The organism is Levilactobacillus andaensis (assembly GCF_016861695.1).
Classification (GTDB): domain Bacteria; phylum Bacillota; class Bacilli; order Lactobacillales; family Lactobacillaceae; genus Levilactobacillus; species Levilactobacillus andaensis.
On sequence record NZ_BOLP01000003.1, the window covers coordinates 57,672 to 115,342 of the forward strand.

Annotated in this window: 47 protein-coding genes (2 of these 47 cut by a window edge); 12 read left to right on the forward strand and 35 right to left on the reverse strand. The window is 50.9% G+C overall.

Annotation, left to right across the window (positions count from 1 at the left end; genetic code table 11):
• A protein-coding gene (locus JUF10_RS01085; protein ID WP_203640406.1) for a hypothetical protein crosses the window boundary here: on the forward strand, positions 1–314 show its end. 355 nt of this gene lie to the left of the window's left edge; only the last 314 of its 669 coding nucleotides appear in the window; its start codon lies beyond the left edge, outside the window; its stop codon occupies positions 312–314.
• 188 nt (positions 315–502) lie between these two features.
• Here the strand turns inward: JUF10_RS01085 and JUF10_RS01090 are convergent, their stop codons facing one another.
• The 3 genes from JUF10_RS01090 to JUF10_RS01100 form a co-directional block, all read right to left on the reverse strand.
• Positions 503–1,810 (reverse strand): hypothetical protein, encoded by a 1,308-nt coding sequence (locus JUF10_RS01090; protein WP_203640407.1) that lies wholly within the window; start codon positions 1,808–1,810, stop codon positions 503–505.
• A 389-nt stretch (positions 1,811–2,199) separates the two neighbouring features.
• Positions 2,200–3,519 carry an S-layer protein gene (locus JUF10_RS01095; RefSeq protein WP_203640408.1) on the reverse strand — a complete coding sequence of 440 codons (1,320 nt, stop codon included), beginning with the start codon at positions 3,517–3,519 and terminating at the stop codon, positions 2,200–2,202.
• A 517-nt stretch (positions 3,520–4,036) separates the two neighbouring features.
• Positions 4,037–5,248, reverse strand: a complete 1,212-nt coding sequence (locus JUF10_RS01100) for an aminotransferase-like domain-containing protein (protein ID WP_203640409.1) — start codon at positions 5,246–5,248, stop codon at positions 4,037–4,039.
• Positions 5,249–5,476: 228 nt separating this feature from the next.
• Here JUF10_RS01100 and JUF10_RS01105 point away from each other — a divergent pair, with 228 nt between their 5' ends.
• Positions 5,477–6,385, forward strand: a complete 909-nt coding sequence (locus tag JUF10_RS01105; protein WP_203640410.1) for a LysR family transcriptional regulator — start codon at positions 5,477–5,479, stop codon at positions 6,383–6,385.
• A 255-nt stretch (positions 6,386–6,640) separates the two neighbouring features.
• Here JUF10_RS01105 and JUF10_RS01110 read toward each other — a convergent pair whose 3' ends face one another.
• Positions 6,641–7,153 (reverse strand): hypothetical protein, encoded by a 513-nt coding sequence (locus tag JUF10_RS01110; RefSeq protein WP_203640411.1) that lies wholly within the window; start codon positions 7,151–7,153, stop codon positions 6,641–6,643.
• A 206-nt stretch (positions 7,154–7,359) separates the two neighbouring features.
• Here JUF10_RS01110 and JUF10_RS01115 point away from each other — a divergent pair, with 206 nt between their 5' ends.
• The 3 genes from JUF10_RS01115 (at position 7,360) to JUF10_RS01125 (ending at position 9,941) form a co-directional block, all read left to right on the forward strand.
• On the forward strand, positions 7,360–7,947 hold the full coding sequence (locus tag JUF10_RS01115) for an SdpI family protein (protein WP_203640412.1): 588 nt from the start codon (positions 7,360–7,362) through the stop codon (positions 7,945–7,947).
• Positions 7,948–8,256: 309 nt separating this feature from the next.
• Positions 8,257–9,105, forward strand: a complete 849-nt coding sequence (locus tag JUF10_RS01120) for a hypothetical protein (RefSeq protein ID WP_203640413.1) — start codon at positions 8,257–8,259, stop codon at positions 9,103–9,105.
• Entirely contained in the window at positions 9,102–9,941 is an 840-nt protein-coding gene (locus JUF10_RS01125) for a DUF3307 domain-containing protein (RefSeq protein ID WP_203640414.1), read from the forward strand. The genes JUF10_RS01120 and JUF10_RS01125 overlap by 4 nt, the downstream gene beginning before the upstream one ends.
• A gap of 92 nt (positions 9,942–10,033) precedes the next feature.
• Here JUF10_RS01125 and JUF10_RS01130 read toward each other — a convergent pair whose 3' ends face one another.
• The 5 genes from JUF10_RS01130 to JUF10_RS01150 all read right to left on the reverse strand — a co-directional run bounded on the left by JUF10_RS01130 (position 10,034) and on the right by JUF10_RS01150 (position 13,718).
• Complete coding sequence (locus JUF10_RS01130) at positions 10,034–10,273, reverse strand: DUF2922 domain-containing protein (RefSeq protein ID WP_203640415.1); 240 nt, start codon at positions 10,271–10,273, stop codon at positions 10,034–10,036.
• A 31-nt stretch (positions 10,274–10,304) separates the two neighbouring features.
• Complete coding sequence (locus tag JUF10_RS01135) at positions 10,305–10,502, reverse strand: hypothetical protein (RefSeq protein ID WP_203640416.1); 198 nt, start codon at positions 10,500–10,502, stop codon at positions 10,305–10,307.
• A 104-nt stretch (positions 10,503–10,606) separates the two neighbouring features.
• The gene (locus tag JUF10_RS01140; protein WP_203640417.1) at positions 10,607–11,164 is read right to left on the reverse strand and encodes a helix-turn-helix domain-containing protein; all 558 of its coding nucleotides are present in this window, start codon (positions 11,162–11,164) and stop codon (positions 10,607–10,609) included.
• A gap of 619 nt (positions 11,165–11,783) precedes the next feature.
• Entirely contained in the window at positions 11,784–11,990 is a 207-nt protein-coding gene (locus JUF10_RS01145) for a type II toxin-antitoxin system RelB/DinJ family antitoxin (RefSeq protein WP_203640418.1), read from the reverse strand.
• Between the two features lie 468 nt (positions 11,991–12,458).
• The gene (locus JUF10_RS01150) at positions 12,459–13,718 is read right to left on the reverse strand and encodes a D-alanyl-D-alanine carboxypeptidase family protein (protein WP_203640419.1); all 1,260 of its coding nucleotides are present in this window, start codon (positions 13,716–13,718) and stop codon (positions 12,459–12,461) included.
• A gap of 803 nt (positions 13,719–14,521) precedes the next feature.
• Here JUF10_RS01150 and JUF10_RS01155 point away from each other — a divergent pair.
• Both JUF10_RS01155 and JUF10_RS01160 read left to right on the forward strand, forming a co-directional pair.
• Positions 14,522–14,968 carry a CopY/TcrY family copper transport repressor gene (locus JUF10_RS01155; RefSeq protein ID WP_203640420.1) on the forward strand — a complete coding sequence of 149 codons (447 nt, stop codon included), beginning with the start codon at positions 14,522–14,524 and terminating at the stop codon, positions 14,966–14,968.
• Complete coding sequence (locus tag JUF10_RS01160) at positions 14,965–17,139, forward strand: heavy metal translocating P-type ATPase (protein ID WP_373301257.1); 2,175 nt, start codon at positions 14,965–14,967, stop codon at positions 17,137–17,139. The genes JUF10_RS01155 and JUF10_RS01160 overlap by 4 nt, the downstream gene beginning before the upstream one ends.
• A gap of 100 nt (positions 17,140–17,239) precedes the next feature.
• On the opposite strand, the gene JUF10_RS01165 is transcribed toward JUF10_RS01160, so the two are convergent.
• From JUF10_RS01165 to JUF10_RS01180, 4 genes are all read right to left on the reverse strand, one after another.
• Entirely contained in the window at positions 17,240–17,581 is a 342-nt protein-coding gene (locus JUF10_RS01165) for an MmcQ/YjbR family DNA-binding protein (RefSeq protein ID WP_236008135.1), read from the reverse strand.
• 76 nt (positions 17,582–17,657) lie between these two features.
• Positions 17,658–18,119: a hypothetical protein gene (locus JUF10_RS01170; protein WP_203640422.1), complete on the reverse strand. Its 462-nt coding sequence runs from the start codon at positions 18,117–18,119 to the stop codon at positions 17,658–17,660.
• 89 nt (positions 18,120–18,208) lie between these two features.
• Complete coding sequence (locus JUF10_RS01175) at positions 18,209–19,138, reverse strand: DMT family transporter (RefSeq protein WP_203640643.1); 930 nt, start codon at positions 19,136–19,138, stop codon at positions 18,209–18,211.
• Positions 19,139–19,649: 511 nt separating this feature from the next.
• A complete protein-coding gene (locus JUF10_RS01180) occupies positions 19,650–20,297 on the reverse strand; it encodes a FusB/FusC family EF-G-binding protein (RefSeq protein ID WP_203640423.1) in 648 nt (215 codons plus the stop codon).
• An 871-nt stretch (positions 20,298–21,168) separates the two neighbouring features.
• Between JUF10_RS01180 and JUF10_RS01185 the strand changes: the two genes are divergently transcribed.
• Complete coding sequence (locus tag JUF10_RS01185) at positions 21,169–21,738, forward strand: sugar O-acetyltransferase (protein WP_203640424.1); 570 nt, start codon at positions 21,169–21,171, stop codon at positions 21,736–21,738.
• 165 nt (positions 21,739–21,903) lie between these two features.
• On the opposite strand, the gene JUF10_RS01190 is transcribed toward JUF10_RS01185, so the two are convergent.
• From JUF10_RS01190 to JUF10_RS01235, 10 genes are all read right to left on the reverse strand, one after another.
• Positions 21,904–22,905, reverse strand: a complete 1,002-nt coding sequence (locus JUF10_RS01190; RefSeq protein ID WP_203640425.1) for a GW dipeptide domain-containing protein — start codon at positions 22,903–22,905, stop codon at positions 21,904–21,906.
• A 271-nt stretch (positions 22,906–23,176) separates the two neighbouring features.
• Positions 23,177–24,595 carry a C69 family dipeptidase gene (locus tag JUF10_RS01195; protein WP_203640644.1) on the reverse strand — a complete coding sequence of 473 codons (1,419 nt, stop codon included), beginning with the start codon at positions 24,593–24,595 and terminating at the stop codon, positions 23,177–23,179.
• A gap of 725 nt (positions 24,596–25,320) precedes the next feature.
• Positions 25,321–28,071 (reverse strand): HAD-IC family P-type ATPase, encoded by a 2,751-nt coding sequence (locus JUF10_RS01200; protein WP_203640426.1) that lies wholly within the window; start codon positions 28,069–28,071, stop codon positions 25,321–25,323.
• 316 nt (positions 28,072–28,387) lie between these two features.
• A complete protein-coding gene (locus JUF10_RS01205; RefSeq protein ID WP_203640427.1) occupies positions 28,388–29,944 on the reverse strand; it encodes a bifunctional metallophosphatase/5'-nucleotidase in 1,557 nt (518 codons plus the stop codon).
• A gap of 2 nt (positions 29,945–29,946) precedes the next feature.
• Complete coding sequence (gene phnE / locus JUF10_RS01210) at positions 29,947–30,759, reverse strand: phosphonate ABC transporter, permease protein PhnE (protein WP_373301258.1); 813 nt, start codon at positions 30,757–30,759, stop codon at positions 29,947–29,949.
• Between the two features lies 1 nt (position 30,760).
• On the reverse strand, positions 30,761–31,555 hold the full coding sequence (gene phnE / locus JUF10_RS01215; RefSeq protein ID WP_203640428.1) for a phosphonate ABC transporter, permease protein PhnE: 795 nt from the start codon (positions 31,553–31,555) through the stop codon (positions 30,761–30,763).
• The gene (gene phnC, locus JUF10_RS01220) at positions 31,552–32,322 is read right to left on the reverse strand and encodes a phosphonate ABC transporter ATP-binding protein (protein WP_203640429.1); all 771 of its coding nucleotides are present in this window, start codon (positions 32,320–32,322) and stop codon (positions 31,552–31,554) included. Before phnC ends, phnE (JUF10_RS01215) begins: the two co-directional genes overlap by 4 nt.
• 188 nt (positions 32,323–32,510) lie before the next feature.
• Entirely contained in the window at positions 32,511–33,464 is a 954-nt protein-coding gene (locus JUF10_RS01225) for a phosphate/phosphite/phosphonate ABC transporter substrate-binding protein (RefSeq protein WP_203640430.1), read from the reverse strand.
• Positions 33,465–33,802: 338 nt separating this feature from the next.
• Positions 33,803–34,651 carry an aldo/keto reductase gene (locus JUF10_RS01230; RefSeq protein ID WP_203640431.1) on the reverse strand — a complete coding sequence of 283 codons (849 nt, stop codon included), beginning with the start codon at positions 34,649–34,651 and terminating at the stop codon, positions 33,803–33,805.
• Between the two features lie 864 nt (positions 34,652–35,515).
• Positions 35,516–35,959, reverse strand: a complete 444-nt coding sequence (locus JUF10_RS01235; RefSeq protein WP_203640432.1) for a MarR family winged helix-turn-helix transcriptional regulator — start codon at positions 35,957–35,959, stop codon at positions 35,516–35,518.
• 79 nt (positions 35,960–36,038) lie between these two features.
• Between JUF10_RS01235 and JUF10_RS01240 the strand changes: the two genes are divergently transcribed.
• Positions 36,039–36,590 (forward strand): NADPH-dependent FMN reductase, encoded by a 552-nt coding sequence (locus tag JUF10_RS01240; RefSeq protein WP_203640433.1) that lies wholly within the window; start codon positions 36,039–36,041, stop codon positions 36,588–36,590.
• Between the two features lie 682 nt (positions 36,591–37,272).
• Here JUF10_RS01240 and JUF10_RS01245 read toward each other — a convergent pair.
• The 9 genes from JUF10_RS01245 to JUF10_RS01285 all read right to left on the reverse strand — a co-directional run bounded on the left by JUF10_RS01245 (position 37,273) and on the right by JUF10_RS01285 (position 48,534).
• On the reverse strand, positions 37,273–37,968 hold the full coding sequence (locus JUF10_RS01245; protein WP_203640434.1) for a glycerophosphodiester phosphodiesterase family protein: 696 nt from the start codon (positions 37,966–37,968) through the stop codon (positions 37,273–37,275).
• 15 nt (positions 37,969–37,983) lie between these two features.
• Positions 37,984–39,348, reverse strand: a complete 1,365-nt coding sequence (locus JUF10_RS01250; protein ID WP_203640435.1) for an ABC transporter substrate-binding protein — start codon at positions 39,346–39,348, stop codon at positions 37,984–37,986.
• Positions 39,345–40,160, reverse strand: coding sequence for a carbohydrate ABC transporter permease (locus JUF10_RS01255; protein ID WP_373301262.1), 816 nt, complete (start codon positions 40,158–40,160; stop codon positions 39,345–39,347). Before JUF10_RS01255 ends, JUF10_RS01250 begins: the two co-directional genes overlap by 4 nt.
• A gap of 2 nt (positions 40,161–40,162) precedes the next feature.
• Positions 40,163–41,116, reverse strand: coding sequence for a carbohydrate ABC transporter permease (locus JUF10_RS01260; RefSeq protein WP_203640437.1), 954 nt, complete (start codon positions 41,114–41,116; stop codon positions 40,163–40,165).
• The gene (locus tag JUF10_RS01265; protein ID WP_203640438.1) at positions 41,082–42,191 is read right to left on the reverse strand and encodes an ABC transporter ATP-binding protein; all 1,110 of its coding nucleotides are present in this window, start codon (positions 42,189–42,191) and stop codon (positions 41,082–41,084) included. The genes JUF10_RS01260 and JUF10_RS01265 overlap by 35 nt, the downstream gene beginning before the upstream one ends.
• Positions 42,192–43,108: 917 nt before the next feature.
• Entirely contained in the window at positions 43,109–44,233 is a 1,125-nt protein-coding gene (locus JUF10_RS01270; RefSeq protein WP_203640439.1) for a vitamin B12 independent methionine synthase, read from the reverse strand.
• 878 nt (positions 44,234–45,111) lie between these two features.
• Positions 45,112–46,065: a zinc-binding dehydrogenase gene (locus tag JUF10_RS01275; protein WP_203640646.1), complete on the reverse strand. Its 954-nt coding sequence runs from the start codon at positions 46,063–46,065 to the stop codon at positions 45,112–45,114.
• A gap of 15 nt (positions 46,066–46,080) precedes the next feature.
• On the reverse strand, positions 46,081–47,601 hold the full coding sequence (locus tag JUF10_RS01280) for an ABC transporter permease/substrate-binding protein (RefSeq protein WP_203640440.1): 1,521 nt from the start codon (positions 47,599–47,601) through the stop codon (positions 46,081–46,083).
• Entirely contained in the window at positions 47,602–48,534 is a 933-nt protein-coding gene (locus JUF10_RS01285) for an ABC transporter ATP-binding protein (RefSeq protein WP_203640441.1), read from the reverse strand. It abuts the gene before it with no gap.
• A 259-nt stretch (positions 48,535–48,793) separates the two neighbouring features.
• Here JUF10_RS01285 and JUF10_RS01290 point away from each other — a divergent pair, with 259 nt between their 5' ends.
• Complete coding sequence (locus JUF10_RS01290; RefSeq protein WP_203640442.1) at positions 48,794–49,207, forward strand: Lrp/AsnC family transcriptional regulator; 414 nt, start codon at positions 48,794–48,796, stop codon at positions 49,205–49,207.
• Between the two features lie 480 nt (positions 49,208–49,687).
• Here the strand turns inward: JUF10_RS01290 and JUF10_RS01295 are convergent, their stop codons facing one another.
• Entirely contained in the window at positions 49,688–50,632 is a 945-nt protein-coding gene (locus JUF10_RS01295; protein WP_203640443.1) for a zinc-binding dehydrogenase, read from the reverse strand.
• A 93-nt stretch (positions 50,633–50,725) separates the two neighbouring features.
• Between JUF10_RS01295 and JUF10_RS01300 the strand changes: the two genes are divergently transcribed.
• The gene (locus JUF10_RS01300; protein WP_203640444.1) at positions 50,726–51,544 is read left to right on the forward strand and encodes a MerR family transcriptional regulator; all 819 of its coding nucleotides are present in this window, start codon (positions 50,726–50,728) and stop codon (positions 51,542–51,544) included.
• Between the two features lie 123 nt (positions 51,545–51,667).
• Positions 51,668–52,903, forward strand: coding sequence for an ArgE/DapE family deacylase (locus tag JUF10_RS01305; protein WP_203640445.1), 1,236 nt, complete (start codon positions 51,668–51,670; stop codon positions 52,901–52,903).
• 752 nt (positions 52,904–53,655) lie between these two features.
• Here JUF10_RS01305 and JUF10_RS01310 read toward each other — a convergent pair.
• Positions 53,656–55,830: a WxL domain-containing protein gene (locus JUF10_RS01310; RefSeq protein WP_203640446.1), complete on the reverse strand. Its 2,175-nt coding sequence runs from the start codon at positions 55,828–55,830 to the stop codon at positions 53,656–53,658.
• A 180-nt stretch (positions 55,831–56,010) separates the two neighbouring features.
• Positions 56,011–57,671, reverse strand: the 3' portion of a protein-coding gene (locus tag JUF10_RS01315; protein WP_203640447.1) for a WxL domain-containing protein. Its footprint extends 466 nt past the window's final position; 1,661 of the gene's 2,127 nt are visible here — the last part of the coding sequence; its start codon lies beyond the right edge, outside the window; it ends in the stop codon at positions 56,011–56,013.

Here is a 57,671-nt window from a genome sequence, read left to right on the forward strand (position 1 = left end):
TGACTGACCCCGCGGCTCGGAACAGCTACGCGGATATTTTGCGTTGCGTGCGGGAACGCATCGAGTGGTGTCCCCTACTGATCACTAGCTTCTACTACCGACTATCACCCATGGCTTATTGGCAAATGGAAGCCGCCCAGTTGCCCGTCACAGACACCGTCATTCAGATTCTCTGTCAACGGCTAAACGTGACCAATTTGGATGTGTTTATTTATGCTGAGGATTTATACACCACGTTGTGTCAGCACTTAAACTTGTCACAACAGGACATCCCCACCCAATTACGCCTACCTATGAGTGGCGATAGACACTGAATTTCAAAAACCCACTAGCAAGAAATCGACTTGTTAGTGGGTTTATTAATTATTTTCGATAATGATTAATTGTCACACCATTTTAACACTTTTTGAAGGTGTGGTGAACTAACCAACGTTCGCATAACTTTAATAACATATATTAAAAAGGACTGCCAAAATCGCAGTCCTTTTTTGTCACGGAAAAATTAGCCAGCAATAAAGTCGCTAGTTGAAGTTGTAGTAGTAGACTTCACTGAACCTTTAACTGCTGTATAGTAGACGGTTGAGTTAGCTCCACCAAAAGTACCATCAGTAGCACTCTTCAAGGTGTACTGATAAGCTACATAAGTACCATCAGCATTGGCTGTCTTCGTTACTACGACGAATGATCCAGCACCATCAGCCTGCAAATGTGCCTCAACGTCAGCAGCTGAAGCAGTCTTACCCTTAGCTTGTTTGAAGAATGTATCAGCATTAATCTTGGTTTGAACATCAGCTGGAAAGGCCAATGATGATTGTGCGGCGTCCATGTCTGAATTGTAAACCTTCAGGGTCGTCCCAAGAGAAACAGCATCGTTAGCAGTCACATAGACGGTCACTGAAGAGTTTTTAGCATAAGTCGCGGTAGTTGACCCAAAGGAAGAAGCAGCGTCCTTACCGGCGATTGTGTAGCCAGTTGGAACTAACCCCTTAGCCTGCGTATATGCATCTGCTAACTTTAAAGTAGCTGTGCCAGTGGCAAACTCATAGACAGCAGAAGAAACCTTAGTACCAGATGACTTATCGACAAAGTTAAAAGTAATTCCGTTTTCTGCTTTAGCTGTGTCACTCTTAGAAGTTGTAACAGCACTTGAGTAGATCCAGCCGCTGATAGCTGGGTTAGCTGAGTCTTCGACGTAGTAGTAAAGTGAACCTTCACGCGTTTTTGTTGCAGCAGCAGTAACCTTCAAACTATCATTAGCGTAATTTGCCGTACTCTTAATTTGCTTAGAAGCCTTATATTGCGTGTATTGAGGTGCATCCCACGTAACATTAGACTTGCCTGGATTAGTAAAGTAAACAGTCTTACCAACCATGGTGTTAGTTGCAGTCTGATCCGTTGTCGTAGAAGCCTTAACAATCCCACCATCAAAAGCATCCTGCGTCTTACCACCATAGATGTAGCCACGGTACTTACCGTTCATAGAAACAATCTTGTAGTAAACAGATCCCTTATTCGTTACCTTCATGTAGTAAGCACGGAAGTAATCAGCAGACTTCTTAGAAGCAGCCAGTTTCTTCATCGTCGTTACAGAAGCAACTTTCTTCGCACCCTTAATCGTACCAGGCTTGGAGTACAAAGCGTTTTTCCCCGTAACTTCAACGTTACGCGTTGTACCATCAGTGGTTAAAGTCTTGCTCGTAACCACCTTAGCCTTGCTAGCTGCTTGAGCAGTTGTAGAAACCGTTGCAACTGCACCTAAACTCAATGCTGCTAAACCAAGATAAAGTGTCTTTACCAAACTTGATTGCATATTTACATTTCTCCTCTGAAATTAGTTATTTTAATAACGTCACTCAGTATACCAAATTTTATTTTAGAATACCGCTATTTAGATAAACTTAAACAAGCTTAAATCACGGTACTCAAAATCAACGTATAATGTTAAACAAATTCCTGATCACAGCCAATTTGTAATTGCACCATCAAATATAGACCGACTAGATTGCTCAAAATAAGCGTCAATTCTTAAAAAAACATTTTCCAACTTCAGTTTTACAAAAGAAGAGAACCAATTTAAAAATGAATTGGTCCTCTGAAGTCATCCTAACGAGTTGAAGTTGGTTGTAACTCAATTTAATCTCAATTTAATGTTCAAAAAAAGGACCCCTCAAAAGGGGTCCTTTTTAAACTAATCAAAGATTAGCCAAGGTAATCAGTGTTACCAGTGTCAGTAGCGGTCGTAGGAGCAGCGCCCTTAACACTTTCAACAGTGTAGTAAGCAGTTACAGGGGAACCAAATACAACAGTTGCGTTACCTGACTTAGTGTCAGCAGCACTGAACGTGTAAACGTTGTGTGTTTGGTTACCATCTTTGTCAGTCAAAGTCTTACCAACCAACTTGTTCAACTTACCGGATGCAAATACATCAGCAGTAGAAATGTCGATGTTGTCAGTCGTCTTCCCAGTGAATGCGCTTTGTTCAGCAACAGTCAAGGATGGGAAAGCGTTAGCAGCAAGATCAGCAGCAGTCAAGGCAGCAGGTGCAGTAGTTGAGTTACCAACAACCTTAAAGCTTACCTTAGAAGTAGCAGCCTTAGTCACTTGAACTTGAACCGTGCTACCGTAAGTAGCAGAAGTTGCAGCATACGTGTTAGTCAAGGTGTAACCAGTAGGTGCCCCACCATTAACAAACTTGTTGAATGCAGTTAAGTCATCAGCAGACAAGCTACCCTTTTCCTTAGTATCGGAAGTAGTAGTTACCCATGATTGAGCAGTGCCAACAGTGTTGTAGTTAGCATCAACGTACTTAACAGTGATACTGTTGTTAACAGTAGCTGCAGCTGCTGGAGCAGTAGTAGTCAAGCCCTTGGCGTAAATCCAACCACTAACCGAAGGATCTTGGGTTGAAGTTACGTAGTAGTATAATGAACCTTCACGAGTCTTAGTTGCAGCCTTAGAAATGCTCCAAGTACCGTTGCTAGTCGTGTTTTGAAGGTTAACCTTGCTTGCCTTGTACTGCGTGTTCTTAGGTGCAGTCCAGATAGTATTCTTTGAAGCGTTAGCAATGTAGTAATTGTTAACTTGAGTAGGCAAAGCAGCATCAGTAGTAGTAGCAGCAGACTTGATACCACCAGCAAAGGCAGTAGCCGAAGTACCACCGTAAACGTAACCACGGTACTTACCATCCATCGTAACTACACGGTAGTATACTGAACCACGGTTAGTGGTCTTAACACCGTAAGCACGGAAGTAGTTAGCTGACTTCTTTGATGAAGCCAACGTAGCCATAGTTGCTTTAGAAGCAACTACCTTAGCACCCTTAACAGTACCTGGCTTAGTGTATAAAGCGTTAGTACCAGTTGCTTCAACGTTACGAGTAGTAGCGTCAGTGGTCAAAGTAGTGTAGGCACCGGCAGTAGCATATGACTTAGCTGAGGCAGTAGTTGAGACTGCAGCAACTGAGGCAAAGCTTAAAGCAGCCAGACCCAAGTAAAGAGATTTCTTTAAACTTGATTGCATAATTTTTCTTCCTCCAAACATAATATATGTAATTTATCAAGCAACAATAGTATAACCGAAATTAGCGCCTTTGTTAAGAAATTTATTCCCTAACTTGCTAACTCGTTTCCACCATTCCTTAACTACAAAGTTGATTATAGCTGGATAGTCCCTAAGAAACAAGGAATATGCCTGTTTTGTCGTTGGAATGAAATAATTTTCCGTGTTCTGTAATATTCCTGTCATGTGACGTCAATACTACTGCCAGTTTTCCAACTAAAGATTCTGCATGCAATGCTTTTCAAAGGGCTTTTAATTTTATAAAGCTTAATGCACCGTTAAGGTAAGGCAACTTACTTGCAAAACATCCCCTGACGGTCCATACTGCAGATATTAAATGAAAGGGGGTGATGCTTTTTGGCAACAGGAAATTGTTACCTTAAAGTGATCGCTTCCGCGGAGAACGGAAACGATTAACTTCTTTAAGGTAAAGGCCCGGCGAACTATTAGTCGCCGGGCCTTTTTGTGTGCTCTTTTTCTAAAATACCGGTCGGGTCTCCCGCACCGCGGCTTTCACCTGGTCACCTAACCGCTTCATCCCCACCGCGATTTCATCCGGTGTCATGCCCGTGAAGCACAGACGCAGCCCATTGTGGCTGTCACGGTTCGGATAGAAGTTGGTTCCCGGCACGTAGCTGATGTGCGCCTGCGGAATGATTTGATCCGTCAGGAGTTTGCCCGCATCGATGCCTGCTGGTAACGTGACCCAGTCGAAGAAACCGCCCTGTGGCGTCGTGAAGTCGACCTCATCCGGGAAGTCCGCCTGCAACGCCGCAACCATCGCTGCACACTGCTCGCGGTAGTGGTTTTTGAGCACATTGACGTGCGCATCCAAATCGTTTTCTTCCATAAATACATTAATAGCTGCATGGGTCACGCCGGTCGCTTCCAAGTCACTACCGAAACGCACCTTCATGATGGCCGCCAATAAGTCGCCATCGGCCACCAGCCAGCCCGTCCGCAACGCCGGCATTAAGATTTTTGACATGCTCGACACGAAGACGACTCTGTCCTGTGTATCGAAACTCTTGATCGCCGGTAGTGGCGACTGCGTGTAGCCCAAGTCGCGGTACGGCGAGTCCTCTAAGATCACGAAGTCATAGCGGTTCGCCAAGTCGACCAACTGCCGCCGTTTCGCCACACTCATCGTGATTCCGGTTGGATTGTGGTAGTCCGGCACCGTGTACAGCAGCTTGATGCCCGGGTGCTGCCGCAATGTTTCCTCCAACTGATCGAGGTCGAGGCCATCCGCCTGGAGCCCCACCGCGTGATACGTCGGTTGATACAGGTCAAACGCCGCCAACGCCCCCACATACGTTGGCACCTCCACGGCCACTTCATCGCCCGGGTCCAGTAAAGCCTTGGCCACCAGTTCGATGGCTTGTTGCCCGCCGACCGTCAGGACAACGTTGTCCGCGGTCGTCGTCACCTGGCCCCATTTGCCGATTCGCGCCGCCAGCTTCGCCCGTAGCTCCGGGTTCCCCTGTGCCGATTGGTATTGGAAGAGGTGGGCCCCCTGCTGATCAATGGCGTCGTGAAACGCCCGCTGCATCTCTTTGACGGGGAAGAGGCTTTCCCTAGGACTACCCGCCGCAAAGGAAATGGCATCCGGGTGCGTATCAGTTGGAAACAGGCCACTTAAGGCCGAGGTCACGTCGGGATTGGCGCGTTGTGCTAACAAATTTTTCATAAAAGAGTCCACCTTTCTGACGAATCCAGCCCCCAGCCAGACTCGCCGACACTATCCATCATTCACTATCAGCATCGCATTTGGCCGTTACCTTACCGACCGGCCAAACTACCGACTGAGGCTTCCTGCTAACCTGAGAGTATGATAGAATACCTTTGAAAGAAAAGCTATTTCAACCATCTCGAAATAGCGTGAATGTTATTCATCTTTACCAAGGAGGTGTCCCCGATGTTACCCTTTGCTTATCGCGTCTTCCAAGCTATCGTCCAAGAACAAACCTTTTACCGGGCCGCGCAAACGCTGAACGTGACGCCCTCAGCCATTAGCCATTCCGTCAATCAACTGGAAAAAGAACTCGGGTTTCCCCTCTTCATTCGGAATCGAACCGGCGTGGAGCTCACCCCGGACGGCAAGACCATCCTGCCGCTGATTCAGGGCGTCATCAACGCCGAAGACCGGCTCCAACAGGCCGCCGCCAATATTAACGGCATGAACGCCGGGTCCGTGCGCATGGGCGCCTTCTCGTCCGTCTGTATCGCCTGGTTGCCGCCGATTATCCGGCAGTTCAAACAAGACTTTCCACAAATTGACATTACCCTTGAACAGGCTGGCTTTGGCGAAATTGCCTCGGCCGTGAAGACGGGCCGGCTGGATCTCGGCTTGTCCGCACTGCCGGTCGCTGAAAAATTGACCGTGCTCCCCCTGATCAAGGATGAGATCTACTGCATCACACCGAGCGACTTCATCCCCGCCAACCGTACCACGGTCACGGCGGCGGACTTGGTCGACCAGAACTTCATCTTGCAACGCGGCGACTACGACAAGGATACGAAGGCCGCGCTGGATCACTACCAGATTCGCCCCAACGCCCTGCGCTTCTCCATTGACGATCAATCGATCCTCGCCATGGTCGAGGCCGGCATGGGCATGGGCATTCTGCCCGAACTCGCATTAGAACGGGTCAGCGGGAACGTTAACGTCTATCCATTTGACACGCGCTTCTACCGAACCATCTGTCTGGTCGTCAACTCTGAACAGGCCAAGGCACCTTCGACGGCGAAGATGATTACCGCCATTACGCGATATGTGGCGGAGACTTATCCGGATAAGGTGCTGGAGCATCCGCATGTGGGGTGAGAGTTAGCTAGTGGTAAACTGGCCGAAATGCGTCTGCCATAAGTTACACTAATAGCTTAACTATCCTTATTTCCAAATATATATTACTTCATGAAACTATAAGGGACCACCGCCATCAAGTTCTGATAGCGATGGTCCTGTTTTACATATTTTCCTAGCGAATGAAGCTAGTAGCAACTCTAACTAGTAAGATTATCTAATTTTCAGGCTCTCTGAAAACAAGTAGCTAACTTTAGCTGCGTACTAGGGTATCCACTATGGTTTTCCTATATCGTTCAATATCTTCTGAACTGACTGGTATTGATCGGTAGCAAGTACCGGTCTCTTACTTTTTGCCAATTGCTCAAATATCACTTCATCTTGAGAGAGCCGAAAGAGACTTTCTTGTTGATCCGACTGGAGCCTGAGGCCATTCTCAATATCAACTAGTTGCTGACAATCCATTCCTAAAACCAACGCATACTGTTCTTGATTCAATTTATAGTTCTGCCGAATCTGATGAACTTGTTCTGGGGTTAAAAGACCAAGCTTCTGACGATATGCTCGAAAATCCTGCTGCAAATTATAATCTGGATTATCAAGTGGTTCCAAATAATCATCATCACAACTTAAGTTACCGGTAACAGGCACCCAATAAATATGTGCGGCCTTCACATTCCGTCCAAGAACATTGACCATCTCCACAATTTTGATGATGCTAAATTCTTCCAATTTTCCCGTTAAGGAACATTGCCATTTAACAGTTTCCAGTTGCTGATACTGTCCCATAAACTACACCCCATCTTATCTTTCCGACCATCTTTAGTCACAGTCTAACTGTTACTGTTCCGCTCAACAACTGGAACATCTTACAAGTTTATTTATATTCCGTTCAGTCACCTAATTATCTAACGCCCTTCACGCCTCCCGACACCCGCTCCAGCCCTAAAATACCTTAACCCCTCATCCATGGGCGATAGATTGGACTGATCACAATGCTACTTCCCCACTACACGCCTGCGAAAACGCGACTGTTTTTGTTCGGCAATGCACTGCTTTTGCTTCTGAATTGGCTGGCACAACTCACCCATTTCCAAGCGGGTTATCTTCGACCCGTTCGCTCTAGTGCTGACTTGTTGGCCTTTACCGCCATTTTTCTGTTGCTACTGGCCGCCAATTTTATCAATAAACCGACCACCTTTGCCAAAATGCTGCTGGACTTCAACCTGGTTTTTGCCATCTACGCGGTAATCCTGCTACTCTTCCCCAAAGTACTTCAAGCGACAACGCTGAACCGCAACCTCGGCGGCATTGCCCTCGCCGCTTCCCTCCTTGCGCTTAGCCTCCCCTACGTTTCGCGCAATCATCTCATCGGCATTCGCGTCCCTTGGACCTACAATTCGCCCATCGTTTGGCAAAAAACGAACCTACTTGGTGCCCAACTTATGCTCGCTACCGGCATTATCAGCGGCTTTTTCGCTCAGCTGAGTGCCGATTGGCTGGCGTGCGCCCTGATCACCGGCTCTATCTTCATGGCTGTGGTGACGATCATTTATTCTTATCGGCTATCGAAATCTGTATAAAATGCCATGTCCCTATCAGGTTTCCACATTACAAAAAGACGGTCACCTTAATAAGGATGACCGTTTTTTGTAATGACTAAAATACGTCCCTACTAGCATCGCACCTTAAATGGATTGTTTCTTCTCTGGACTCACTCAAAAAAATCCAATTACTAAACTTCCTAAAATTTCATGCTATTTTTAAACATATAATTATGCTATAATTTAGCCATATTAAGTCAATATGCTAAAAATAAACATACATTTTCGCTGATTTTTTGCATTTTACCACGATATTAAAATACGTCAATAGATTAAAGGTGATTTTCAATGTTGCGGAATCCAAACAGAAAACCTATTTATTTCACGATTATTATCGACCTTAAAGGAAGTCGAACAAATTTTGTAGATCAAGAAGCAACCAATAGTTTTATCTCCTACTTCGTCCGCAAATTAAATGCCGAGTTTATTATGGACATAGGAGAATCCACCTTCCAGCAAAAGGATGGGGATTCAATTATGATTGTGCTCCAAGAGGGAATGGAGGCCTTAGTCTACCGCATTTATCAATTTTGCAATTCATTATATTACCGCTCTGAATTTCAAGAAGTTGCCGTCACAAAAATGATTCCAGGAAAACACATAGCATTCTACTTTTCTATCGGGATTGGTACTGTTGATACCAACATTAACCAATTAAACAATGTCGACGTTGTCAACGGATCTTCAATCTCGCGGGCTACTGAAGGAATCATGCTGGTCAAAAGAATCGTCGCCAATCAAGTCCCAACGCCACAGTTTTCTTTTAAAAAATCGCCATTTAAGCTTCTTATCAACACAACATCTGAACTCAACACACAGCCTAGTGCCGACGCCATCACCGGTTTATTCTATCTGTTGTACGAGAAAATTCTGAACACCAAAAGTAAAAGATTTGGCTATGCGCTACTTTACCCCGAACGACAGATTTCAAATATTGATTTGGCACATGAATTAGCCGAAAAATATAAGATGTCATCCTTCAATGTTGATTACAGCGACCCTATTCAAAGGTCGCAGGTCTCCTCAAAAGTTTCTGTCATGCTAGCCCCCGTAAAAAAAGAACCCGTTCTCCTCATTCAAAATGCCATCGTAAATGGACTCCTCAATATCAAGGAAGAGCTGGTACAGCAACTATGACTATCATCATGATGACCTACCTGACCCACCTGTTAGTGGATTTCATCTTTCAGCGCGACACTACCGTTGAAATCAAATCCGGAAAAATGTCTTGGCAGAAAACAAAATGTTTGCTTGGTCACGCCGTCATCTCGAACTTAGTAATCGGTTTAGCTCTATACTTCATCACTTGGATAAGCCAGCAATTTATCTATGGCGGCAATCATGACGCTTTCAATCTTCTTGATTACTTCTTGATTCTCCTCTGGATATCTGGATTCCATTTTGTACTGGATGCAATGAAGCATCCGATTCAACTTTGGCTTAAAAAGCATTGGTTCACGAAACAGTCCGATGTCGTCACGTACGCTTTAGATCAAATTCTACATCTGTTTTCCATCTTTCTAGCGATTACCATCATCCTGGGGTCCAGTAGGTTAGCCGCCGCCTACACCCAACTTCAAACGTCATTAAAGGGTGGCAACGTCATCGTTATACTTCAAGGGATTCTAATTTTACTGATTCTTGAAACTAAATTCTCGGAATATTTCATCAAGAAATTTCTAACTGGTACCGGTGTTATTCCCACGGCTGAAACTACGAGCAGTAATGACGATAGCCCAAAATACCATTTAGGCGGCTACATTGGCAATCTAGAACGAATCATGATTACCATCTTTTTCCTTTCAAACAGTATTCCCAGCATCTCAATCGTGGTTGCTATCAAGGCAGTGACTCGATTTAAAACTCTAGAAAACAACTCAGACTTCGCGGAGTACTACCTGTTAGGAAGTATCCTAAGCCTATTACTAGGTTGTCTATTCCCACTAATCGTTCACCAATTGTTTTACGCATAATCCTCTATGTAAACCCAAAACAACCGCCACCCCATTACGGATGGCGGCTGTTTTAGGTTGCGTTACTTGTTGGTGACTAATGGATCAGGACGTTAGACGGCTGGTACCGCAGGCTTAGCCGTGACCAAGGCCGTCTTGGTCGTTTCCACGATGCTGGCGGTGTGCGGTTCGGCGTAGAGTTCCATGCCGTCCTTGGCGAACAGCTTGGCAGCGGCCATCTGCTTCATGAGGCCCTCGACCTCAGTCGGCGTCAATTCCGTGTTGACGTACTTCAGGCGGAGGTGCTTGATGCGCTTGTCGGAACCTTTAAAACTCAATTCTAATGCTTTCATTGAATGACTTCCTTTCTATTAATAAGCGACGTTAGGCAACAGCATTTTGGGTGGCGATGACGGCGTTGTTAAATGGTAAACCCGTCAAACCGGAAAGGTAGCCGCCGAAATCCTCGACTTGTTTGGCTGCCGGATCGGCAATCGCGTTCTGTAACACGATCTTCACCGGATGGTCAACGTCAGTCCCGAGGATAAAGGTAATGGTCGTTTTCTTCCAATTTGTTTGCATGGTGGTGCTCCCTTCGTGGTGCGATTTTGGTAAGTGTTGGCCAACCCCTACACTCTTACTAACGAAATCCGGGCCGATTTTGTAACGCGTTTTGCGAAATTAATTTAAAAAATGTCGTGCTCTGCCGTTAAATGGTGAATCAGTCGTTGAGTCAGTAAGCGGCGCCAGCGGTAAACCGTGTTGCGGCTCACCTGATGTTTCTCGGCGATTTCATCCACCGTCAACTGATCGACCAGCGTCCCCACCAGAAAGTGCCATTCGCCAGTCTTGCCGGACGCACCAATTAATTTCAGCAGGTACTTGCGGTAATCGGCGAGGCCAATTGCGGCCAACACGTCATCGTCGCCGGGCAGGCCACTCAGTAACGTGTCGCCATCCCCACTCTCCTGATGACTGTTATCGCGGAAGTCGTGGCGGCGTTGGTCCATCAACGTCCAGTACAATTTCTGCTGGGCATAGGCCAAGAACTGGTGCGGCTTCTCCTCGGGATCTTCCGGAAAGGCGTGATAAATGTCGGGAAATAGCACGCGGGCCTCTTGGAAATAGTCCTCGTAGTCCGGGTGGCCGGGTTTCAGATTGAGTTTCTTCAACACGGCATACAGCATGGTTTCGTGATCGCCGGTAAACAGGAACTGGTACGCGGCGGCGTTATCGATGGTCATTTTATGAATCATCCTCTCAATTTTGATGATCCATAGCGCTATGGTCAGGCACCAACCTATCAGCCGTTGAGAAAACGACCGAACCACTAAAAACGGGCACCCGCTGCGATAAATTCAATTACGTCCTTGTTTGCTTAACCCCTAAGAGATCAACCGGCGGGAAATTATCGGCATGTCGTGGGTCATTAATTTGTTCAGTTTTTGCACCTTTTTTCGGGTAAAGGGCTGTGATATTGGTGCAGACTTTCGTGTTACCCCCTAGCGTGATCAGGCCCGCGAACGATTGATGCTTGGCGAGTGATTCTTGATTCGGTTAGAGCCGAAAACGATTGCTAACCAATTACTGGCTGAGCGGTAACGTGGCAGGAACCGTGAAAGTTGTGGCCACTAGTCAACGACTGGTAGTTGGGTAACGTGCCCATGTCGTTATTTCCTATAAACATTGTCGCCATCGCGCGGGTGGCTATTTTGGGGATTAGTTGTCCAAGTGGCGGATAATTGCCGTAGTTAGGCCACAGCACAAAAAAGGCGGTAAAACTCATGTGGAGAACGAGTTTTACCGCCTTAATACTTTATTTGAGTAATTTTTCTAATCCTCTTCGTGAAGAGACGCTGAAGGCTATTTTTCACCTTTAATATCAGCAACTACTTCCTTTAGCGAGGCCATGACAGCTTCATTTGGTGATTCAAATTCTGATGGCAAGTCATTATTTGCAACATTTGTAATCATCATCCTCAAGAATTTAGACAACGTTAAATCATACTTAGCAAGTTCTCTACTCGCCTGCTCTTTAATTATTGGATTGATTCTTGTTGTATAACCCATGCCATCATTTTAGGCATTGTCGTCACCTCTTCTCGTATTGTATCGTACACCTTGTAGTTGAAGGGTCAAACAAAGCATCCTTTCCTTTAAATTCTGTAGGGCTTAACCACAAAATAAATAAAAAACGGGCAGACCGAAATGAAGACTTGCAATTTTTTGTGGATTTTCGTTAGTATGCATTTGCTTCAATTGAACCACAAAATTTGTACTTTAACAGTACTATCAGACAAGAGGTGGAAATCATGAAATTTTTCAATAAAAAAGACGATACAGTTTCAGTCATTCACTCCATGGTGGCTCAAGCTGTTATCATAGTTGTCGGTAACTTAGGTATTGCAATTTTAATGCTTTTAAAATAGTCGTTTGTTTTGACACATGCTGAGCCCATTATTGAAAAAAGCTAGCATTCAAAAAAACTACCATCAGCAATCGTTCTTGATTGTTGATGGTAGTTTTTCGAAGACTATTCTATTTAAAGGCAACATTCATCGGTTGCACCAACGCCGTCAACAAGTGATCCGCCTTCGTCTTGGTCGTGAAGACGACCCGGTCGGCGAACAACGTGGCATTCTGTTGTGAGCGGTACATGACCTGCTGTTTGGCACCCGTGGTCGTGTCCGTGACCGTGGCCTGGGCGACCGTTTCGCCCGCATCCACGGTACCGGACGACAATTGTGCCGGCGTCAATTTCGTCTGAACCTTAGTCGTCAAATTAGCCGATTGATTGAGGTACCACACGCCCGCCTGACTCACGATTGGCGCCGCCGTGACCGTTGTAATCCCATTGGACAAGGAGATTTGCTTGCTGGTCAGAGGTGTCGTCTCCAACTGATACTTCTTTTTCAGTTGCTTGATCAGTTTATTCATGGCCGAGAACGTCGTGTCGCCACCCAGAATCGTGGCGATCATGCGTTGGCCATTGACCGTGTACGTCGCGGTAAAGCACAACTTCGCATTTTCCGTGAACCCGGTCTTGAGGCCGTCAATCTGACTTTCCTTCTTATACTGTGGCTGTCCCGGCAGACAACTATTTTCATTAAAGATCTGCGTGCCGTTAATGGTCGCCTTCGTCTTGCTGGAAATCGCCGTGATATCCGGGTCGGCAGTGAGTAAATGCTGCGCCACGATGGTAATTGCCTTGGCCGAGACCAAGTTTTCTTCCTTTTCACCGGTGCCCGGCAAGACCAAGTTGTAATCCTTCAGGTCGGTGTTGTCCAACCCCGACGAGCTGATGAAGTGGGCCTCAATGCCCCAGTCTTCGCTCTGTTGATTCATGAGCTGGATAAATTGGCCATTACTGCCGGCCACGTATTCGCCTAGCGCGGTCGCCGCACTGTTTGACGAAGCAATCATCGCCGCTGCCACCAGTTGTCTAACTGTAAAGGTGTCGCTTTTCTTCATCCGCAATGAGGAGTAAGCGTAGCTGTGGCTGAGCTTGAGCAAGTCCTTGCTGATTGGCACCTGGTCATCCCAACCAATCTGACCATCATTGATAGCCTTGACCGTTAAATACACCGTTAATAACTTTGACAGCGAGGCAATCGGATACTTCTTGTCCGCATTTTGCTGGTAAAGGACCTGACCACTCGTCGCGTCCATGACAAAGGCCGCCCGCGCGGGAACCTTGGTCACGGTGACGGCTTTCGCGGTCACCCCGATACCTCCTAAGATGGTCATGACCAGGGCCAACAATGCCCCGCGCCACAACCAGCGTTTTATTCTAACCACAAGCGCGAACGCTCCTTTCACCTAACTTTTCTCTTATCTGTGAGCAGACTGGCACGCCTCTCCACAGGATTACATGTAAATTCATTTATCGACTTAGTGGTCATTGCACACTGCCAATTCACCACTGGAATTATAAAAATAGCCTATTTTCACTGGCTTGACAAGTCTTAATTACGTGACCGAACTTCCGTTACAGCCTTCTGCCAAACCACTAGTCGTCACCCTGCGCCGGCAAAAGTCCCAGCAAATCAACAACGACCGTTAACATAGTCTAACTTTGATTATACAAAGTGTACCAAGAGATAGCGTGAATATGGTGATTCTTGCCAAAATTTTAACTTCTAACTGATTAATTTGTGAAACCGCTATATGCCAGTTTTCGTTAATGGCAATGATGGCTTGGACAAGTCACTGACCGAACAATTTAATCTGGCGTTGCCGAGCAATTAATTATGCTAACCAGCAATTACAATTGGTAAAGTTGGAGCGATTTCTATGCAGTCGAGTCAACCGGAGGCTACCAGACAGAACACTGTGTCGGTGGCGTTAGTCGGCGTCTTTGGCCGGCTTGCGCCACGGGACGCACTTGGAGACTCGTCCTTTGAGGCTGCAAGTCGAGCCCTAAGACCGCTTTTCAGGCTTAGGGCGGTCCCCACAGTGTGGCGTCTGGTAGCCGCAGGTTGACGGCAAGGCAACGACTAAAATATAATCCCCCAATATATTCTGCTTGACAGGGGGCGTGGGAGGCGGTAGACTGAGGTCATCAATTAAGATTACATTTGTAAACGAAGGGAGCTGTTAAGATGGCCACCACAGAATTAGCCGTTACCATTTCCGACGCAGAATGGCGCGTCATGCGCATCGTTTGGACGTTGGGCCAAGCGGATAGTCGCACCATCATTGACTTACTTGAACAACAACACGACTGGAAGGCGCCAACCATTAAAACGTTGATTGGCCGCCTAGTGAAGAAGGGGGCGCTGGGGACCACCAAGAACGGCCGCCAATTCATCTACACCCCACTCATTAAGGAACAAGCCGCCATGGACGGGGCCCTCCTAAATGAACTCGACCAGATGTGTGCGATGCACCGCGGAACGTCACTGGTCCACGTGATGGAACAGACCGAGTTGAGTAAGGCTGATGTTCAAAATTTAATCGATTGTTTAGCAAAGAAGTTACCGACGGCCCCCGAGATGGTCGACTGTGACTGCCTGCCAGACGGTTGCGAGGGGAGTTGTGAATCATGAAAGAACGCGAAAACGTTGGCATGTCGCACATGAACATGCAGGCGGATATGAAAGGCATGAAGATGGCGGATGACGCCAAGCAAACACCGCACGACGCCGATATGGACATGAGCAACATGGACATGGACCACGGCGATATGGGCGACATGGACATGAGCAATATGGATATGGCCCACATGGATATGGACATGGGCGACGGGCACATGATGCACATGGGAAATCTGAAACGAAAATTCTGGGTCTCCCTCATCTTGACCATCCCCGTTGTCCTAATGTCCCCCATGATGGGGATGACGTTACCCTTTCAACTGATTTTCCCGGGAAGTGACTGGGTCGTTGCGATTCTCGGCTCAATTCTCTTCTTCTACGGCGGCGGCCCCTTCTTCAGTGGTGCCAAGGCTGAACTGCAACTGAAACAGCCCGCCATGATGACCCTGATCAGTATGGGGGTCGGCGTGGCCTACGTTTACAGTATCTACGCCGTTATCGCCAATGACCTGCTGCACGTGACGCCGACCGTCAACAATTTCTTCTGGGAGCTGTCGACTCTGATCGTCATCATGTTGCTGGGGCACTGGATCGAAATGAACACCGTCATGAACGCCGGGTCCGCGGTCGACGCGCTGGGCAAATTATTACCACAGACCGCGCACGTTATCGATGACCAAGGTAACAGCAAAGATGTTCAATTGAGCGACCTCCAAGTCGGCCAAACGCTGGCTGTACGTGCTGGAGAACAAATTCCAGCCGACGCGGTCATTCTCACTGGGACCTCCGACATCAACGAATCCCTGGTCACTGGCGAATCCAAGGCCATTAAGAAAATGGCTGGCGACAAAGTCATCGGCGGCTCGGTCAACGGGACCGGGACGTTCACCGCTAAAGTCACGGGGACCGGGGATTCCGGCTATCTCGCGCAAGTCATGGACCTGATTCAAAACGCCAAGAATGCGAAGTCCAAGTCGGAAAACTTGGCGAACCGGGTGGCCGGCTGGTTATTCTACGCCGCCCTCTTCGCTGGGATTCTCGCCTTCATCGTTTGGCTGACCGTGGCGAACTTAGCCGTGGCCTTACCCGTGGCCGTGGCGGTCTTCGTTATCGCCTGCCCCCACGCTTTAGGCTTGGCCGTTCCCCTGGTCGTTTCTCGTAGCACGGCGCTCGCCGCTCAAAACGGCTTGTTGATCCGTAACCGCGACGCCATGGAACAAGTTAACCACTTAAAGTTTGCTTTGATGGATAAGACCGGGACGTTAACGATGGGTAAGTTCAAGGTCAACCATCTGGTTAGTTTAGACGACCAGTTCAGTGAAGCTGACGTTCTGCGCCTGATGGCTGGTCTCGAGAGTGGCTCCAGTCATCCCCTGGCAACCGGGATCTTAGCCGCTGCCAAGGAACAACAACTGACGGTGACTGCCGCCGCTGACACGCACCAGGAAACTGGTTTAGGTCAATTTGGGACCCTTGATAACACCACATACGGCGTCGTTTCCGTAGCCTACTTGGACCAACACAAGCTGGACTACGACCACGACCAATTCACCACTTTTGCCGCCGAAGGAAACTCCATCAGTTTCTTGGTCGCTGGTGAAAAGGTGCTGGGTCTCGTGGCTGAAGGCGACCAGATCAAGCCTAACGCGAAGAAATTGATCACGTCACTCAAGGCACAAGGCATCACCCCCGTCATGTTGACCGGTGATAACCAGGAAACGGCCAACAAGGTCGCGGCCAGCATCGGTATCGACGATGTTCAGGCCCGCCTGTTACCGGAAGACAAAGAACGACTGGTTCAGAAATACCAGCAAACTGGCAAGGTCCTCTTCATCGGTGATGGTGTCAACGACGCACCTAGTCTGGCCCGCGCCGACGTTGGGATGGCCATTGGGTCTGGGACCGACGTGGCGATTGAATCCGCCGACATCATCCTGGTCGCTAGTGACCCCGCCGATGTCATTCAGTTCCTCGACTTGGCCCGGGCAACGAACCGCAAGATGACCGAAAATCTCTGGTGGGGCGCTGGGTACAACTTAATCGCTATCCCACTGGCCGCCGGCGTCTTAGCCCCAATTGGCTTCATGCTTAACCCTATGGCCGGGGCCATCGTGATGTCCTTGAGTACGATTATCGTGGCCATCAATGCGATGACGTTGAAGATCAAACCGGTTGAAGACTAAACCACAGAATAGAATTGTATTAAAAAAGCTTCGATAGAGTGGAATCTCTACCGGAGTTTTTTAGTGCCTAGATTGAATCACTTATTTAGACTCATCGTAATTAATTAGTTAACTGATAGCTGGCATCGACTAATTTCGTCAATACCTCTTTTGCGGGCAGTTCGTTAACAGCAACCGTAATCCAGTTTTGCTTCGTAAAATGTTGCCCTGGCAAGATGTAGGCGGACGTTTCAACTAGCTCGTCAATCCGCGCGGGGTCACACTTTAGGTCAAGGTATAAGCCATCGTCCTTCTCATAGGCCAGACCAAATATTTTTTTGCTTTTCTGGTGCCGGAGCGCGTCAAAAATAATCTGATTATGATGCGCGGGGTTATTGAACGGTCGATCAACGGTGACCTCTTTGCCCGTACTGCTGAATTCGATTAGCTCTGCCTTCGTCATTCCCACGATAATAGTCCTCCTAATCTAAAACTTAAGCCACCAAAGTTAATTCTGGTGGCTAAGTCGTTTCTATACGCTATTTTAATAATGCCGCACTAGCCTCAGCGTGGTATTTCAGGTGGACCGCCTTAGCCGTCACCTGCTTAAAAGCCTTACCCGGCTTGCGTTTGCCATATTCCTGTAAGGTGACTTTCTTCCCGTGACGGGTGATTTTTGTGTAATTCCAGACCTTCTCCGGCGCAAAGTAATCCCGCAAGTAATACGTGCCTTGATTGACATGGTACGCCAAATGCTTGCCACCGTACGCTTGATCCCCGAAATCAGTCATGACCATCACTGAAGTCTTGCTCAAAAACAAAGAATTAGCCGAAATATCGGTGTCTTCCCCGCTGTGCTTGACCCGTAACTGGACCCAAGCTCCCCCGAGTTGTTTGGGTGACCCAGCCGTCCATTTTGTCTTGGCCTGAGCAGTGGTTCCCCAACCGAGACTGCCAACCATGCCAAGAACGACAACGGTACCTGTTACAAATTTATTCATATAATCTCCTCCGATAGTTATCAGTATACCACTCTCGGTGAGACGTAAAAGGCCCCGCCAGCGCTGTACACACTAGTGGGGCCTCGCTTTTAATCTACTTTGCGCCGCAAGATAAAGCGCAACATCTTATGGCCATTCAGCGATAATGCCATGACCGCCAAGATGATCAACAGGCCGCCGAACAGGTCGAAGCCGGTCAACTGAACGCTCAGAAAAATTACCGAGAACACCGTGGCCGACAGGGGTTCGAACGCATCCAGCAAGCTGGCCGTCGTTGGCAAAATGTACGCCAGACTGTGGGCAAACATCAAGAAGGGGAAGATGGTGCCCAAGATAATAATCAGCGCGATTAGTCCCCATTCCCCCAACGTTAGGGTCACCGTTGCGCGCCACAGCGGCCCAAACACGTTCAGACAGATGCCGGCAATGAACAGGCCCCAACCAGTGACGGAAATTGCGCCAAACCGCGGCAGGAGTGGCCGGGGAATCAGCGTGTTGGTTGCTACCCCGATGGCCGACAAGCCGCCCCAGAACAGGACGACTGGTGAAATGGCCAGACTATTTAAATGACCATGGGTCACAATCAACAGCGTCCCAATGAACGCCATCACCATCCCAATCGCCTCTGGGCGGGTCGGCGTGAGGTGTTTGAATAAGAAATAATAAATGCTAATGATAAACGGCCCCAAGAACTGGAGGATGGTCGCAATCGGGGCGTTACCGAATTTAACGGCCTCGAAGTAGAACAGCTGCACGGGAACCAGTCCCAGCAAGCCATAGCTGACTACGCGGATACCGGCCTTTTTATCGTGCCAAATTTGAAACGGATGAACGCCGACAACCTGTCCCATGACCAGCAGGAGGAAGCCCGCCGTGATCATCCGCACCTGCGTCAGCCATAATGCCGTGACGTGGGGATTTAACGTGAACAGTGTGCTCGCCGCAACCCCCGAGATCCCCCATAAAATACACGCCGCGCTGGCCAAAAGGACCCCGCGCAAATGATGCTGTTGTTGTATCACTACTGCCACTTCCCACTTCTCTTAAAATTATGTTTGCTGGATGATTCCGTCTTCGGTTGGCAGGGACTCCACCCTGTGAGGCAGACCTGGGGCCTAAGAAGCGGTCCCCAGGGCGACTTGAAGTCTCAAAGAACGAGTCTTCAAGCTCGGCCTCTCCTCTAAGGCTGAGAAAACCGCTCAATCTAAGAGGACCGACACAGGGTTACGTCTCTGCCAGCCTTCGACTACGACTGGTTTTTAAAGACTGACAACTTGCTTGAAGCTAATCACGTCTAATACTCACTTAATCTCGCTAGTAGCCCCGTTCTATCGGGACTACCTTAACTTTTCTATCTTTACCTAAGTCTATCTTCTAATCGAACACTAGGCGCAAGAGTCAAGTATACCAAACGTCTTCCCCTTACCGGACAACTCTGAGTGATTCATCATCGAATTATTAGTTTGAAGCGGTTTCATTCTTAGACAATACAAAAGACACGACCAAGTTTGGCCGTGCCCACTTATTATATTAACGTTTTGGCCGCACCACCGAGAGAAAATCGGTGAGTGCTTCTGGCTCAGTCAACTGCCGGTTACACTGCGCGCTGTCCCGGCAAATGTAATTGCCGTTACGCGTGTACGTGCCCAGGCCGGACGTCTTCGTCGTGGAAACGAAGAGCGAGACGTTGCCAATCGTATGGCAAATCGCACAGAGTCCCTTGATGGTCTCGGGGTTAAATTGCCCCTGAATCCCAATCAAACGACCATCGTACGGCGCAACCAGATACTTTTTCTGGTTACCGCCATCGTTCCAGCCCAGATAGGTCAGTTGATGCAAGTTCAAGCTGCCCCATTCCGGTTGCTTGAGCTTCTTCACTTTTCGAAATAGCTTACTCATTTGTTTCGTCGTCAGCTGTGGAAATGGAATGACTAGCGGTTCGATCATCCCAATCAATTTTGCGGCGGCTTCACGCGTCAGCTTGTCCGGCTGTAGTCCATGCACAAAGGCTTGAGCTAGCGGTTCCTCCGTTGGCAATAACGGTTCAATGCGTTCTAGCGTTGTGGCGCGAACCACTCCACGCATTTTGACATCGTTGACCGACAGATAGGCGCTGACCAGGTTGTTGACCTGCTGGGTAATATAACTATATTCGTAAGTGGTAATTGTTGGTTCCATAATTTTTGTGACGTCCTTTCAGATTTCAAACCTGACACTTCTCCGAAAGGTCCACTAGGAAAAGTGTCGCTAACAGACAGCACTCTTCCGTACTAATAACGATCCTAATTGTGGCATCGCATCATCATCTCCTCATCCTCAGCCAAGTTGGCTAAAGTAATTGGTAGTATACATTAAAATTTGGAGGCTGACAAGGATCGTATAAAATCGTCTCACTGCGGCTGTCAGGGATTTTGACCTCCTACTTGATAGTAACTGTTAAACCTACTAGACATCCCATGCTCCTAGCTTGGCTGTTAGTAACCCCCAACACCACCGTTACCATCCGTGTAAGCCGAGAGGCCGGTAGATATGGGCTCAGGCGCGTCGTTCTACTTAGTTAGTAGGCGATTTTCCTACTGAGTTAATAGAAAACCAATCTTGAAGACTCGTGTTTTTCGAGGCTCCAAGTTGCGTTCGCCCCGTTCCAGCCCATATCTACCGGCCGGTAAGGCGACCATTCAAAAACAAAAGAGAGTCTGGAATCTCTCCCAAACTCTCCCAGCGAACCAGCATTAGACTCATGTCAGTCACTCTTGATGGTAGTCGTCTGACATCATCCAAAATTCACTGCTAGCTGAGCACAAGTCGCGCCGACCGGCCTGCGTGGCTCAAGTTTATTCTAACAACTGACAGCGCAAATGGCTGTAGAAACCCACTGGTTCGCTCGGCCAGTAAATTAAAGGGTCTCACTACTTAACGCCCAAACAATTGGTAGCCCGGCCACAGAACTTGTTATTGAATAAATTTTACATATGATAATTAATCCGTATAAATAAAGCGCTTTCTATGCTAAAATACGGGTAAACAAACTCTGGAGGTAGATCGACACATGAAGACAGAAAAGGAAAAATTTTTAGCTGGTGAACCCTACAATATCATGGACCCCGAACTGGCTGCTGACGAAACCAAGGCGCGGCGGCTCTGTAAACTGATGAATGACCTAGACGATACGGCGACCGCGGAAAAGGACGGCCTCATTCGCCAGCTCTTTGGCTCCGTCGGCAAGAGTCCTTGGGTGCAACCCAACTTCCGCTGTGACTTTGGCTACAACATCCATGTCGGCGACTACTTCATGTGTAACTACGACAATGTCATCTTGGACATCGCCCCAGTAACCATTGGCGACCACTGCATGATGGCTCCCCACGTTCAGATCTACTCGGCCTACCATCCGCTTGACCCGGCTGGCCGTGACGCCTTCATCGGCCTCGGCAAACCAGTAACGATTGGCGACCACGTCTGGATCGGTGGCGGTTCCGTGATTCTTCCCGGCGTCACACTCGGCAACAACGTCGTGGTCGGCGCCAACTCCACCGTCACCAAGTCCTTCGATGACAACGTGGTCATCGCCGGCAGCCCCGCCCGCGTGATTCGCGAGAACGTTCCTGAAAACGACTAAATCTAAGCGCACTGCGAGTCGCTCTACTTTCTGGTAGACCGACTCGCTTTTTTTGACCGCATAACTCGCAAGCTTCCATTTAACCTACCACAAACTAAAAAAGGTTGTCTCGACCACCCACTCATCGGGTAATCGACACAACCTTTTTAACTTTAATTTTTAAATTTAAGCGATCCAACCACCGGTGCTCAGCACACTCACGCTACCGGTCGGCGTCACCTTGACCGTGTACCGGTACCCTTGGATATCGAAGTCGGCGTGCGCCTTGATATTCAGGTTCTTCGTACTCTGTGTAAATGCCTGCGTGCTGACAACTTTACCGTGGGCATTTCGGTTCGTCAATTTAACGGCCTTGCCCGCTTGGAAATCGTAAATGGCCGTTTGGCTATCCTGCTGTAACAGGACGACCCGTTTGACCTCACCATTCGCCGTAGCGACCCCGACCTTGACGTGACCAGCTTGGTCGACCGTGGTGTTGGCCGTAGTTGCGGACAAGTCCCGCGTCAATTCACGGTGCAACAGGTTCGGGTAAGTTCCTTTGATGACGGCGTTCACGGGTAACCAGCCAATCGCTTTCCCGGCAGCCGTTTCGAAGTAGAGGTACTGCTTCTTGCTGGTCGTGGTCAACGACTGAATCGCGTACACCGTCCGGTAGCCGTAGGAGTGACCGTAGTGACTGGCCGCCGTGGTGCCCAACGTCTTCTTAGGCATATTCCAGAAGTCATTGTTCGTGGTTGGCGTCCAGTAAGCCGTCTTCTTCACGCTCGTCAGCTTGCTGATCTGTTGATGAAATTTCAATTGACTCAGAGCGACGTAACCGCCGACTAAGGTCGTATTGGCCTTGCTAGGGTTCGGTACAGCCGTCCCATGCGGCAGCGCCTTCGTCGTCACCTTGGCCAGGCGCACGTAGCGTTTGCCATTGACCTTGATGACCTTGTCGACCGTCCACTGTTTCGTGGTGCTCTTGTCGGTCCCCAAGACCGTGCTCTTCGCGTAAGCGGCGCGCGGATAACTGTAAACCTTAGTCCCTTTGGTCTTAAACGTGAAAATCCGTTGCTGGGGGTATTCTGGCAGCGTGACCTTTTTAGCCGCTTGTGCCGTCGTGCTACCACCCCACAAAATCAGTCCCAGACTCCCTGCCATTGCTAACTTGATCCAGTTCTTCATGTGTGTTCCTCCTCAGAAGTTTCTTGCCAACATCTCTTCCTCAACTCAATCGTCTTTTTAACGAAACGGTTCGTCCTAGTCACATACCGTCCCACTAATTCATCGAAAAAACATTAAAGTAGCTTTACTGAAGTATACACCAAAAGACAATTAATTGTACGCGATAATTGCTATCCGTAACAACTAATTGTCTTTTAGGCTTTATTTAGACGAATTCTGGCTTGATTTTAAAACGTTTAATCTAAAAACTAATCGAACCATTCACGGCTAGTTACAGGTTTTGACCCTTTTCCCAAACCGTCTTAGATAACAACAGGCCTTGCTTGACCAAGTCGTTAAATAATTGATGGGTCCGCTTAGAAATTTCGCCAGCGGTTTCCAAGTTGCTCTGGGTCAGATAAGTCGTGGCATCGCCGGTGATGTTGTCATCGGTGGCCGCAACCCGACCGCGGGCATAGGATTGGCAACTGTCGCGGAAGGCGTTGACCGTGGCGACGAACTCGTGGAAATGGGGTTCAATCAGTACGGACAAGGTCTTGTTCAACCAGTACACGTTGTCGACAGAAACTTCGGTCGTCGTGTTCTTGTAGTCTTCTGGTGTGTCGTTGATGTTCGTGAAGAACGGCATGTAAGGTGCGTAGGCAAAGAAGCCCATGGCGACCCACTGAATCGCAGCGTGGTCGGCTGGCACATCGTTTCTAATTTGCAAGATGGATGAGCATTGGTTCCGGTCCATCGCAATCGACCGGTACTTCTTCTGGTCATCGGCGTTGCCGGAAGCGAACGTGCCAAACGGATCATAAGGCGTGCCGTTATAGTGGGAAGATAGGAAGAATTGCACGTCTTCAATGGCGAGCTTCTTGGCTGGCTTCCGGGTAAATGGCATGTCTTGGTCGGTTGGTTGTTGGTCCGTAATTTCTGGGTTAAACAACTTTTGACCGTACCAGGTCCGTGGCGTGTTGTAGTACGCGTCATCTTCACCATGGGTTCCGAAAATTTCGCGGAAGTTAAAGGTGCCTGGCACTGGGTTCAAGTGGTGCTTCTCAACGAAGTCCACTAAGTCCGTGGCAACCAGGAAGTTGTCGGTATCGTTTAAATCGACCTCTTGCATCAACGTCTGGTTAGGTGCGATGGCGTAGGTGTCTTCTGGCAACCGCATTGCGGCCCAGTGATGGCCCCCAGCCGTTTCCAAATACCAGATGTCATTGTGGTCGTTAAAGGAAATACTGTTGCTTTCGCCAGTCCCGTACTTTTCAATCAGGGCACCCAGGCGTTGGGCCCCTTCTTTAGCACTCTTAATGTATGGCAAAACCAAGGTGATCATGGCTTCTTCATTGATCCCATCATCGACGAGTGGGTCGTAACCCAACACGCGGGCGTTGGTCGCCGTGGTCTCGGTGGCGCTCATGCCGACATTCAATTCGTTAATGCCGGCTTCTTCATATTGTCCGTCACTCTGGTCAGCCTGTGGCGTCCCCGTATAGCGGTAGGCGTGGTCGGGCAATGGCACGTTGACGCCAGTCGTAATTGACGTGAACGATGCCCCCTGTTGGTCTACTGCTGGGTGGACCACAAACTTGATGGGATTGATGGGGCCGTAACCGTCCTCGTTACGCGCCACAATCGTGGAACCGTCCATGCTAGCGGCTTTACCCACTAAAATCTCAGTACAATCGGAACTCTTCTTCATCATTTGATGTTCCGCCCCCTTCTTCATTCTAGTATAAGATTAACTTTTGATTAGAGCTAGGGATTTCGCAAAATTCACTTGGAATCTTGCGGTTCAAAGTCGAGGTTAAGGGCTGGCCTGCGCCTGCGGTGGTTCAGGGAATCACGCTGTGGGGACCGCCTGAAGCCTGTGGAGCGGTCTTCAGGCTCGACTTGGCGCCACGGTCGCCAAGCTCGTCCCGTGCTGTAGGTCGGAAAAGAACTCCGACCAACACCACCGACACGGCGTTCTTCCCTGACCACCTCCGGCTACGGCCGTGCTTGACCGCAACTTGAACCGCTGGATTGCCCGTGGTTTTGCGAGTGCTAGCTGTATTCTAGTTGTCGTTGTTGGCAACCCTTTATGAATCGTTACGTGTGAATTGCCAAGTTTGGCGAAAAAAAGAGACCAGACAATTTCTGTCCAGTCTCTCCGTTTCAGTTAAATTAACGATTGAAATACTGAGAAGCAACCTGCACGCCCCAGCAAAGTTGCCAGCGAGCAACAACGTCAGCCGAGAGGTCGCCAGATATGGGATCAGGCGCGTCGTTCTGCTTAGTCGGCGTTTTTTAGCCGGCTTAGCAGAAAACCAATCTTGGAGACTCGTGCATTTCGAGGCTTCAAGTTGCGTTCGCACCGTTCCAGCCCATATCTGGCGGCCGGTAAGGCGAAGGGACCACTAGGTTGCCCAATCTTCGCTTAACTGATTAGAAGTTGCGTTGCTCCCGTGAAATGGTGCTGGCATCGATACGGTGGCGAATCGCCTTCGCAATTTCCGTGACGATCAGGACGATGGCCCCCGCCACGATTGGGATTCCCCAACCGTAATGGAAGTTGACGCTGGTCGTGTGGAAGACGCCTTGCATGGCTGGCCAGTAGATGATCATGGCTTGCAGCAACAACAGGATGCCGACAATCACGAAACTCATCTTATTTCTGAAGAAGTATTTCGACAGCACGGGATGGTCATTTTGCAGGTTGAACAGGTAGAAGACCTTCCCGAAGATGATCACGTTCAGCGTCATCGTGCTCCCGATAACGGCCGAGAGTCCTTGCGCCGTCAAGAAGTCGTAGGCAAACATCCCCAGCCCCGAAATCAGCAGGGAAACGTAGGTCACCTCGAAGACGTCCAGCTTGGATAAAATCCCGCGTGTCACGTCCCGGGGTCCCCGTTTCATAATGCCGCTTTCGGCCGGCTCGAAGATGAAGGCAAATTGAATCGTCAAAGCGGACACCATGTTGATCCACAGCAGTTGCGTTGGGAACAGTGGTAGCTCTTGGTCCATCAAGATGCTCAGGACCACGATCAAACCTTCGGCGAAACTGGTTGGCAGGAGGAAACGAATCGTCTTACGAATGTTATCGAAGACGTGCCGCCCTTCCCGTACAGCGCCCAGGATCGACGTGAAGTCATCATCGGCTAAGACCATATCGGCGGAGTCCTTGGCAACGTCGGTTCCCCGAATCCCCATGGCGACCCCGATATCAGCCTGCTTCAAGGCGGGCGCATCGTTGACCCCATCACCGGTCATGGAAACCACGTGACCGCGGGCCTGTTGGGCCTTCACGATTCGCAGCTTGTCGGCTGGTGTGGTCCGCGCGAACACGGTATACTTGTCGATCTGACTGGTCAGTTCTTCATCGCTCAACTCGGCCAATTCCGGCCCGGTAATGGCGCGCGCTTGCTCCGACAGGTTCAACTGTTGGGCAATCGCAGCGGCTGTTTCGGGGTCGTCACCAGTGATCATTTTAACCTTGATCCCAGCGTAACGTAGCTGACGCACGGCGTCGGCCACGCCAGGACGTGGTGGATCGATGATGCCAGCCATTCCGGCTAAGTGGAAATTCTGGCCCACGGCGATGTCGTCAACTTCAACGGCGTCCGCAGCGACCGGTTGGTACCCCAAGGCCACCACCCGTTTTCCTTGGCGGGTCAGTTGTGACAAACGTTGTTGCCAAGCGTCTTCGTCAACTGCTTCGCCCTGTTCACGCATCAAGCGCGTCAAGGTTTGCGGTGCCCCCTTGACCAACAGGTACCGCTGGCCATTGTGGTCGACTAACCGCGCGGAGTAACGAATGGCGGAGTCGAATGGTAGCGAGTCGATCTCTTGAGGATCAGGGTCGGCACCCACCAGCTTGTGGTAGAGCGCAGTCAGCGCCCCATCGGTCGGTTCCCCAGTCAGCACCCACTGGCCCTCTTCCTCATGGAATTCGGCGTCAGAGGTCTGACCAGCGATTTGGACCAACCATTCGAGGTCGGGGTCAGCTTGCCAGTCGACGTCTTGACCCTCATCATTTTGTACCTGACCGGCGGCATCGTAACCCACACCAGACACGGTATAAGTGTCGGCAGTGGTCAAAATGTCGGTCACGGTCATTTCGTTTTTCGTCAGCGTCCCGGTCTTGTCGGTGTTGACGATATCCACGGCCCCCAGTGTTTCCACGGCAGGCAGTGTCTTGACGATCACATTTTGCTTAGTCATCTGTTGGGTCCCCATGGCGAGGACGACCGACGTGCTGGCCGGCAACCCTTCAGGCATGGACCCCACGACCATCGTGATGACGGCGACTAACAGAACGGGCAAACTGTAAACCTTGGTGATCATCCCTAAGATAAATAGGAGGACCGCCGCAACTAAAATTGCGATGGATAACCCAAGGCCTAAGCTGTTCAGGTTCTTCATCAATGGCGTTGCTTGTTGCTTAACTTCGGCAACGTTTTGTTGGATGTGACCAATTTCGGTCTGGGCACCGGTCACGGTCACGATACCGCGGCCAGACCCATTGGTAACGGCCGTTGAGGCGAAGGCCTGGTTCGACCGTTCGGCCAACGGTAAATTTGCGGTGGGTAAGGGATCTTCTCCCTTAAGCACCGAATCAGTTTCACCGGTCAAGGCGGACTCCTGGATCTTTAAGTTATCCGCGCTGATCAATCGGAGGTCAGCGGGGACGGTATCCCCGGCTTCCAACTGAACAATATCCCCGGTCACCAGTTCACGGGCGGGCAAATTAATTTTCTGACCGTCCCGAATGACGATGGCTTCGGAGACTAAGAGCGCCTTGATACGGTCCAAAGCGTTATCCGCTGAACGTTCCTGAAAATAGCCAATGAAAGCGTTGGCGATGATGACCAATCCGATAACGATTGAGTCGGAATAGTGGTGCATCAGCAGCGTAATCAGGGCGGCAGCCGCCAAAATGTAGATGATGGAGTTGTTGAACTGCTTCAAGAAGCGCAACAGGTTCGATTGCTTCTTGGCGGTCAGTTCGTTGGGGCCGTTTTGCGCGAGACGTTTCTTCGCCTCGGCGGTCGTCAACCCCGCTTCTTCATCGGTGGCATACGCAACAAGTAAGGACTCAGTCGAGCGTTGCCATAGTGGCGGCTGCTGGCTGGGTCCAGGGTCAGTGGTTTCTGCTTCGGTTGTGGTTGAAACGGTTGCTTCAGGTTCTTGTGCCATATAAATAAATCTTCCTTTCTTGATAAAAACTAACGATTAGCGGTCCGGTATTGGGAGTGCTGCAAACGATAGGTGCAAGACGTCCACCTCCAAATCTCATTTTTAGTTAATTTATTTTACCAAGTTTTCATGAAAATTGCATCCATTTAGAGGGTAATGCAATCTAAATTTAATACTGGGAGTAAATAAGTAACGGTGCAAGGTACATCTCTGCTTATTGGTGCGCGGTGAAGACATGGGAAAAATCGTGATTCACACTTAACCATATGTATACAAAAAGGCGATTACCATTTGTGGTCATCGCCTTTAATCTCACCTAATAATCGACTCTAAAATTGGTTTGTGGTTCCCCGGTCACGACCGGATGGGCCTCGAAGTATTGCATAATGAGCTCGGCCATATCGACGTTGACCTCGCGGATGACCTTAGCCGGCGAGAACATTGGGTAGTCGCCACCACCGTTGCCGCGGTACTGGTTCATGGCAACGTCCAGTTGGTCGGTCGGCTGGACCATACGGCCGTGGTAGTTCAGCGATACCACGCGACTACCACGCGGTTGGGTCAGGTCAAAGCGGTAGTCCAGTCCACTGTAGATGTCGTAGTTATACAATTCTACTTTGGGCGTCGTAAAGGCTGTAGCAACCCCAACGCGGTGGCCATCCCGCACCTCGAAGAAGCTTGCACATCGTTCCAGCGCGAGCTTCACATCCGCTCCAGTCAGCCGTTCGACCACCAGCGTATTAGGATACGGATAGCTATTCAGTAGTTGCCGTAGCGAGACGTCGCAGCCAAAGCCGTGGACCTCATCGTTGAACAGTGCCGTTGCCGCAATGTCCGTCACACCCGCGGCCATTTCGACGCGGTTAATGAATTGAAGATACGGGTGGCCGTGGAGTCGGGCGTCCATGGGGTCCGTGACCGCCAAACTAGTGCCGGTGATCTGACCGACTGGTTGGTCCAGCCACGTTTCGACCTTGTCCTGAACGGATTGCGTGAGTTGAGTGAGAGCCACGTCTGGTTCCGCCCCAGCCGTTGGTAACAATCGCGCTGACCGATCAATTATTCGGTGCGCTGCATCCAACTCAAGGTCGATACACCCCACCGCAACGCCTTTGTCACCGGGTTGTGTCGTGGGCACGCCCTGGTAGACGCCGGCAATCTGGCGGTGCTGGTGACCGGTGACCAACGCATCGATGCCGGGAACCTCGGCCAATAACTGATAGCCTTCATTTTCCCCGGTCTGGCGTTCGGTCGGCACGCCGGTCGCCGGGTCGGCCTCAAAACCACCATGATAGGCGACCACGACGATGTCGGCCTGCTGCCGTAGTTCGGGAACCAAGCGGCGAGCGGTGGCAACAGCCGGTTCAAAGGTCAGACCAGCAATGTTACTGGCCCGCTCCCAGACCGGCACATAGGCTGTGGTCAACCCTAGAATGGCAATCTTGATGCCTTGCTTCGTGATAATTTTATAGGGAGCATCCAGAATTCGCTGGTTTTGACCACCGACGATATTGGCGCCCAACAGCGGATAGATCCGTTTGGCCTCCGCCGCACGAATATAAGCCAAGCCGTAATTGAACTCATGGTTGCCAAGGACCCCCGCATCGTAATGCATGGCACCCGTGATGCGGGTGAACAGGTCTTGTTCCGCGGCTGGGCGTTTGGCCAAATAGGTTGCAAATGGCGCGCCCTGCAACCAGTCACCATTTTCAATCGTGATCACCACATTATCCGGTCCCGCCGTCGCTTGGGCCTGCCGAATCACCGTGGCTGCCTTTAACATGCCGTACGGATGCCGATCCGTCGGCGTACTGTAATCCGTGGGGTAAACGTAACCGTGCACGTCACTGGTCGATAAGATTTGGATATGCATGGTTAAATCAGCCTCTTTCGTAATTGTTCGGACAGCGAATCAATCAGGAGCACCATGACCACGATGCCTAAGAGAATGATGCCGACCTTAGACCAATCCCGCGTTTGAATGGCAAAAATCAACGGGGTCCCGATCCCACCGGCACCCACCATCCCCAAGATGGAGGCAGACCGCACGGCGATTTCAAACCGGTACAGCGTATAGGACAGAAACTCCGGCATAATCGTCGGCACGGTCGCTAACGCAAAGACCTGTCCGGAACGGCCGCCTGCACTGGTAATGGCCTCTTCCGAACCGCGGTCCATATTTTCAATGGCCTCGCCGAATAGCTTTCCCAGCATTCCGACCGAGTGGACGCTGACAGCCAACACCCCGGCGTAAGAGCCGGGCCCGACTGCCTTGATGAACATGATGGCCAAGACGATTTCTGGAAAAGTCCGAATCAAGGTCAGGACAACTTTCCCACTCCCGGAACGCAAGAAGTAATGTTCCTTGGGTCCACGCGCTGCCCAAAAGGCAAATGGCACACTGATCAAAGCCGACACAATCGTTCCGAGAAAGGCAATCGCCAACGTTTGTAAAATCAGCGAAACCAGGTCCTCGCCACTGCCGTCATAGACGTAAGACCACGTTGGGTGAACTAGTCCGTGCAAGATCGACTTGGAGACTGAGGCCGCGGACTCTTGGAATCCCGAGAATTTCAGCCCATTGATCGTCCAGAAATAAATGATTCCGATAAGCAGGACCCAGAGCAGCCAGCTCCACCGTCGCCACAGGGAGTGTTGCCGCGAAGGAGGCATAATTGTTGTTTGCATATTAAAGAAGAACCCTCCTTAGATGGTTGCTGACGCCGTCGATGACCAACACGACAACCAGCGTTGCCAGGATAATGACCGCCGTTTGGTTGTAGTTGAATTCATTCAACGACCGTTGTAAGAAGACCCCAATCCCACCGGCACCCAAGTATCCCAAGACGGTTGACGCCCGCACATTGATTTCGAGGGTATACAGAAAGTAGCTGATAAATTGGTTCAGAATCTGTGGCAGCACCGCGTACCAAATAATGGTGATTTTTGTTGCGCCCACGGACTCCAAGGCTTCCAACGGCCCCATGTCGATGGTTTCGATGACTTCGTAAAATAACTTGGATACCATCCCGAAGGAAAAGATCGCCAAGGTGATGACCCCGGCCGTTGACCCAATACCAAATATCGCAACGAAAATTGCGGCGAGCAGTAAGTCGGGCAAGGTCCGAACCAGGTCCAAGAACAGCCGCGTCAACCCGCGCAACCACCGATTATGAATTAAATTGCTAGCACTCAACACGGCAAAAGGAATGGCAAAGGCCGCCCCAATCGTGGTCCCTAAAATTGCCATTTGAATGGTTTCCAGCAGTGGTTGGATAATGACCGTTGTGTAGTCCCAAGCCGGATTAGACATCCGTACCAGCAAGTTCGTAAACTGGCCCAGGTTGCTAAAAAACATCCCCACGTTGACGCCAGTCATCTGGGCAGAAGCCACCAGTAAGACCAGCAGTAGGACCGTCCAACCGATGCCCTTCACGTGATAGCGTTGCGCCCACGAGCGCTGTGGAATTGTCGGTGTACTCATGCCTTTTCCCCCTCAGGTGCCAGATAGATTTGGTCCAAATCCCCCTCGGCAACGTTGGCAATTGGCTGATCATAGACCAACTGACCGGCCCGCAGCCCAACGATGCGGTCGGCGTATTCTCGCGCCAAGGCGACCGAGTGCAAGTTCACAATGACTGTGATGCCGTCCTCTTGATTCAACCGCTTGAGGGTATCCATGACCGTCTTGGTGGTCAAGGGATCCAGTGAGGCCACTGGTTCATCGGCTAAGATAATCTTGGGGTCCTGCATCAGAGTTCGGGCAATGGCGACCCGTTGTTGCTGCCCACCAGAGAGCTCATCGGCTCTGGTGTAGAGTTTTTCGGCCAAGTTGACCCGTTCCAAGGAATGTACGGCTTTTTCCTTGTCTGCCTTGCTAAACAGTCCAAAAATCGTCTTCCAGGTCGGATAATAACTGACCCGCCCCGACAGGACATTTTTCTCCACGCTCGACCGATTGATCAGGTTGAACCCCTGAAAGATCATGCCGATTTTACGGCGCAACAGCCGTAACGCCTTGCCTTTGTAGTCACTGACAGATTCATTTTCCACCGTGATCTCGCCAGACGTAATCTCGTGCATCCGGTTGATGGTCCGCAGCAAGGTACTCTTGCCGGCTCCGGAAAGCCCGACGACGACCAGAAACTGACCACGGGGAATGTCAAAACTGATATCCTTGAGGCCAACGGTGCCGTTGCTGTAGATCTTGTTGACGCCTTTAAATGAAATAATCGGTGTTGCTTGCTCCATAGTTGGTTCCCCCGTTATTAAAAAAGTAGTGAGGTACGGTGTCGCTGCCCTCACTACTTCTGCTGTCTAATCTTCTGTTAATCACTTTATCTGCAAATGTTCCCACGACTTGATTCGCAGAACAAGATCCACTAATTCTGCTAACCACTAGATTTAACTAAAATCATGAGTGCATTCGTAGCTAAAACCTACTTGTCGAGCTTTTGAATCTGCTTGTCGTAGTCCCGAATGATATCAAAGGTACTGTCCTTCGCATCCACGTAGCCTTCATGCGAGTAAACGCTAGAAATGATGTCGTGACCCTTCTTGGTCTTGGCAATGGCCTTGAATGCTTCGGCAATCTTCTTTTGCCACTTAGCACTCATGTCGCCACGAACTGTGATGGTATCATTAGGAATCTTGTCGGTCGTGTAGATTGGCACGACTTGACTCATGATATCCTTGTCGTCCTTCTTGACTAAGTTCCGGGCGCCCTGGAAGACAAAGGCCGCGTCGGTGTTCTTATTGTAAACGGAAAGAACCCCTTGGTCGTGACCCTTGACCGTGACCGTTTGGATCTTGTCCTTGTTGATGTTGATGCCATGCTTCAGCAATTCAACGGCAGGGTAGATCCAGCCGGCGGTCGACGTGGTATCTTGAACGGCGATCTTCTTACCCTTTAAGTCCTTCAACGTCTTGATACCGCTGTCCTTACGAACTAAGATCTGGGAGCGGTAGTAGTTGACCAATTTCTTCGTTGGTTGGTCGTTCGGTTCCTTGACGCCAAACCGTTCAGCCTGCAAGAGGACCTTATCCCCATATTGCTTATGTGCAAGGACGTAGGCATCAGGTGGCAGGAACCCAACATCGACCTTCTTTGACCCCATGGCCTCAACGATCGTATTGTAGTCGGTCGAGACGCTAACCTTAACCGGAATCCCCAATTGTTTCTTCAACAGACCCTCTAACGGTTTGGCCTTCGCCTCAATCGTACCCGCGTTAGATGACGGTACAAATTCAACCGTCAACTGCTTCGGCGTGTAGCCTTGCTTGGAACTTGAACTCGTGCTGCTGGTTGCCTTCCCACAGGCAGCCAAACCAGCTGGCAGTAGCAATAATGCTGCTGCAATTAAGAGTAATTTCCCCTTACCCTTTAAGTGCATCGAACTCACTCCTCAGATTATGTCGTATGGCTCTTTATTAGGACACTTTTCATTCTATCAGAAGAGCGAACTTTTACAATGATTTTATTATTTTTAGTTCGTTATTAAAATACTTATAACGAGTAACAGCGGCATTCGTTAAAAAGTAAAACGTAAAACCTGAACATTAATTAATTTAATTATTTAATGTATCTTGCTGGTCTTTCCGTTAAAACTTCGATTCACTACTAGACTGGCACCATCATTTAGCCAAAAAGTGACTAAAAGGAACCATCGTTTTTGCCCTAATGGATGACAAAAGCGTTGGCTCCCTGTTTAAAATTTACTGTTCATTTACATTAACCTTGGGTCGCATTATGCCCGTGATCCGTGGCCGTATCCGCCATCGCATTCAGCTTGGCCATATCGGCCGCGTTGATTGAGAAATTCAACTGTGCGTTGGCTTCAATGTGTGCTTGACTCGTGGCCTTTGGCAATGGCAAGACGCCATTCTCCAGGACGAACCGTAGCGCCAGTTGCGCTGGTGAAACGTGATATTTATTCGCCATTTCCTTGATGTCGGCATTTTCTAGCATGTCACCGGTTGCGAGTGGTGAGTAGGCTTCAACCAGCATGTTGTGGTCTTGGGCGAATTTCGTGATCTTTGGTTCCGTGAAGCCGACGTAGTACTGAATCTGGTCGACCATTGGCGCTACTTCGGCATGGTTCAAGACGTTTTGCAGGTCGTGCACATCAAAATTGGAGACCCCAATGGCCTTGGCCTTGCCGCTAGCGTAGATTTTTTCCATTGCGCGCCAAACATCAAGGTTGCCTTGATCGCAGTCCTTACCAATTTCTGCCCATGGCCATGGCGCGTGCACCAGATACAGGTCGACGTAGCCCACGTCCAAGTTCTTCATGGTCGTGTCAAATGCGTCCAAAGCACCTTGATAAGTCTTCACTTCGGCCGGTAACTTGGTCGTCACAAAGATTTCTTTGCGGTCGATTCCGGAATCGCGGATGGCCTTCCCAACACTAGACTCGTTGGCATAAGCCTTCGCCGTATCAATGTGCCGATACCCCGTCTTCAATGCATTAGCCACCGCATTATAGGCCGTATCGCCACCAGGAATTTGCCAAGTACCAAAACCAACTTGTGGAATCTGAGTTCCGTTAGCTAAGTTGAACGTATCCGTTAAGACTGACATAGCAAAACCTCCAATTGTATTAGACCTGCCGCGCGTCCGCTGAAATGAGCAACTCGCTGCATATCCGAAAACGTGTCCAGCCACAATGTTTAGTCAATAAATAAATTAACCGGCCATGTTTTACTATGAATAATTATACGCCCGCCTACCCACTCAAATGCAATTATTCCATCAAAACGCAGGAATCGTTTATAGTATAACTATTCGTTAAAACTAATTTGGAAAATTGTAATATTACAAATTGCCAGAATCGCCCAAAGCCCTTGATTTCTTTGTTATTATAAAGATGTCGTAAAACAATTGCTTAACAAACTGACGACAAACTAAAGCTTTTTTGGTAACAGTCAACGAAGTACCCGGAAAATGCTTCGTTGGTCACTGTCCCCAATTGAATATTAATCCCATTGAATCAGACTAAATCCCAGTTCGATTCAATGGGGTTAATTTTTTTGCGCTGAAATGGTTACTTCGTAAATTTGCCGCACTCCGGCTGACAGGGATTCCGCTTGCTGTGGGGACGCTCCAGCCTGAGGTACGGGCTTCCGACTCGATTTGAAGGCTCGAAAACCACGAGTCTCCAAAGTCGCCCGTGCTGTAAGCTGGCAAAACCACCAGCTAACACCACCTCCACGACCGGCTACATCCCTGTCCTCCTCCGGCTCCGATTGTGTTTTACCATGACAATTGTTGAAGCTCCTATGTACTCTAAATTTCACTAGTTGATGAAACCAAGCTGCCTAATTCTGATGTCAATCTCGTTGCTATATCAGAAATAACTGTCATTTAGAGACTTTTCCTTTGCAAGCACAAAAAATCCCGTCAAGCCAGCTTCCACTAGGCTCAACGGGATTTTCGTCTTCCTCCCTATTCCTCGTAATCGTCGTTGCCGTTTAGGACGGCTGATAGGCGTTGTAAGACCCGTAGCAGTTCGCCGCGGTCTGCATCTGAATACTTCGCTAGTCGACGCCGAATGGATGCTTCCCGGGCTAATTTAATCTGTTGGACCGTTTGCTGACCGCTGGGGCTCAAGATAACCTGCCGAACGCGCTTGTCCCGGCGTTCGGTCTCTTCTAACCAGCCCGTCTCAATCAGTTTGTCGACCTGGCGACTGATCGATGAATGGTTGCGGCCAATCTGGTCGGCCAACTCGCCAATGCTGATGCCAGGCGTATGATCGACCCGCATGATAATTGGCAGGGTCGGCGCATCAAGCTTGACATGGGCCTCTGCCAGTAACTTGCGGTCCTCTTCCGTTTGACTAAAAAAAGTTACGATTTCAAATAATGCTTCAAAGATTTGATTGTCCATACTTGTTATTATACCAGAAGAATGCTAAGATGTGTGCACAATGCACGGAAAAATTTAGTCACTTAAGGAGACACCACCTATGACAAAGAAAATTGGTTTGATCATCGGCTCGACGCGGCCCAACCGCATCAGCACCAGCATCGCAAGTTGGCTTCAACCCGCCGTTGCCCAGGATGGCCTGGACGTTGATTTAATCGACCTCGCCAAGATCGACCTGCCCTTCTTGGATGAACCCGGTCAGCCCTCAGACGGCAATTACACGCTGACCCACACGAAGGCCTGGAGTCAGCTGATTCAAGGCTACGATGGCTTCATCCTCCTCTTCCCCCAATACAACTGGGGTTACCCGGCGCCACTGAAAAACGCCCTCGACTACCTGTACACCGAATGGCGCGGCAAGCCAGTCAGTCTGGTTTCCTACGGCGGTCATGGTGGCTTCCAAGCCGCACTGAGCATGCAACTGGTCGTCCGCGGTCTCAAAATGCAGTTGATGGCAACGAACCTCCAATTGACGCTACGCAAACCGGATTTGGACGACAATGAACAATTCATTGATCCGGCCCAAGCTCTCGCGCCCTACTCCTTCAACGCCAATCAAATGGGCGCCGAATTTCTCCACCGTTTGTCTTAACTCTGGCCTTAACGTCTACGGTGGTCAGGTACTCCACCCCGTGGGGCAGACCTGAAGCCTCAAAAATCATGAGTCTTCAGGGCGACTTGGAGCCTCCAAGAACGAGTCTTCAAGCTCGGCACGTGTTCTAAGGCCAGCAAAATCGGCCGACCTAAGAACACCGACACCGGGTTCCGTACCTGACCACCTCCGACTAGGCAACCAAAGTGTCAGCACGAATACTGCAACGACGCCTATTTTCCGAGATTGGTACGACTATCCTATCACAACATACACTTCGTAGGACACCTTATTTAACATGTCATCGAAGTGTCTTGAAGTTCACAATCAGCACAAAAAACGGACGCTACCCAATATCGGTCAGCGTCCGTTTTGACATACAATCACTTCTAGTTTAATCAGCACAACTGACAACTTTTCCGCCTACTACCATGACCGCCATTGCCAAGGAACCGCACGTTTAAAACCTGTGACACCACCCCAGCCGGAGATTGCCAGACAGAGCGCTGTGTCGGTCGTCTTAGGTTGAGCGATTTTCTCAGCCTTAGTCGACGGGCCAATCTTTGAGACGCGCTTTTTGCGGCTCAAAGTTGCCCTGGGGACCGTACCTCAGGCCCCAGGTCTGCCCCACAGCGTGGCGTCTGGCAATCGCAGGCGACAGGCGGTGGCCCGCCACCTGATTTTACACGCGCATCAGGTCCTGGCGGAGGCGCATCATGGTGATGAAGTCGTCGGTGAAGATGCCCGCCACGTGCTTCTGGAACAGCTCCGTCGCCAACTCCGGCTTATCGACCGTCCAGATACGTTCGGCGACTGGCACGTCGGCTTGGTAGTGACTCAGATGCAGGCCACTCAGGTGTTCGTTGGCCACGAAGGCCGCGGCGTTGACCACCGGCTTATCCGTCAGCCAGCAGTAAGACTCATTGGGCGCAATCTTCTGACAGTTTTTCAACGTCTGTAAATGAAACGACGAGAAGATGACCGGATGCTTGAGCGGTGCCCCGTGGACCATGGCCATGACGATGGCCTCGATCTCTGGGTACTGGATCTTGTCCGTCTTCAACTCCAAGTTCAACTGGACATCCGCGTCATCGACCAGCGCCAGAAATTCCGCTAACGTTGGAATGGATTCTTGGTTGGACAGGCGAAAATGCCGCAACTCGTTGAAGGTGAAGTCGTTGATCAAGCCACTGCCGTTCGTGGTGCGGTCAACGTGTTCGTCGTGCATGATGACTGGGACCTGGTCCTTGGTCAAATGCACGTCGAATTCCAAACCGTCCACGTTGTTCTCCAGGGCATAACTGAACCCCGCGATGCTATTTTCCGGAAACTTTGCCGGGTAACCCCGGTGTCCAAATACTAACGTTTTCACTGTCATAAAATCGCTCTCCTACTAATAGCCGTTCGCACGGTTGTTATTTTTAATGTTGCCGTTGAGCGACGACTGCGCCGTCTGCAACGCCTGTTGAATGTTACTCCCCGCGTAGATCTGCTCCATGGCGGTCTGGGTCAAGTTCCGCGCTTGAATCAAGCCCTGCATGAAGATCCCGGAGTTCGTATTGTTTGGCTTAGCTGCGGCCAACTGTTCACCAGGGACTCTCGATTCTGGTAACTTCTTGTACATGTTCAGCAGGGCCGGTTGCTTCTGGGAATCCTTGTTTAAGGCCAGATAGCCGGTCGCTGCTTGCCATTCTGCTTGGCTCTTCGCGGTCATTAAGAACTTGATGAAGTCCCATGACCCGCGTTGAACGGCCGCGGACTTGTCGTTTGAGATCCACAGTGATGCGCCACCAATGGCGACACCGTTACTCTTCTGGCCATCAGGATGTGGATAGTAGGTGATGCCCACTTGATCCTTATTGCCCTTGGTTAGCTGAGTCGTCGTCGCGGAACTTTGTAAGAACATGGCGAGTCGGCCAGACAAGAAGCTGGCGATTTCGTTGTTCAACGCGTTTCCACCGGCGCCATAGTTGGCAAAGACGCCATCCTTGACGTTCGTTTGCAACCATTTCATGGTATTCACGGTGCTAGGACCGGTCAGGTTAGAAGCCGTTGGCGTGCTGGTGTGCCCATCATCGTTGTTGGCAAATGAAGCACCCGAGTTCGCCATGAACTGTTCAAATAACCAGCCGTAAATTTCGACCGACATCCCCTGAACCTTCTTGTTGGACTTTTCCATGACCTGCTTAGCGACCTTCGTAATGTCACTGTAGGACGGGTTGACGGGCGGTGGCGTGACGCCCAACTTCTTCAGCAGCGTCGCGTTGTAAAAGAGAACGGGTTGCGATGTGTTAAATGGCATGGATAACTGCGTGCCTTGGTTGGAATAAAACGCCCGGGCACCCGCAGAGATCTTGTTCACATCATAGTTGTCGGCGTCGATAAATTTCTGGACCGGCGTCGTGTACCCGGTGTGGTGCATCTGACTCGTCGAGATGTCCATGGATTGAAAGACCGCGGGCGACGCGTCGGTGCCGTGCGTGTTGATAATCTTCTGGACGGCCTCATTATAACTCCCTTCAAACTCGGGGACGACCTCGTACTTCTTTTGCGACTGGTTAAATTCATTCGAGAACTTAATCAATTGCTGCTGCGCCGGTCCAGTCATTTCGTGCCAAAAGACCACTTTGATCCGGCCATTGCTCTGCGCTGACGCGGACGGATGACTGAACGCGGTCCATCCCAGAATCGCCGCCAAGACGACCAGGACGCTGGCCACAATGGCGAACATTTTGTGGGAAACAGTTTGCTTCTTCATTTCGTGGCCCCCTCGTTCAAGCCATCCTTAAAGTAATGTTGTCCCACAAACAGCACGATCAGCGTGGGAATCACAACAATCACGGCACTGGCTTGAATCATCCCCCAGTTGTTAAACGTTTCCTGTGATTGCAGCTGCCGCAACCCATCTTGGACAGGACGGAACTTGTCACTAAACGTGGTCAACATTGGCCAGAGGTATTGGTTCCAGCTTTCCAGGAAGCTATAAGCGGCTAATGTGAACAGGCTGATGCGGGCGTAAGGTAACGTGACGCGCCAGTAGAATTGCCAGTGGTTCAAGCCCTCAACGTCGGCGGCTTCCTTCAACTCCGGTGGAATCTGACGGAAGGACTGCCGCAACATGAAGATCCCGAAGGCCGACGTCAGAAATGGAATGACCATGACGGCGTAGTGGTTCAGCAGGTTCAGCTGACGGACCGTGGCGAAGTTGGGGATGACCTCAGCTTCAAAGGGCAACATCATCGTGGCTAAAATCACGTAGAACAGGAAGTCGCGGCCCTTAAAGGACAGGAAGACGAACGCGTACGCGCCTAACGAACAGAACAGGAGCTGCGCCGCCATCGTCAACAGGGAAATCACGAAGCTGTTGAGTAAGTAGCGCATGATGGCCGTTTGCTGAACGGCGTCCACGTAGTTTTGAAAGGAAATATGGGTGCTAAACAGCGTCCCCTTGGCAATATCGGCCGTGGGTAACAGGCTGGTCCAGAAGCCCAAAATGAACGGACCAATGATAATGATTGCCATGATAACCAACACCAGGTAACGCAACGTTTTATGAGTCTTTGTCAGCATCATTAGTAGGTCACCCGTTTCTCAAGGAATTTGAATTGTAACAGGGTAAACAGGGCAATGATGACCGCCAAGATAACGGACTCGGCACTCGCAATCCCATAGTTACCGCTTAAAAAGGCATCTTGATAAACTCGATAGACCATCAAGTTGGTGGCGTTGTTGGGCCCCCCAGCCGTCATCAGGTCGATCAATCCGAAACTCTTGAAGGCGCCAATCAAGGTGACCGTCGACGTGAAGAACAGCGTTGGCGAGATCATCGGAATGGTCACGTGGAAGAACTGGTAGCTCTCGGACGCCCCCTCGATGGCGGACGCCTCGTAGAGCGGTTGTGGCACCATTTGTAAGGCCCCAAAGAGGATCAAGAAGGTAAAGCCCAGGTTCATCCAGACCGTGGAAATGATGACGGCGGTCATGGCGGGACCGGGTTGCGTCAACCAGGCCACGATCGGCAAATGAAGAAGGTTGCCGATCTGGTCAAACAGGCCGATCGATGGACTGAAGATGAACAGCCAGAAGATGGCGGCAACGGAGACGGAGACCCCCATCGTAGCGGAGAAAATCGTCCGGAACCATTGGATCCCGGCGAGTTTCTTGACCGCGAGTTGGGCCAGCAACAGTCCCAAAATCAAGGTCAAGGCGACGACCCCAATCACGTAAATGGCCGTGGCTTGGAGGCTGGCCTGATAGGCACTGGAGGTCAACAGGCCGATGTAATTTTTCAAGCCGACAAATACCGTGGGCCGACCGACGTTATTGGTTAAAAATAGGCTCAGATAGAGGGTTCGCAACATGGGGTAGAACACGAAGGTCCCGAGAACCAAGAGTGATGGCCCGAGAAAGGCGAACGCGTAGTATTTATCACCAGCATGCAGGTTGTACCCCTTGGCTCGCTTGTGACTAATCGCAGCCGACTGATCGACCTTAGGCTTGGGCGCTGGCGTGACTTCTGCTTGCATGTTGGCGACCCCCTTCCACCATAAATTGAACCTCGCCGGTATGGTCAAAGATGTAAGCATTGCCATCGATCCCGACGGACAACCAATCACCAGCCCGGTAATTCTCATCGGGGTCGGCGGTCAATTCGATTGGCGTGCCGTCGCTGAGTTCGGCTTCCAATAAAATCTGAGCACCGAGGTATTCGACGGTCTTGACCTGCGCGTTGGGCTCACCCTCTCCTTGGGGGAGCAGGTACAGCGAGGTTGGCCGAATTCCCACGATGTAATCGGCAACTGGTAACGGCTTTGGTAACGCCAATTTTAATGTGTCCGCCAAGGTCAATTCGCGGTCGGCGGTCACCCGAGCTGGCAAGAGGTTCATCCGCGGTGTGCCAAAGAAACTTGCCACGAAGGTGTTGGCTGGCCGGTTGTAAATGTCGAGTGGCGTGCCGATCTGCTGAATCTTGTGGTCGTGCAGCACCATAATGTGGTCGGCCATGGTCATCGCTTCGACCTGGTCATGCGTAACGTAGATAACGGTCAACCCCAACTCTTGCTGGAGATTCCGCAATTCCGTGCGCATCTTGATGCGAAGTTGCGCGTCCAAGTTGGATAGTGGTTCGTCCATCAAGCAAACCTTGGCGTCACTGGCGATTGCGCGGGCTAAAGCCACCCGTTGCCGTTGCCCACCGGACAGGTCCCGGGGACGACGGTCCTTGAATTCCTCCAAGTTGACCAATTTGATGGCCTTGGTGACCCGCTCCTCGATTTCCTTGGCGGGAAACTTCCGGGCCTTCAATCCAAACGCAACGTTATCGGTGACCGATAAGAATGGAAATAACGCGTAACTTTGAAATACCATCGTTAACTGGCGGTCCTTAGGGGGCAAATCCGTTGCCACCTTGCCGTCGATCTGAAGTTCACCGGTCGAAATCGGAATCAACCCTGCAATCATCCGTAACAACGTACTTTTCCCACACCCAGAAGGCCCGACAATCGCGAAAAATTCGCCACTCTCAATGTGCGCCGTCACGTTTTGCAAAACCCAATTATCAGCGGTGTACGCTTTCCCCAATGCGTTTAACTCAATCGACATCTCGCCACTCCCCTTACTTAAGTATGAGGCAAGTGTACGCGGCCCATGTAACGAGGTTGTGTTGTCCATGTAAATAGTTTGTAAACCATCCTCACTTTATTTTGAAAGCGATTACGTTTCGTAAGTGACGGGTCGGGATAGTCGTTTCAATGGCACTTGATTTAGGGGGTTATTTAGCGAACCGTTCAAATCAAGAGATTTAGGGGCAGTGATAAATTGTCCGCCTGCGGCTGCCAGGACTGCGCCTGCTATGGGGTCGGTTCCAGCCTTTGCAAGGCTTCCACCTCGACTTGAAGCCACGAAAAACACGTGTCTCCAAGGTCGTCCCACGATGTAACCCGGGAAAGAACCCCGGCTAACATCGTCGACACAGCTGGCTTCGTCCTGGCCTCCTCCGGCTTTGGTAGTTTTTAGCTGAGAGGTGTGTTTGGAACACGACCTCCGTTAGTTACGGCCACTATCCTGATTAAAATGAGCTATCCCTTTCTGCTGGATTCACCATCTCCCACTAAACCACTTTAGACCGTCTGACCGTTATTCTACCCGCTGTATTTATGTTAGCTTAAAAGGTAAATTAACTTAATATCTCAACGAAAATCTTCCTTTCGACCATCTAAAAAGGCGCTACCAGTTTGTCTGGCAACGCCTCAGTTCTATTCTTATATTCAAATACTGCTTAAGCCCGATATAACAACGATATTACTGTGAAATTAGGCAACTCAGTCCATTCTTCTCCTTACCGGCCGTGGTAATGGCCTTGGCTGGCGTCCTTTGCTAGCCTAGATCATGGGCGACTTTTAAGACGCGTGGTTTTCACGGCTTAAAAGCGAGCGAGAAGACTGGTGTTCTTCCAGTCTGAAGCGTCCCCACAGTAGGCGGAATCCCTGGTAGCCGCAATGCGACTAATTTGCTCTAACCTATCCCCAAACATCGTCAGCGATGCGCTTAACCAATTTCAGTTTGGCCCACTGCTGGTCTTCCGTCAGTTGGTTGCCTTCTTCGGTCGAGGCGAAACCACACTGCGTGGACAGCGCCAAGTTGGCCAACGGCACTTGTTGCGCGGCGTCCTTGATGCGGGTCTTGATGTCGTCTTCATTTTCCAAGTCGGGAAACTTCGATGTGATCAATCCCAAGACTAATTTCTTGTTAGTATCGTTGTTCCAGATCTTCTTGAGCGGCGTGAAATCACCGGCCCGGTCGCTATCGTATTCCAAGAACAGGCCGTCATAGTGCAACTGGCTTAGGTAGTCCGCCACATCATCATAGCCGCCAGAGAACAGGTATGTCGACTTGAAGTTGCCCCGACAAATGTGGGTGGTGACCGTCAAGTCGTCTGGCAGGTCCGTCAACAGATCGTTGATGACCCGGACCGCGTCTTCGGCCAAGGACACATAGGTCTGATGCGCGGTGGCATCGTCGATTGTCTCGTTGAGCTTGCTAATGAGAAAGGCCCACGTCGTATCGTCCAGTTGGAGGTAACGGCAACCCAGTTCATAGAAGTGCAGAATCGTTTCATGGTAAGCCTTGGCCAAGTCATCTAGGTAGGCGTCCCAGGTCTCATAAAATTCGTGCCAGTTGTCACTGCGGTTGTCCCGGAACAACATGGTTGGTGACGGAATCGTCTGTTTCACCAGCACATCTGCTGGTACCAGCGACTGGAGGTATTGGAAACTCTCAAAGAACGGATGGTCCGGGTTAAACGCAATCTTGCCCACCAGGTCGGCGTTGTCGGTCCGCGTCTTGCTGCCATGAAATTTATAACTTTGTTGATAGTCATAGTGGCCGACCCCGTTTAACCCCCATAAGAAGTCCAGGTGCCACCAGCTCCGGTTGAACTCACCGTCAGTAACGGCCTTCAAACCGAGGGCCACCTGTTCACCGACGACGCGTTTCGTTTCGGCACGTTGGACGGTTTTCAGTTGGTCAGCATCGATTTCACCCGCCGCAAATTTTGCCCGGGCGTCCTTCAAGGTTGCGGGGCGTAAGAGACTGCCCACAACGTCATAGCGGTAAGGGAACTCATTTTCTGTCGTCGTTGTCATGATTAATTTCCTCCTAGATTGGGCTGACCCTAGACCGTTCGACTGGCAACGTGAAGCGCTCATTTGGCGAACACGTCGCCCGTGACTCTCCTAGCGTGCACCGCTAAGGGACTCTCAAGGGGTTGGTAGCGGCGAAATGACCGTTGCCAGTCCAGCGATATAGGTTGACCCGTTTTCTAATCGGTCAGCATAAGTAAAAAACGACACGCTCCTCCCCCGAACTAATTACTTAGTTCAAGGGACGAACGTGTCGTTTTACCACCCTAGTTCACAAAATCCTCGCAGACCTTGCCTCAACGGTACCAGTTGATACCCGGAAAGTTAACGGTTCCTACCGACCAAGCAGCGTGAACCACTTGGTAGCTATCGGGAGCTCATCTTCATGGTTCGTCGTAGACCCGTTCACACTCGCTCGGGCTCACTGTACAACGACAACGCCACTACTCTTCTCCTAGCCTTATTTATGACAAACCGATTAGAAATTAGTGATAAGTTTAAGGCTCTTGTTGGTGACTGTCAAGAGTAGATTTGTTGTAAGACTTTTATCTGCGGTTTTACCTGTCCGCACTGCGGCTGCCAGGGGTTCCGCCTCCTCCGTCTCTGGTTGTGGTTAACCGCAACAATCGTTAAAAATCTTATGTTATCCGCCGCTTACGGTATAGTCGATAACGATTTTGATACGCCTTATGCTGGCCAGAAAACGCCTGTGTAAGCCGAGAGGCCGCCAGATATGGGCTCAGGCGCGTCGTTCTACTTAGTTGGTGGTGTTTTCCCGCCGGCTTAGTAGAAGACCAAGCTTGAAGACTCGCGGTTTTCGAGGCTTCAAGTTGCGTCCGCACCGTTCCAGCCCATATCTGGCGGCCGGTAAGGCGAAGTGTTTACGACAGCACAACGACCTTCCCAAAGCCCTGCTGACTCGCCAAGAACTCATGGGCAGCACGCATGTCGCTTAGTGGATACGTTTTAACCGGTCGAACGTCGATCTGGCGCGTTGCAATCAGCTCGAGCAACGCCTGCACGCGCTGGTTGTCGACATCTCCCGAGTAAAATGACGTCAGATATACCCCGTTAGGAATTGCCATGATGGGGTCAAAATCATCTAGCGTCCACTGCCCGCCTAGCTGGCCCGTTGAGCTAACGATTCCGCCCAAGTTCATCCGTTGCAGTGAGTCTGGAACCGTCGCCGGGCCGATCAAGTCGAGGATCCGGTCAAATTTTTCATCCGTCAATAACCGGCCATCCTGTTCTTGAATGACGTCATCGTAACCCGCCGCCTTGAGCTGTTGCTCACTTGCTAAATTCCGGGTCGTCGCAATGACCGTGACATCGGCCGCCATGGCGTGCGCCAACTTCACTGCCGCCACACCGACCCCACTGGTCCCGCCACGAATCAACAAGCTTTGACCCGCCGCCAGATTTAACCCCAGCAGAGCGCCATACGCCGTGTAGTAGGTCTCTGGCACGGCAGCCAGGTTTTCCCAGGATAGACTCGTTGTCACTGGAAGCAACTGGTCGTTGGGCACCAAGACGTATTCCGCATAGCTCCCGTCGTAAGCCCGCCCCATTTCGCCCATAAAAGTAATGACGACTTGGCCCACCGGCAACCGCTGACTGTCGGTCGTGTCAACGACTAGGCCAACCGCTTCGATGCCTAAAATCCGGGGAAACTTGACGCTAGGCGACTTGCCTTCGCGGGTGAAGACCTCGGAGTGATTCACACCTCTGCCCTTCACTTGAATGAGCGTCCATCCCGGCCGGACTGTCGGTTTCGGGACCTCAACGACTTCTAAAACTTCTGGACCACCGGAGTGGCGAACCACAACTGCTTGCATCATCTGACTTCCTCTCTAGTCTAACAGGCCATGACTTCTCAAATAATCACGCGCCACGGTCGCCGCCTTTTCGTGTTTGACGGTGACTTTATAGTTCATCTTCTGCATATCGGTCATGGAGATTTTGCCAGCGAGCTTGTTCAGCGTCGTCCGCAGTTCGGGATGTTCCGTCAACAGCTTTTCGGTCATCAACGGTGCCCCCTGATATGGTGGGAAGAAATTCTTATCGTCCTTCAAAACGACCAAATGGTACTCCTGAATTTCGGGATCGGTCGTGTAACCGTCGACCAGATTGACCTTACCGTTGGCGATGGCCTTGTAGCGAATCGATGGCTCCATGGTCTTGGCGCTGGCAAACTTCAGGCCATACGCCTTGCTCAACCCAGGATAACCATCCTTCAACTGGTAAAAGTCGGGGTCGAAACCAGCGTGGACCTTGCCCTCAATCGCGACCAAATCGGAAACGGTCTTTAAATGATACTTCTTAGCAAATTGCTTGGTGACCGCCAAATCATACCCATTTTGATATTTCATCGGCTTCAGGTAGGCCAGCTGATGTTGCGCCTTGAGGGCCTGTTTAGCCACTTGATACGTCTTCGCCGGATCGTGACTCGCCGACTTTTCGCCCGTGACCAAGGACTCTAAGACGGTCCCCGTAAATTCAGGATAGATGTCGATCGACCCCGACTGCAGGGCCTTGAACAGAAACGAGGTTCCCCCAAAGTTTGCCTTGGTCGTCACCTTGGTATTTGGATGGTCGTGCTCGATCAAGTCCTTATACATATTGATTAAAATTTCGGGCTCGCTGCCCATTTTCCCAGCAATCGTAATGGTCGCCTGGGGACTCGCCAGTTTACGATAACCGGCAAAGCCACCGATCAACACCACCAGCGTCAACAGGACGATGCCGGCCTTTTTAAAGGACAACTTGCCCAGCCAGTCGATGGCCGCACCAAAGACTAGCGCGAGGACGGCCGACAACACGGCCCCAATGATCAGGAGCGCATTGTTGTTGGTCTCAATCCCCAGCAGGATGTAGGTCCCCAAGCCCCCGGCCCCAATCAGGGCGGCCAAGGTAGCGGTCCCAATGATCAGGACCATCGCGATGCGAATACCGGAGATGATCATCGGCAAGGCTAATGGCAACTCGACTCGGAAAAGTTTCATCCGCCGCGACAGCCCAAACGCGGTCGCCGCTTCCTCTAAATTGGGGTCGATGGTGGTCAGCCCAGAATAGGTGTTTTGAAAGATCGGCATCACCGCATAGATGACTAACGCAATGATTGAGGGAATCGTCCCAATACCAACGATGGGAATCAGGATTCCCAACAGTGCCAGACTCGGAATGGTTTGAAGAATACTGGTGATTTGGAGCATGACTTTTGCCCAACGCTCATGATTCATCAGTAAAATTGCTAACGGGATAGCGATGACGGCCGCAATCAGCAACGAAATCAGGGACAATCCAATGTGTTGCCCGATGGAATTGACGATGTCGCCGCCCTGCGTTTGGAGAATATGAATGATCTGTGCCAACTAGTTCGCCTCCTTACTTGCCAAATAGTCGAGGAGATCCGGCGTACTGAGCATTCGGGCGGTCGCGCCCGTGCCCACCACGACCGGCGTGCTCCCCTTTAATGCCGCCGCCAGTTCGTTGATGGTGGCCGTCGCCGTTAACGTTGCCGGTGCGGTCGTCGTTTCACCGTAGCCCTCATTTAAGAGTGACTGGACGGTGTCGGGACGCGGGGCGTGTTCATTTTCAAAAAAGCCGCGCACAAAATCATTGGCCGGGTGCTGCATGATGTCCTCACCCGTCCCCACTTGTTGGAGCTGACCCAACCGCATCACGGCGATGTGTTGGCCCAGCCGTAGCGCCTCGTGCATGTCATGCGTGACGAACACGAAGGTCATCTGGAGTTCCTTATGCAGCTGTAACACCAGGTCCTGTAGCTGTTTACGGGAAATCGGGTCCAACGCGCTAAACGGCTCGTCCATCAAGACCACCTTGGGTTTGATGGCGAGCGCGCGGATGATGCCGACCCGTTGTTGTTCCCCACCGGACAGCTCATTGGGCATCCGCGTGGCGTACTGGTCCGGATCCAAATCGACCTGTTTCAGTAACGCTCGTGCCCGTTCAATCCGTTGCTTACGCGGCCAGCCGAGCGATTCCGCCTGAATGGCGATGTTTTCTTGAATGTTTAAATTGGGAAAGAGCGCAATGTTTTGCAGCACATAACCCATTTGGAGTCGTAATTGTGTTAAATCATAATCGATCAGGCGCTTATCCTCAAAGTAAATGTCACCCTTGGTTGGCGCAATCAAGCGGTTCAGCATCTTTAGCGTCGTCGTTTTCCCACTCCCACTGGGGCCGACCAACACAAAGAAATCTCCCGTCGGTATGGTCAGATTGAGGTTGTCAATCGCCTGGTTGCCGGCGTAACGCTTGCTGACGTTTCTAAATTCTATCATTCGTGACCTCCCACTGCTGACTTTCAAATAACGCTGGTTTATTTTCAGGATGACTCGCCAAAAATCAAAACGCCAGGCATCCAACTTCACATTTCACATGACTGTCTTCAATTATACTAATCTTCCACCAATTACCTAGGCAGAAGCCTTACGAATTTTCTGATGCAACAGTATTCCACTTTACACGTTTCCCCGCCGGCTGTTAATATTAAAAAGAAAGAGTTTCCGTCCTAAAAACTTAGAAAATAAGGTGTTTACTGTGCCAGACGAAACTGATATTGCCATTATCAAGGAGCTTAATCGCGATAGTCGCATCAAAACTAGTCACTTGGCCGACCTCGTCCACCTGTCCGCGCCGGCCGTCGCCGCCCGGATTCAGCGGCTCGAGGATACCGGCGTTATTACAAAATACACCATTGAAGTCGACCTCGACAAGGTTGATCTGCCCCGACAGGTCTTCATCCAGGTTGCCGTTCAGGACCGCCAACACGCGGCTTATCTGAAATTGATCAAGAGCCACCACAACGATTTCCGCCATCACTACCGCACGACTGGTAGCTACGACTACATGCTGGAGGGGGCGTTTCACGACCGCCACGTGCTGAACGATTTCCTACTGGCTCTGGGAAAAGTAGCCCGGTATCAGGTCATCGACGTGATCGACGATATTTAATGTGGGTTTGGTGCGTTACTGTCCTGATTACTCTTAGTCAAAGTTGGTACCCTGTTATGCCAGCAATCACTCCCACTGAATTTCGACAACATTGCCAAAAATCAATGCCAATTCAAAACGCCTCCCTTCACAGCCTTTTTCGGCTGATAGCGGGAGACGTTTTTTCATTACTAGTAATCATACTCAGATCAACTGTAAACACCGACGCTGCGATTGGACAGCGCCTGCACTTTGGGCAGATTTCAACAGTTATGCTGGTCCCCAACTATCTAAGCCGGAGGAGGCCAGGGACGGAGCCAGCCATGGAGGTGATGTTAGCTGGCGGTTCTTAAGCCGGCTTACATCACGGGCGACTTTGAAGACTCGTGTTCTTCGAGTCTTCAAAGCGAGCGAGAAGCCCGCCCCATAGGCTGAAGCGTCCCCACAGCAGGCGCAGTCCCTGGCAGCCGCAGTGCGACCAGCTCTCGACAAGTGTAAAAGCTAGTCGTTGTCCACGATCACCTGACCCAGCGCCCGGCTGGCCATCACGTAAGTATGAGCTTCCTTGATCTGGTCAAGCTTGAACACCTTGGCGATTGGAATTTCCAAATGGTTTTCCGAAATCAGGTTAAACATCTCATCGACCAAGTCCTGTTGAACGTTGGTGGAGTCAAACATCGTCAAGAACTTGCCGCCCAGCGTGAAGGGGTTGAACTCTTTGGCAACCCACTCGCCGGCTAGTAACCCGATCAAAGATACACCGCCGCCCTGATTCAGGTGGGCAATCGAATCGGCTAACGTGACCGTACCGACCATGTCAATGATGCCGTCATAGTTTTTGTCCGTCACCAATTTATTATCCGTATCCAGGATGGCATCATCGGCGCCGTTGGCAATCAGCTCTGGCAACATTTCTTTGCGCCGCGTGGTTGCCGTGACCTTGAGGCCCATCACCTTGGCCAACTTGACGGCTGACAGGCCGACCGCCGTTGTCCCGCCACGGACCAATAACGTTTGGCCCGCCTTACGGTGCAACGACTTGATGGCGCCAATCGCCGTGTAGAAGTTTTCTGGATACTCGGCCAATGTGACCCAGTCGCCGTTAAAGTCTACTGGGAACAGATTGCTGTCATCGACCAGCGCGTATTCCTGGTAGCTACCGTCCACTTCACGACCGAAGCCGTCCATCATGGTCACGACCTTTTGGCCGACCTTCAGCTTACTCTGGGCGGAGGCTTCGGCAATTTCACCGACGGCCTCAACGCCGATCACCCGGGGAAATTTAACCGATGGCGACCCACCGGCACGGGTCAAGACTTCGTAGCGGTGCACGCCAAACGCGTGGATGCGCATCACGGACTGGTGGTCCGTCGCCTTTTGAATTGGCCGGTCGACGATCTTCATGACGTTAACGTCCCCTGGTTCATCAATGACAACTGCTCTCATTAGTTAATCGCTCCATTCTTTTTGTTTGCTTAATCAATAAACCCAGTATAGAGTATAACGTAACGTCACAGTCAAGCAGGAAGGATCGAAAAAATGCTCACTATTCAAAAATTTGCGGAACTTGCCGGAACGACACGGCGGACACTGATTTTTTACGATCAAAAGGACCTATTCAAGCCTAAAAAGGTTGCGGCCAACGGCTATCGTTACTACGATTACGACCAATTATACCCCGCCACGTTCATCCTTGAACTGCGCCGTCTCGGCCTGTCGATCAGTGAAATCAAGGCCCTCAATACCTCGACCAATCCTAATTCGCTCGATAAAAATCTCCAGCACATTCTCACGCAGATCAACCAGCAGATGGACAATTTGAGCCTGCTTAAGACGACCCTGAACACCCGCTTCAATCAACCCATCGCCACCGAAAATAATGTTCGTAATCAACCGGTCATGGCGCAAATGGATGCCGCTTTGTTCTGCCAATCCAAGCAGTCCGTGGCCTGTACCGAAGCCGAAATTGCCGAAATTTACGCCGATTTCTACGAGCGGTTAGGGAAGCTCAAACTGGTCAATCAGCAGGATTCCGGCTTTCTCACGCGGTTGCCTAATAGCGATGCCAACGGCTACCCCACAGCTTCATTTTGCATCCTCAAGGCCGTCACGGCCCAAACAGACACCGGTGACTTCCCCCGAATCGAGAAACCAGCCGGCAAATACGTCGCCATCACGACAACCAACGACACTAAAAATATCTGTATCGCGCTGAAAATCCTTGCTGAATACATTCAAAAAAATCAGCTCAAAATTAACGGTCAGTTGTGGCAAATGAACCGCGATGAGAATTTCACCAGCAAGGGCGCTTCCGATTTAGTCTCCCTGCAATACCAAATTCAAAACGAGAACCAATGAAACGCGCCAGGATTCTTGACCGGCTCCGCAAAAAGTGCTGTAATCAAGTTGATAACAAACGATTACTTTACTTAACTAGTCACAGTATCAGAGTTTACATTTAAAATTAAGGTGGGTCTTAACATGGACGAAGTGGTACAAGCACTTAGCGACATTGTCAAATTAAATACAGTTAATGGAAACGAAAAATTGGTCGCCGACTATCTGGCCGACCTCTTTAAGCAACACGGTATCGACAGCACCGCCGTGGAATATGCCCCCAACCGGGTCAGCCTGGTCGCCGAAATTGGCGATGGCAACGGTCCCGTCGTTGGTTTTGACGGCCACGCCGATATTGTAGCCTTAGGTGACGCGACTAAATGGAAGGCCGACGCCCTCTCCGCAGCTATTGTGGACGGTAATATGATTGGCCGGGGAACGTCCGACATGAAGTCCGGCTTGATGGCTGGCGCACTCGCGATGATCCATTTGAAGGACCAAAACGTGCCTTTACACGGTACCTTGCGCTTCATGGCCACCGTTGGTGAGGAATACGGCCAATACGGCGCCCAACAACTGGGTGAAAAGGGCTATGCCAAGGACCTCGACACGCTGATTGTCGGCGAACCAAGTGGGGTCCACAAGCAATTATTGCTGCAAAAGAAGATTCAATACATGCTCCAAAGCGACGAAGTGGGAGCCAAGAAGCTCTTCGACGCCAACCAAACCAACGAACAACATTTCATCGAGCTGGCGCACAAGGGCTCCCTGACATACACGGTCCACTCCAAGGGGGTCGCTGCGCACAGTTCCATGCCAGAAATCGGCAAGAACGCCATCACCCCGCTGATGCGCTTCTACCAAAAGGAAGAGGACTACTTCGCTTCCATTAAGGACTACCGCAACCCCGTCCTCGGACCAGTGACGCCCGTCGTTACCATGGTCAAGGGTGGCGAGCAGATCAACACGGTGCCTGCCAGTGCCGACCTCTCCGTCAAGATTCGGACCATCCCCGAACTGCCAAACGCCGACATCACGGCCGCTATCAAGCAGATCATCGCTGATTTGAACGCTGACGGTGCCGACTTAACGTTGGACATTCTCAGTGACCTCCGTCCCATGCACACCATGGACGACGCGCCATTAGTTAAGGCCGCTAAGGAAATCGGCCAAGCCGAACTGCAACAAGCCTTGCCTTTGATTGGTGTTCCCGGTGGCACCGACGCTTCTTCGTTCCTGGCATTCAACCCCGACATCGACGTCATCGTCTTCGGGCCCGGCAACATCACGGCGCACCAGGTCAACGAGTACGTCGACCTCGACATGTACCACCGTTTCATCACGATTTACGAAAAATTGATTACGCGTTTGTTGAAGTAAGATTTCGAACCTAGAGATGGATAGTGGTAAAGTGGCCGCCTGCGGCTTCCAGGACTGCGCCTGCTATGGGGTCGGTTCCAGCCTTTGCAAGTCTTCCACCTCGACTTGAAGCCACGCCAGAACCGCGTGTCTCCAAGGTCGTCCCACGATGTAACCCGGGAAAGGACCCCGGCTAACATCGTCGACACAGCTGGCTTCGTCCTGGCTTCCTCCGGCTAGGGTTGTGCTCTATGGCAACCGACCGTTAAATGAAAACAATAGGTTTACTCTAAATGAAAAAGTTGATCTCGTCTGATTGCAGATGAGGTCAACTTTTTTCATTTCTATTCTATCTGGTAGTGTATCATGACGCGGCGTACTGATGCCATGGTGAATCGACGATGTCGGCCATACCAAAAACAATGGCGACTGAGACAACGTTCCGTCAACTGCTCGTTTCGCCCGTGACCTATCACCTGACTATATCGTTATCATAGCTCACCAACAGTCCCGGACAACCGGCTGAACTCAAGACCAATTTTACTGTGGTATCATCCATCCGAGCCGGAGGAGGCCAGGGACGGAGCCAGCCGTGGAGGTGATGTTAGCTGGCGTTTCTTAAGCCGGCTTACATCACGGGCGACTTTGAAGACATGTGTTTTCCATGGCTTCAAATCGAGCGAGAAGCCCGCCCCACAGGCTGAAGCGTCCCCACAGCAGGCGTAGTCCCTGGCAGCCGCAGTGCGACCACACCTCGTCAGCCACAAAAGAAATTAGTCATCGTCCACCGCGTAGCCCGGCGCGTTGGTGAGGCCCCAGGTGATGACGCCCTGGTACTCGCCAGCCGTTGCCCCGCCGCTGACCGCCAACAAGAGCCCCGTTTCCGGCGTCCAACTCTTGGTCACGTCGTAGACGCCATCGGGAACACTGGCATCTGTCTTTCGAGTCAAAATCGGCGTGGCTTCGGTCCCAATCGGAATCGTCCGGTAGGTATCCACGTAGACCGGCTGACCGGCTAACTTCTGTCCGGCCGCCGTTTTAAAGGATTCCGCTTGTGCCGTCAACGTCCAGGGTTCGTCGGTTCCCCGTTCATCTTGGACACTCAATTGCCAGTCCGTTTCTCGTTGGACATTTTGCGTCGACCCAGTCAGCGTGGCGTCCTTAAACGTACTCCGCAACGAAATGGTACTAAACTTTAACGTCCCAGCCAACGTAATCGGAACGCATACCGACTCAGATTTGTCCCCATTTTCGGTCGCTGCAGTTAAGGTCACTTGATTCGCACCACGCCGAATTTGCTTACCGGCAATGGGTAGCTGAAAGGTGCCATCTTTTTTGACCGCCACTCGTTTGAGCTCGTTATTATTTAATTGTGACTCTATCCAAATTTTTGAGGCAGACGCCGCATCCACGCCTTTCAAGCGGGCCGTTCCTTCGACCACAATATCCTGACGAGTCGGCAACGCTACTGGATTTTCACTGGTGACTTCCATGCTCATCCGGGCATTCGGGTTAATAATAAAGTTCGGCGTATCCGCAGCGCTAACCTGGGTCGAAGACGTGAATTTACTGGTGAACGCGTCAACTGTCGTGGTCGCGGTCACTTCCTTGGCCTGGCCGACCACACTAATGACGGCCGTCGGCTCCTGCTTGCTCAACGCGCTTTGGAGGCGCACCGACAGCTCGTTATCCTCGAAGTCCGTCAGCGACACGCGCTGCTTTTTCCCTTTGCTATAGGCGATTTCAATTTCTTTCACGTCGATCTCCTTAGGCACCTTCAAATGCGCCATGATGTCGGCCCACGCTTGCTGTCCGTTACGGTAAGTTAATTGGTAGTCCAGCTTAACGCGACTCTTACTCTTGATCTGTCCCCCTGAATTCACGACGCGTTGTCGCTCCAAGTCGGTCATGGTCGTGGCCGCATCGACATCGACCATCCCCGGTGTATTCTCCAACACGACCAAATGGTTTTCGTACTGGTCACTCGTGGCCGAAGTTAGTCCCCAACGAATCCGCCCCGTGTTCTGGGGGTCGAGGTGCCGCAAATCAAGCGCAACGGTCCGGCCCATCCCCTGTTGGCGCGCATGGGTCTGCGGATTCCGGTCATCAAATCTGTAAATCAACGTGCCGCCTTTTTGATAATTTACCGTCAAATGGTGCCACTGGCCGTTCGACAGGAAGTTGGGGTCGTTGACGTTATTCAAGACGTTTTTGTGCCACATATTGTAGTAGTACGTGTGCCGAGCACCAAAAAGATTGTGAAAAAAGCCATGGTCGATCTCGTTTAGTTGATAAGTGTGTTCCTTCCCCGGATAATTCGATGCAATATGCATCACGGGATAGCTGGCGTCAAACGAGTTGGCTTTCCCCGAAGACGAGTTAGTCGCCTCCCCGTTCCATTGTGTATCAAATTCCAGCGCCCAGCTATTTTGAATTGCCGTATATGCAATTTTTTTGGGATCAGACTGATGCGGATCTTCATCAACGCCCCATACCCCTAGTGTTTCCCCCGCAATGGGACCTTTTCGTTGTAGCGGCATGGCGTCTAGCCCGCGCGCATCATTTTGCAGGACAAAGGCCATCCCTTCCCCGGCTGAGGCGTCACTGTTTCCTAAGTACAACCACATCGAAATGGTCTGGTCATGCTTTAAGTCTAAGAGTCCCTGTCGCGTCGCCCACATCGAGCCAAATTGATCCGGCCCGCTCGTCAATACGGCAACCTGCGTCCCGGGAGCGTTCGGATTAGTGCTATCCACCACAGTGGATGCGCTCTTGGTCGTGGTATCCGTTGTCACAAACGGATTCGTCTTGTCCAGCACGATGCCGTGGGGTGTTGTCGCCAAAGCCGTATTTAAATCATCATTGGCGTGCCCCACTTCCCAGCCGTGCCAGCTCAAACCAGCCATCATCACTACCAACGCCAAACGTAACCATCGTTTTGCTCCCATTGTTTCTCCCCCATACTCTTTTCTAACCAATTGTCATCTCTTTCAAAACAAAACAAGTGTCCAGTCCGCTGTGGGCGTTCACCCGCGGTAGACTGGGCACTTATTAGCATCCAGCTTGTGTGTTGGCCGCCGGATTACCGGACGACACAACGGTTGATTTAACTGCGAAACTCACTCGCCCTAACTCGGCGCGTCACTCAGCGTCCAGATAATCGTTCCCGAATACCTGCCTACCGCTGATCCGTCTTTGACCGCGAGTAAGATCCCGGTCTTGGGCGTCCAACTACCGGCCACATCGAAGCGGCCCGCATCTTCACTATCGTCCGTAACGTGCGTTAGGACCGGCGTCGGGGTCGTCCCAATCGGAAGCGACCCGTGGCTGGTCACGTAGACCGGTTGCCCGGCCAGCTGTTGCCCGTCACTAGTGGTCAATGCGGTGGCTTGTGCGTTTAGCGTCCAACGAGCCCCCGTTCCGCGCGTATCCTGAACAACCAGCCGCCAATCGCCGGTCCGACCGACTAACTGGCTGTTACCGGTCAAGGTACTGGCCCGGAACCCTTCCTCGCTGGAAACCGTGTCAAATTTCAGCTCGCCAGCAACCGTGATGGGCACGGTCACCGTTTTTGACGCGTCACCGTTAGCTGTAACTGCAGTCAGTTTCAACACATTCGCCCCGGGCTGTAGCTGGCTGGCAGCCAAAGGAAGAGCAAACGTGCCGTTACTTTGCGGCGTTACCCTGGGCAGGGCAACGCCATTCAGCTTGGCTGTGACGCGCAATGCTGGTGGCACGTTGGCACTGGTGAAGCCGCCGATCTTTCCCGTCACCGTCGTCTTCTGTAAGTCCGGCAGCGCCAGTGGATCAGCACTGGTCACTGCCAAATTGAGATCAACGACGGGTGTGACGCTAAAGGTCGGTGTCGTTGCCGTGCCAACAAACGCTGATGACGCAAAGATACTGGTGGCGCCGGTCACTACTTGGCGGGCACTGACGGGCAGAACACGCCCCGTCACTTGAACCGTGGTGGACGGATTCTGGCGCGACAGTGCTGACTTGACCGCCATCACGAGCTGACCGTCACGCGCCGTTGCTAGCGCGAACGTGGCGGTTTGCCCGTTGGCAGTGGTAACCGTTGCTTGGCCATCATACGCAATGCCCGTTGGCAACCGCAAATGCCCGACAATGTCTGACCAGGCTTGCCGACCGGCCTGATAATCCAGGTGATACGTCAATTGAACCTTGTCGTGGCTGGCGACCTCATCGTCGTGGTCAACGATCTTGTCCTGCGTTAGATCGGTCAACTGCGCTGAGGTCTTTGCCACCACTAGTCCGGGCGCATTTTCTAGGATGACCAGGTTACTGCCATCGTGGCTGCCCGTGGTGCCGGTGACCCCCCACCGTGCGCGACCGGTATGGTTCGGGTCGATCTGATTCAGGTCGATTGTTACCGTCCGGCGCACGCCCGGTTCGGGGGCTGCGGTCACGGGGTTTTTGTCGTTAAACGCGTACGTCATGGTCTGCGCCGTGGCGTCCCAGGTTAACGTCAAATGATGCCACGACCCGTTAGCCAAAAAATTTGGCTGTGTCGGGTCGCTGATCACGCCCACGTGACGCAAGCGGTAAACGGTTGGTGCATTGTCGGCATCCTTGGTGGTCGCTGTCAGCGGCAGATAACTCGTTGCCAACCCGGGATAGGCCGAAGCAATGTGTGCGGTGGTGCGACCAGCATTCAGGTCAGTGGTCAGGCTCGGGGACTTGTCGTTGACCTTTGTGTCAAACTCCAGTGCCCAGCTATTTTGAATCGCTGTTGCGGCAAGGCCACTTGCCGAACTGACCGTGGTGT

Coding starts and splice junctions, on each gene's coding strand:
- JUF10_RS01090 (WP_203640407.1), bottom strand. CDS start 1,810: ATGCAATCAAGTTTGGTAAAGACACTTTATCTTGGTTTAGCAGCATTG.
- JUF10_RS01095 (WP_203640408.1), bottom strand. CDS start 3,519: ATGCAATCAAGTTTAAAGAAATCTCTTTACTTGGGTCTGGCTGCTTTA.
- JUF10_RS01100 (WP_203640409.1), bottom strand. CDS start 5,248: ATGAAAAATTTGTTAGCACAACGCGCCAATCCCGACGTGACCTCGGCC.
- JUF10_RS01105 (WP_203640410.1), top strand. CDS start 5,477: ATGTTACCCTTTGCTTATCGCGTCTTCCAAGCTATCGTCCAAGAACAA.
- JUF10_RS01110 (WP_203640411.1), bottom strand. CDS start 7,153: ATGGGACAGTATCAGCAACTGGAAACTGTTAAATGGCAATGTTCCTTA.
- JUF10_RS01115 (WP_203640412.1), top strand. CDS start 7,360: ATGCTACTTCCCCACTACACGCCTGCGAAAACGCGACTGTTTTTGTTC.
- JUF10_RS01120 (WP_203640413.1), top strand. CDS start 8,257: ATGTTGCGGAATCCAAACAGAAAACCTATTTATTTCACGATTATTATC.
- JUF10_RS01125 (WP_203640414.1), top strand. CDS start 9,102: ATGACTATCATCATGATGACCTACCTGACCCACCTGTTAGTGGATTTC.
- JUF10_RS01130 (WP_203640415.1), bottom strand. CDS start 10,273: ATGAAAGCATTAGAATTGAGTTTTAAAGGTTCCGACAAGCGCATCAAG.
- JUF10_RS01135 (WP_203640416.1), bottom strand. CDS start 10,502: ATGCAAACAAATTGGAAGAAAACGACCATTACCTTTATCCTCGGGACT.
- JUF10_RS01140 (WP_203640417.1), bottom strand. CDS start 11,164: ATGACCATCGATAACGCCGCCGCGTACCAGTTCCTGTTTACCGGCGAT.
- JUF10_RS01145 (WP_203640418.1), bottom strand. CDS start 11,990: ATGGGTTATACAACAAGAATCAATCCAATAATTAAAGAGCAGGCGAGT.
- JUF10_RS01155 (WP_203640420.1), top strand. CDS start 14,522: ATGGCCACCACAGAATTAGCCGTTACCATTTCCGACGCAGAATGGCGC.
- JUF10_RS01160 (WP_373301257.1), top strand. CDS start 14,965: ATGAAAGAACGCGAAAACGTTGGCATGTCGCACATGAACATGCAGGCG.
- JUF10_RS01165 (WP_236008135.1), bottom strand. CDS start 17,581: ATGACGAAGGCAGAGCTAATCGAATTCAGCAGTACGGGCAAAGAGGTC.
- JUF10_RS01170 (WP_203640422.1), bottom strand. CDS start 18,119: ATGAATAAATTTGTAACAGGTACCGTTGTCGTTCTTGGCATGGTTGGC.
- JUF10_RS01180 (WP_203640423.1), bottom strand. CDS start 20,297: ATGGAACCAACAATTACCACTTACGAATATAGTTATATTACCCAGCAG.
- JUF10_RS01185 (WP_203640424.1), top strand. CDS start 21,169: ATGAAGACAGAAAAGGAAAAATTTTTAGCTGGTGAACCCTACAATATC.
- JUF10_RS01190 (WP_203640425.1), bottom strand. CDS start 22,905: ATGAAGAACTGGATCAAGTTAGCAATGGCAGGGAGTCTGGGACTGATT.
- JUF10_RS01195 (WP_203640644.1), bottom strand. CDS start 24,595: ATGAAGAAGAGTTCCGATTGTACTGAGATTTTAGTGGGTAAAGCCGCT.
- JUF10_RS01200 (WP_203640426.1), bottom strand. CDS start 28,071: ATGGCACAAGAACCTGAAGCAACCGTTTCAACCACAACCGAAGCAGAA.
- JUF10_RS01205 (WP_203640427.1), bottom strand. CDS start 29,944: ATGCATATCCAAATCTTATCGACCAGTGACGTGCACGGTTACGTTTAC.
- phnE (WP_373301258.1), bottom strand. CDS start 30,759: ATGCAAACAACAATTATGCCTCCTTCGCGGCAACACTCCCTGTGGCGA.
- phnE (WP_203640428.1), bottom strand. CDS start 31,555: ATGAGTACACCGACAATTCCACAGCGCTCGTGGGCGCAACGCTATCAC.
- phnC (WP_203640429.1), bottom strand. CDS start 32,322: ATGGAGCAAGCAACACCGATTATTTCATTTAAAGGCGTCAACAAGATC.
- JUF10_RS01225 (WP_203640430.1), bottom strand. CDS start 33,464: ATGCACTTAAAGGGTAAGGGGAAATTACTCTTAATTGCAGCAGCATTA.
- JUF10_RS01230 (WP_203640431.1), bottom strand. CDS start 34,651: ATGTCAGTCTTAACGGATACGTTCAACTTAGCTAACGGAACTCAGATT.
- JUF10_RS01235 (WP_203640432.1), bottom strand. CDS start 35,959: ATGGACAATCAAATCTTTGAAGCATTATTTGAAATCGTAACTTTTTTT.
- JUF10_RS01240 (WP_203640433.1), top strand. CDS start 36,039: ATGACAAAGAAAATTGGTTTGATCATCGGCTCGACGCGGCCCAACCGC.
- JUF10_RS01245 (WP_203640434.1), bottom strand. CDS start 37,968: ATGACAGTGAAAACGTTAGTATTTGGACACCGGGGTTACCCGGCAAAG.
- JUF10_RS01250 (WP_203640435.1), bottom strand. CDS start 39,348: ATGAAGAAGCAAACTGTTTCCCACAAAATGTTCGCCATTGTGGCCAGC.
- JUF10_RS01255 (WP_373301262.1), bottom strand. CDS start 40,160: ATGCTGACAAAGACTCATAAAACGTTGCGTTACCTGGTGTTGGTTATC.
- JUF10_RS01260 (WP_203640437.1), bottom strand. CDS start 41,116: ATGCAAGCAGAAGTCACGCCAGCGCCCAAGCCTAAGGTCGATCAGTCG.
- JUF10_RS01265 (WP_203640438.1), bottom strand. CDS start 42,191: ATGTCGATTGAGTTAAACGCATTGGGGAAAGCGTACACCGCTGATAAT.
- JUF10_RS01270 (WP_203640439.1), bottom strand. CDS start 44,233: ATGACAACGACGACAGAAAATGAGTTCCCTTACCGCTATGACGTTGTG.
- JUF10_RS01275 (WP_203640646.1), bottom strand. CDS start 46,065: ATGCAAGCAGTTGTGGTTCGCCACTCCGGTGGTCCAGAAGTTTTAGAA.
- JUF10_RS01285 (WP_203640441.1), bottom strand. CDS start 48,534: ATGATAGAATTTAGAAACGTCAGCAAGCGTTACGCCGGCAACCAGGCG.
- JUF10_RS01295 (WP_203640443.1), bottom strand. CDS start 50,632: ATGAGAGCAGTTGTCATTGATGAACCAGGGGACGTTAACGTCATGAAG.
- JUF10_RS01300 (WP_203640444.1), top strand. CDS start 50,726: ATGCTCACTATTCAAAAATTTGCGGAACTTGCCGGAACGACACGGCGG.
- JUF10_RS01305 (WP_203640445.1), top strand. CDS start 51,668: ATGGACGAAGTGGTACAAGCACTTAGCGACATTGTCAAATTAAATACA.
- JUF10_RS01310 (WP_203640446.1), bottom strand. CDS start 55,830: ATGGGAGCAAAACGATGGTTACGTTTGGCGTTGGTAGTGATGATGGCT.